At 64.7% G+C, this 57,671-nt stretch carries 45 protein-coding genes (1 of these 45 running past the window's edge); 25 read left to right on the top strand and 20 right to left on the bottom strand.

Translation table 11 applies throughout. The features are described from left to right. The 8 genes from CV770_RS14220 to CV770_RS14185 all read left to right on the top strand — a co-directional run. On the top strand, positions 1-495 hold the final stretch of the coding sequence (locus CV770_RS14220; RefSeq protein ID WP_161499993.1) for an MFS transporter. Its footprint begins 876 nt before the window's first position; only the last 495 of its 1,371 coding nucleotides appear in the window; its start codon lies off the left edge, out of view; it ends in the stop codon at positions 493-495. Positions 496-670: 175 nt separating this feature from the next. After that, the gene (locus CV770_RS14215; protein ID WP_091953913.1) at positions 671-1,090 is read left to right on the top strand and encodes a ribbon-helix-helix domain-containing protein; all 420 of its coding nucleotides are present in this window, start codon (positions 671-673) and stop codon (positions 1,088-1,090) included. Between the two features lie 3 nt (positions 1,091-1,093). Then, on the top strand, positions 1,094-2,287 hold the full coding sequence (locus tag CV770_RS14210; RefSeq protein ID WP_104462780.1) for an extracellular catalytic domain type 1 short-chain-length polyhydroxyalkanoate depolymerase: 1,194 nt from the start codon (positions 1,094-1,096) through the stop codon (positions 2,285-2,287). A 420-nt stretch (positions 2,288-2,707) separates the two neighbouring features. Next, on the top strand, positions 2,708-3,220 hold the full coding sequence (locus CV770_RS14205) for a phasin family protein (RefSeq protein ID WP_104462779.1): 513 nt from the start codon (positions 2,708-2,710) through the stop codon (positions 3,218-3,220). Positions 3,221-3,379: 159 nt separating this feature from the next. Then, the gene (locus CV770_RS14200; RefSeq protein WP_201759847.1) at positions 3,380-4,339 is read left to right on the top strand and encodes an alpha/beta fold hydrolase; all 960 of its coding nucleotides are present in this window, start codon (positions 3,380-3,382) and stop codon (positions 4,337-4,339) included. 255 nt (positions 4,340-4,594) lie between these two features. After that, positions 4,595-5,551 carry an ABC transporter substrate-binding protein gene (locus CV770_RS14195; protein WP_161499992.1) on the top strand — a complete coding sequence of 319 codons (957 nt, stop codon included), beginning with the start codon at positions 4,595-4,597 and terminating at the stop codon, positions 5,549-5,551. Between the two features lie 276 nt (positions 5,552-5,827). After that, positions 5,828-6,214, top strand: coding sequence for a hypothetical protein (locus CV770_RS14190; RefSeq protein WP_104462777.1), 387 nt, complete (start codon positions 5,828-5,830; stop codon positions 6,212-6,214). Between the two features lie 273 nt (positions 6,215-6,487). Next, positions 6,488-7,948 (top strand): DUF1254 domain-containing protein, encoded by a 1,461-nt coding sequence (locus CV770_RS14185; RefSeq protein WP_104462776.1) that lies wholly within the window; start codon positions 6,488-6,490, stop codon positions 7,946-7,948. A 261-nt stretch (positions 7,949-8,209) separates the two neighbouring features. Here CV770_RS14185 and CV770_RS42585 read toward each other — a convergent pair whose 3' ends face one another. The 4 genes from CV770_RS42585 to CV770_RS14165 form a co-directional block, all read right to left on the bottom strand. Next, a complete protein-coding gene (locus tag CV770_RS42585; protein ID WP_201759846.1) occupies positions 8,210-9,943 on the bottom strand; it encodes an adenylate/guanylate cyclase domain-containing protein in 1,734 nt (577 codons plus the stop codon). Between the two features lie 408 nt (positions 9,944-10,351). After that, a complete protein-coding gene (locus CV770_RS14175) occupies positions 10,352-10,936 on the bottom strand; it encodes a DUF1254 domain-containing protein (protein WP_018315807.1) in 585 nt (194 codons plus the stop codon). Then, entirely contained in the window at positions 10,933-11,511 is a 579-nt protein-coding gene (locus tag CV770_RS14170; protein ID WP_104462775.1) for a DUF1214 domain-containing protein, read from the bottom strand. Before CV770_RS14170 ends, CV770_RS14175 begins: the two co-directional genes overlap by 4 nt. Before the next feature lie 9 nt (positions 11,512-11,520). Further along, entirely contained in the window at positions 11,521-13,809 is a 2,289-nt protein-coding gene (locus tag CV770_RS14165; protein ID WP_104462774.1) for a transglycosylase domain-containing protein, read from the bottom strand. Positions 13,810-14,103: 294 nt separating this feature from the next. On the opposite strand from CV770_RS14165, the gene CV770_RS14160 reads away from it, so the two are divergent. Both CV770_RS14160 and CV770_RS14155 read left to right on the top strand, forming a co-directional pair. Next, complete coding sequence (locus CV770_RS14160; RefSeq protein WP_091953116.1) at positions 14,104-14,619, top strand: YcgN family cysteine cluster protein; 516 nt, start codon at positions 14,104-14,106, stop codon at positions 14,617-14,619. Between the two features lie 163 nt (positions 14,620-14,782). Further along, a complete protein-coding gene (locus CV770_RS14155) occupies positions 14,783-16,366 on the top strand; it encodes an MDR family MFS transporter (RefSeq protein WP_091953113.1) in 1,584 nt (527 codons plus the stop codon). 105 nt (positions 16,367-16,471) lie between these two features. Here the strand turns inward: CV770_RS14155 and CV770_RS14150 are convergent, their stop codons facing one another. The 7 genes from CV770_RS14150 to ku form a co-directional block, all read right to left on the bottom strand. Then, positions 16,472-18,172 carry an alpha/beta hydrolase gene (locus tag CV770_RS14150; protein WP_201759845.1) on the bottom strand — a complete coding sequence of 567 codons (1,701 nt, stop codon included), beginning with the start codon at positions 18,170-18,172 and terminating at the stop codon, positions 16,472-16,474. Positions 18,173-18,199: 27 nt separating this feature from the next. Beyond that, positions 18,200-21,778 (bottom strand): GAF domain-containing sensor histidine kinase, encoded by a 3,579-nt coding sequence (locus CV770_RS14145; RefSeq protein ID WP_104462773.1) that lies wholly within the window; start codon positions 21,776-21,778, stop codon positions 18,200-18,202. A gap of 94 nt (positions 21,779-21,872) precedes the next feature. Continuing rightward, complete coding sequence (locus CV770_RS14140; protein WP_283811321.1) at positions 21,873-23,558, bottom strand: thiamine pyrophosphate-requiring protein; 1,686 nt, start codon at positions 23,556-23,558, stop codon at positions 21,873-21,875. Between the two features lie 117 nt (positions 23,559-23,675). Then, the gene (locus CV770_RS14135) at positions 23,676-24,089 is read right to left on the bottom strand and encodes a hypothetical protein (RefSeq protein ID WP_104462771.1); all 414 of its coding nucleotides are present in this window, start codon (positions 24,087-24,089) and stop codon (positions 23,676-23,678) included. Positions 24,090-25,009: 920 nt separating this feature from the next. Beyond that, the gene (locus CV770_RS14130; protein ID WP_091953103.1) at positions 25,010-25,174 is read right to left on the bottom strand and encodes a Flp family type IVb pilin; all 165 of its coding nucleotides are present in this window, start codon (positions 25,172-25,174) and stop codon (positions 25,010-25,012) included. A gap of 289 nt (positions 25,175-25,463) precedes the next feature. Then, positions 25,464-25,700, bottom strand: a complete 237-nt coding sequence (locus tag CV770_RS14125; RefSeq protein ID WP_104462770.1) for a hypothetical protein — start codon at positions 25,698-25,700, stop codon at positions 25,464-25,466. A 57-nt stretch (positions 25,701-25,757) separates the two neighbouring features. Beyond that, positions 25,758-26,753 carry a non-homologous end joining protein Ku gene (gene ku / locus CV770_RS14120; RefSeq protein WP_104462769.1) on the bottom strand — a complete coding sequence of 332 codons (996 nt, stop codon included), beginning with the start codon at positions 26,751-26,753 and terminating at the stop codon, positions 25,758-25,760. Between the two features lie 237 nt (positions 26,754-26,990). On the opposite strand from ku, the gene CV770_RS42580 reads away from it, so the two are divergent. From CV770_RS42580 to CV770_RS14055, 14 genes are all read left to right on the top strand, one after another. After that, entirely contained in the window at positions 26,991-27,146 is a 156-nt protein-coding gene (locus CV770_RS42580; RefSeq protein ID WP_018315820.1) for a hypothetical protein, read from the top strand. A 230-nt stretch (positions 27,147-27,376) separates the two neighbouring features. Next, positions 27,377-28,042 (top strand): response regulator transcription factor, encoded by a 666-nt coding sequence (locus CV770_RS14115; RefSeq protein WP_018315821.1) that lies wholly within the window; start codon positions 27,377-27,379, stop codon positions 28,040-28,042. Between the two features lie 94 nt (positions 28,043-28,136). After that, positions 28,137-29,513 carry an ATP-binding protein gene (locus tag CV770_RS14110; RefSeq protein WP_104462768.1) on the top strand — a complete coding sequence of 459 codons (1,377 nt, stop codon included), beginning with the start codon at positions 28,137-28,139 and terminating at the stop codon, positions 29,511-29,513. A 161-nt stretch (positions 29,514-29,674) separates the two neighbouring features. Beyond that, positions 29,675-31,075 (top strand): hypothetical protein, encoded by a 1,401-nt coding sequence (locus CV770_RS14105; RefSeq protein WP_104462767.1) that lies wholly within the window; start codon positions 29,675-29,677, stop codon positions 31,073-31,075. Positions 31,076-31,175: 100 nt separating this feature from the next. After that, on the top strand, positions 31,176-31,445 hold the full coding sequence (locus tag CV770_RS14100; protein WP_091953090.1) for a hypothetical protein: 270 nt from the start codon (positions 31,176-31,178) through the stop codon (positions 31,443-31,445). 131 nt (positions 31,446-31,576) lie between these two features. Beyond that, positions 31,577-32,686 (top strand): c-type cytochrome biogenesis protein CcmI, encoded by a 1,110-nt coding sequence (ccmI, locus tag CV770_RS14095; protein ID WP_104462807.1) that lies wholly within the window; start codon positions 31,577-31,579, stop codon positions 32,684-32,686. Positions 32,687-32,723: 37 nt separating this feature from the next. Then, the gene (ccmE, locus tag CV770_RS14090) at positions 32,724-33,251 is read left to right on the top strand and encodes a cytochrome c maturation protein CcmE (RefSeq protein ID WP_091953087.1); all 528 of its coding nucleotides are present in this window, start codon (positions 32,724-32,726) and stop codon (positions 33,249-33,251) included. Continuing rightward, entirely contained in the window at positions 33,248-35,230 is a 1,983-nt protein-coding gene (locus CV770_RS14085) for a heme lyase CcmF/NrfE family subunit (protein WP_104462766.1), read from the top strand. Before ccmE ends, CV770_RS14085 begins: the two co-directional genes overlap by 4 nt. 4 nt (positions 35,231-35,234) lie before the next feature. Next, entirely contained in the window at positions 35,235-35,717 is a 483-nt protein-coding gene (locus tag CV770_RS14080; RefSeq protein ID WP_028143010.1) for a cytochrome c-type biogenesis protein, read from the top strand. Between the two features lie 104 nt (positions 35,718-35,821). Beyond that, on the top strand, positions 35,822-37,165 hold the full coding sequence (locus CV770_RS14075; protein WP_104462765.1) for a methyl-accepting chemotaxis protein: 1,344 nt from the start codon (positions 35,822-35,824) through the stop codon (positions 37,163-37,165). A 221-nt stretch (positions 37,166-37,386) separates the two neighbouring features. Then, positions 37,387-38,964: a Do family serine endopeptidase gene (locus tag CV770_RS14070; RefSeq protein ID WP_038970595.1), complete on the top strand. Its 1,578-nt coding sequence runs from the start codon at positions 37,387-37,389 to the stop codon at positions 38,962-38,964. A gap of 274 nt (positions 38,965-39,238) precedes the next feature. After that, positions 39,239-39,919 (top strand): response regulator transcription factor, encoded by a 681-nt coding sequence (locus tag CV770_RS14065; protein ID WP_038947105.1) that lies wholly within the window; start codon positions 39,239-39,241, stop codon positions 39,917-39,919. Beyond that, positions 39,903-41,363, top strand: coding sequence for a sensor histidine kinase (locus CV770_RS14060; RefSeq protein ID WP_091953079.1), 1,461 nt, complete (start codon positions 39,903-39,905; stop codon positions 41,361-41,363). Before CV770_RS14065 ends, CV770_RS14060 begins: the two co-directional genes overlap by 17 nt. Continuing rightward, positions 41,360-44,329, top strand: coding sequence for a bifunctional [glutamine synthetase] adenylyltransferase/[glutamine synthetase]-adenylyl-L-tyrosine phosphorylase (locus CV770_RS14055; protein WP_104462764.1), 2,970 nt, complete (start codon positions 41,360-41,362; stop codon positions 44,327-44,329). The genes CV770_RS14060 and CV770_RS14055 overlap by 4 nt, the downstream gene beginning before the upstream one ends. On the opposite strand, the gene CV770_RS14050 is transcribed toward CV770_RS14055, so the two are convergent. Genes CV770_RS14050 through CV770_RS14030 form a run of 5 tightly spaced genes read right to left on the bottom strand, consistent with a single transcriptional unit; the run spans position 44,304 to position 50,269 of the window. Beyond that, positions 44,304-44,534 carry a formate dehydrogenase subunit delta gene (locus CV770_RS14050; protein ID WP_201759844.1) on the bottom strand — a complete coding sequence of 77 codons (231 nt, stop codon included), beginning with the start codon at positions 44,532-44,534 and terminating at the stop codon, positions 44,304-44,306. The two genes, CV770_RS14055 and CV770_RS14050, sit on opposite strands and share 26 nt — an antisense overlap. Next, the gene (gene fdhD / locus CV770_RS14045) at positions 44,524-45,351 is read right to left on the bottom strand and encodes a formate dehydrogenase accessory sulfurtransferase FdhD (RefSeq protein ID WP_104462763.1); all 828 of its coding nucleotides are present in this window, start codon (positions 45,349-45,351) and stop codon (positions 44,524-44,526) included. Before fdhD ends, CV770_RS14050 begins: the two co-directional genes overlap by 11 nt. 4 nt (positions 45,352-45,355) lie before the next feature. Further along, a complete protein-coding gene (gene fdhF, locus CV770_RS14040) occupies positions 45,356-48,229 on the bottom strand; it encodes a formate dehydrogenase subunit alpha (RefSeq protein WP_104462762.1) in 2,874 nt (957 codons plus the stop codon). A gap of 10 nt (positions 48,230-48,239) precedes the next feature. Beyond that, complete coding sequence (locus CV770_RS14035; RefSeq protein ID WP_104462761.1) at positions 48,240-49,796, bottom strand: formate dehydrogenase beta subunit; 1,557 nt, start codon at positions 49,794-49,796, stop codon at positions 48,240-48,242. Beyond that, a complete protein-coding gene (locus CV770_RS14030; protein WP_104462760.1) occupies positions 49,793-50,269 on the bottom strand; it encodes a formate dehydrogenase subunit gamma in 477 nt (158 codons plus the stop codon). The genes CV770_RS14035 and CV770_RS14030 overlap by 4 nt, the downstream gene beginning before the upstream one ends. Before the next feature lie 224 nt (positions 50,270-50,493). On the opposite strand from CV770_RS14030, the gene CV770_RS14025 reads away from it, so the two are divergent. Next, positions 50,494-51,387 carry a LysR family transcriptional regulator gene (locus CV770_RS14025; RefSeq protein ID WP_018315839.1) on the top strand — a complete coding sequence of 298 codons (894 nt, stop codon included), beginning with the start codon at positions 50,494-50,496 and terminating at the stop codon, positions 51,385-51,387. A 3-nt stretch (positions 51,388-51,390) separates the two neighbouring features. Here CV770_RS14025 and CV770_RS14020 read toward each other — a convergent pair whose 3' ends face one another. From CV770_RS14020 to CV770_RS14005, 4 genes are all read right to left on the bottom strand, one after another. After that, a complete protein-coding gene (locus CV770_RS14020) occupies positions 51,391-53,721 on the bottom strand; it encodes a PAS domain-containing sensor histidine kinase (protein WP_104462759.1) in 2,331 nt (776 codons plus the stop codon). Positions 53,722-53,948: 227 nt separating this feature from the next. Beyond that, positions 53,949-55,322 (bottom strand): cation-efflux pump, encoded by a 1,374-nt coding sequence (locus CV770_RS14015; RefSeq protein ID WP_091953064.1) that lies wholly within the window; start codon positions 55,320-55,322, stop codon positions 53,949-53,951. Positions 55,323-55,568: 246 nt separating this feature from the next. Further along, positions 55,569-56,540 carry a quinone oxidoreductase family protein gene (locus CV770_RS14010; RefSeq protein WP_104462758.1) on the bottom strand — a complete coding sequence of 324 codons (972 nt, stop codon included), beginning with the start codon at positions 56,538-56,540 and terminating at the stop codon, positions 55,569-55,571. Between the two features lie 25 nt (positions 56,541-56,565). Continuing rightward, the gene (locus CV770_RS14005; RefSeq protein WP_283811320.1) at positions 56,566-57,618 is read right to left on the bottom strand and encodes an NAD(P)H-dependent flavin oxidoreductase; all 1,053 of its coding nucleotides are present in this window, start codon (positions 57,616-57,618) and stop codon (positions 56,566-56,568) included. Positions 57,619-57,671: the final 53 nt, after the last annotated feature.

The following is a 57,671-nucleotide window of genomic DNA, read 5'->3' as shown; positions in this document are numbered from 1 at the left end:
AAGGGTTTTGACGTGCAGACGGCGAGCTTCGGTCTGGCACTGTTCAATTTCGGGGGCGTCGGTGGCTGCATCGTCACCGGTTGGGCGATCGGCAGGTATGGGACGCGCGTTGCGATCCTGACTGTTGCCGGCGCGGCGACCATCGGCGGAGTGATCCTGGCATCGATACCGATATCGACCGAAACCCAGCCGTTGCTCATGGCTCTCTTGTGCATCGAAGGCTTCTGTCTGCTCGGCGCGCAAGGCTCTCTCTATGCGCTGGCGGCCCACATCTATCCGACCAACGTCCGGTCGACCGGTGTCGGTGCGGCAGCCGGCTTCGGCCGAGCGGGGGCTATTGTCAGCGCGTATATCGGCACATTCGCACTCAACTACGGTGCGACCGTGTTCTTCGCCGTCATCGCGTTCTGCGTCGCGATTACGTTCATCGCGGTGGCGGTCATCGATATGCATCAGGCCGCGATGAAAGCCGAAACGGCGAGTTCCGGCATCTGAGGAGATGCATCCGCTACTGCATGGGGTTGTTTTCGCGCTTTTGTTTTGCGAACGCCTAAACAGCCCCGCTCAGCGCCGGCCGCGCGGGGTTTCGCTGCGCCCTTGAAAGACGTCTTGAAGTATCCAAATAACATCCATATACCATCCAATGGGATGGTAAGAATGGATGTTAGCTATGGCCGATAATGTGCGCGAGCTGCGACCCAAGGCCCCCGACACCGAGAAGATCACGATCAACCTTGGCTATGTCGACCTCGGTCATGTCGATCTCATGGTGCAGGAAGGGTTCTATTCGAATCGGACCGATTTCATCCGGACAGCAATCCGGAACCAGCTCGAGCGCCACGTAGAGGTCGTCAGACAATCCACCGCCCGGAAGAACCTGGACCTCGGGCTGCGCAACTACACTCGCGAGGATCTCGAAGCGGCGCGGCGCGCCGGCGAAATGCTGCAGATCAATGTTTTGGGCTTAGCCACCATCGCCCAGGACGTCACTCCCGAGTTGGCTCGCGCCACAATCGCGTCGATCTCGGTGCTGGGGGCCCTTCACGCCACTCCCGCGGTCAAGGCCGCTCTCGCTGACAGAACGAGGTGAACGATGCTGGATCAAGACATAGTCCGCGAAGCCACCCGCCTCACGCGTGCCGGCCGACTGGTCGAGGCCACCGCGCTCCTGCAACGCATGCTCCAGGGCGGTGGCGCTCCAAGACCGGAGTCTCGCAGCGGCGCTCAAGCTCGGCTCCCGCGACCCGATCCGCTTACCATCGACGCCACGGCCAACTTCGTCGAGGAGCGGAAGGCTCAGCAGATCTCGCCGGCCCGCTTTGATCGAGGACGCAGACGCTCCTCACCGCTCGACGGCATGCGGGATTTTTCCGGGCTCGGCCTGCGAAGTCCGATCACGCGCGCTCCTCTGTCCCCATCGGACATCATGCCCGACGGCACACGGTTTATCGCCGGTACTTTCAGTAACGCCGCGGGAAGCCGGACCTACAAGCTGTTCATCCCAAGCCGCTGTCAGGGACAACGGCTTCCCCTGATCGTCATGCTTCATGGCTGCACCCAGTCGCCGGACGATTTCGCGGCCGGCACCCGGATGAACTTCCGGGCGGAAGAGCAGAATTGCTTCGTGGTCTATCCTGAGCAGCCGAGCGGAGCCAACCAGTCGAAATGCTGGAACTGGTTTCGCACCGGTGACCAGCGCCGCGGCGGGGGCGAGCCTTCGATGATCGCCGGCATTACCCGCCAGATCATGCGCGACCATCCAATCGATCCGAAGCGCGTATACGTCGCGGGTCTCTCTGCCGGTGGGGCCGCCGCTGCCGTCATGGGCGCAACGTATAGCGACCTGTACGCGGCCGTCGGCATTCATTCAGGCCTGGCGTGTGGGGCCGCGAGCGATCTTCCCTCCGCGTTCGTCGCGATGCGGCAGGGGGGCGGCTCCAAGGCAATTGCGGATGGCAAAACTTGTGTGCCGCCGACCATCGTTTTCCATGGTGATCGCGACACGACGGTGCATCCAAAGAATGGCGATCAGATTATCGAGCAATCCGCCAGGGCAATGAGGCCGACGACGAAGGTACTTCGCGGACGCGTACCCCACGGCCATGCCTATACTCGCACGGTCCTAACCGACGGAGCCGGTTGGGCGATCTCCGAACACTGGACTATCGATGGCGCCGGACACGCGTGGTCAGGCGGCAGTCCCGCCGGGTCCTACACTGATCCACATGGGCCGGATGCGACGAGGGAAATGCTGCGCTTCTTCCTCGAGCATTCGCTCGGTGGGTAATCTGGTTGCAAGGGCGCTCAGGTTGTCCTCGAGCACGTCGCCGAGCTTCCGAACTGCTAGTGACGAGAGCATTCAAATTGCTGCAGCGATGCGGCCTATCAATGGCCGCAGCCGATGCTGCCCTCGATACGAGGAGGTCTCGCGATCAAGGCATGAATGTTTGCGTAGTCGCCGCAAAGCACAACGAGCGGAGAGCTAATTGTTCTCAGGCCGACGCCTATTGAGTATAGGCCGGAAGATCGCCAGCTAGACGTTTGTTGGTTGGAGTTGCTACCTGAAATCAACGTCCACATCGCAGAACGTGCGTGATCTCAGTTCATGCGGAACTCCAACAATGCGCGGGTTTGGAACGCCACATCACAAAGCCTGTTGTCCGTTCAGAAATGACCGTGGTCGCCCCCCATATTCTTGGAGCGTCAGATGAGCAAACGCAAACTGCCACCAGCGTCAAAGCGCGCCCGCAATCCGAATACGGCCGCGCGGGCCCAACGGAACAAGCAGGCCATTGTTAAAAGCTCGAAAGAGAATGGACCTCGCTCTGTTGCGGCAGCCTCGATTGAACCACCTCTTAAGCTTCGTGACGATCCTAGACCCGGGGTTCCTGTCATTGAGTCTCGGGTGGATGCCCTGCCAGATGACCTCAGTCGGAGAATGATTAACAGCGATCCAATGAAAGGCTTTGCCTTAGCCACGGCAAACACGCAGGCGTACCAAGAAAAGCTTCTTGAGATAGCTCAGGCCAACGTGCAATTTGCTTTCGATTTCAGCCTGAGACTTGCGACGATCAGGTCACCAACTGAATTTTTCGCCGTCATTATGGAGTTTACAAGCAGACGGGTCGATATGTTCGGGCAGCATTCGAAAGAGTTGTCGGCATATCCGTTCTGGCGCATCGAGCCGCCCCGAGAGCTCACGGTTCTGCCGGGACGATAACTGCAAGCCGTACCTGCTGCGGCAAAGGATGGACGCAGTGTGGACTACGCACGCGGCGATCACGGTTCGCTGGGGAGCGCGGCGCGAGCGGAATCAGCAGCCCTTAGACTCGATGCCGCCAATCCCAGGGACCCGCGATCGGGAATGGAGGTTGACACCATGTCGACAACTGAAGCCGTTCTGCTGATCGTTTTGGCAGGGCTTGTCGTTCTGATCCTCTGCAACATCACGTTTCAGGTGACAGCGGAGCGAAGGAATCCGCCTATCGGCGTCTTCACCGTGTGCGACGGAGTGCGCCTTCACTATATCGAACGGGGCGATGCCGCCGCGCCTTGCGTGGTTCTCCTCCACGGAAATGGCACCATGGTTCAGGATCTCGTCCTCAGCGGATTGGTCGACCGTCTGGCCCGCAACTATCGCGTTGTTTGCTTCGACCGGCCAGGGTTTGGCTACAGCGACCGTCCGCGCACGCGCATCTGGACGCCCACAACGCAAGCTTCCTTGTTCGCGAAAGCTCTTGATCAGCTCGGAGTGCGCAATCCCGTGGTGCTCGGCCACTCCTGGGGAACGCTGGTGGCGATCGCGCTGGCGCTGCGAAGCGGTTATGCCGTGAGCGGGCTGGTGCTTGTGTCCGGCTACTATTTTCCAACCTCTCGGATGGACTTTTGGCTCATGTCAGGTCCGGCACTGCCGCTGCTGGGCGATCTGATGCGCTACACGATCTCGCCGATCATATCGTGGGCTATTGCGCCGAAGCTGATGCGCACGCTGTTCGCGCCGCGTGCCATTCCGCCGGAATTCAAGAATGAATTTCCGATCTCGTTGGCTCTCCGGCCCAAGCAGTTGAGGGCGGCAGCCGAGGAGAGCGCGTTCCTTATTCCAGCTGCTGCGCAATTGCAGCTTCAGTATCAGGGTATCCGGTGTCCCGTCAGGATCGTGCATGGGAAGAGTGACCGGCTCATCGAGGCCGACCAGTCGCGCCGCCTGCACGAGGCGTTGCCCCGCTCCGTGCTACACTTGGTGGAGGATGCCGGTCACATGGTTACCTATGCAGATACGCCGGGAATAGCGGATGCCGTGGCGACGCTGGCGCTCACCGCGCCGCTGAGGACCGCATAGGGTTTCCTGTTGCAATGCGGGCGTCCGGAAGTGGCCCTCAACCGCACAAGGCTGAGGCCATTGTGGTGTCGGCTATCCGCGGCAGACCGGACGCGGGGCCGTGCCCACTTCGAGGGCCGCTGGTGACCCGCACCAGACATCACCAACGTTTCAATCCACCATTTCAACGGCTATGATGGCAAGCGCGCGCGCTGCCGAAATTGGAAATGCACCATCAGAGCGATCATGAGTGGGCGCCGGTGTTTTATAGCTTTAATGGGAGCGGCCATCCTCGTCGCGCCGCTCTCGACACGCGCACAACAGCCGGCCACACCGGTCATTGGATTCCTCAACAACTTGTCGCCTGGTGCGATCGCCCGCCCCGTAGCCGCGTTCCGCGAGGGCCTGAAGGAAGCCGGCTTTATCGAAGGCCACAACCTCGTGATCGAATATCGCTGGGCCGAGAATCACAATGATCGTTTGCCCGCGCTGGCTGCCGATCTGGTCCGGCGCCAGGTTGCGGTGGTTGTTGCGACCGGCGGTGGCGCCTCGGCGCTAGCCGCGAAGGCTGCGACGACCACAATTCCGACCGTGTTTTCCTCAGCCACTGATCCTGTCGAGCTGGGCCTCGTTGTCAGCCTAAACCGACCCGGCGGAAACGCCACCGGCGTTTATGTGATGACCAACTCTTTGGAAGCCAAGCGGCTGGGCCTGCTGCACGAACTGGTGCCAAACGCCGCGACCATCGCCATGCTGGTCAATCCGGGCACTCCCGGCGCTGACAGCCAGTTGACGGAAGCGAAGACAGCTGCGCAAACCCTCGCGCGGGAGATTCACGTTCTAAGGGCACACAACGAGCCGGAACTCGACAGGGCCTTCGCGATCCTGGCCGAGCACCATACCGACGCTCTCCTCGTCGCGGCCGATCCGTTCTTCAACGCTCACCGCCAGCAGATCGTCACAATGGCGGCGCGCTACGCCGTTCCGGCAATCTACGAGTTCCGGGAGTTTGTGGTGGCCGGCGGCCTGATGAGCTACGGGATCAGCCTGGCCGACGCGTACCGGCAGATTGGACTTTATACCGGCAAAATTCTTCAGGGCGCCAAGGCCGCTGACTTGCCGGTTATGCAGCCGACCAAATTCGAGTTGGTCATCAATCTCAAGGCCGCGAAGGCGCTGGGCATCACTGTCCCGCCGATGCTGCTCGCCCGCGCCGACGAGGTGATCGATTAGGGGAGTTGTTGCTGCGGTGCACGAGTCAGCTTGTGGCCCGTTGCTGATCTCAGCCCAGAGCTGCGTCGATGTCCGCTTCATAGAGGTGACCCGACCAAGGTCTTCTGGCTGCCGAAGGTAGCCTTTGACCCAGAGGAGACGTGACATCGGAGGCAAACCTGCGTCGGCTCGGCGCACTGGTACACCCAAGCGATCGATACACTTCGAACGAGATCTTTAAATCCGCCGAAGCTGATTTTCGCATAGACGTTGAGTATACCATCTTCAGGGTTCTAGATGTTCATAAGATTTGTTGTAATCGAAATCGACAGCAATTCGCAGCAGCGGCAAGGTCTATTTCGGGCCGTACAAACTCTTGAGGAATCGGGCGCGCTGAACGCTGAGGATGCGGAACACCTCAATGCGATCTTCGGCTGGTTTGACGAGCATCTGCGCGAGCCAGAGCGTTTGGCAATTTCTTCTCGCCATCATGGAAGAGCACAAGCACTAAGTTGGTTCAAAGACACCGCCACCGATCACATCGCAAAAATGCGACAATTAGCGAAAGTGCTTGTGTGCTACGGCGTGCCAGTCGAGATGATTAAAGCTAAGCGATTAGGGTACATTCTGTACGAGGATGAGTTTCAGGTGGCAGCGTTCCCATTTAACGACACGCCAACTTAGTCCGAGACGGCGAAGGGCCTTCGATGTCGCCTAGCGGACGTTCACGGTGACGCCGCCGGAGGGCCGCTTGTGACCCAAAGCGGACATCCGGAGCGACGCGTTCGCCCTACCACCATTGATCTAAGTCAAGGGAAAGTTCCACTCACGTGGCACGATGCACGGAGGCGTCCACTTGCCGAAGTTGCTATTCGCCGCCGCGCGTTTCGCCAGATACTTTGACGCAAAAGTGTTCGGCTCGGCAGACCGGCCTATTGCCCGATGTGGAGAAGTCCGATGCACAAAATCCGGATGATGCTACTTACTTTGAGCTTGTTGGCCATGTTCGTTCCGCTGAAAGGGACGAATGCCGAGCAAGCGATCAGTGAAGAGGAAGCACGCGCCATCGGCATCGACGCTTATGTCTATTTCTATCCCATCGTCTCATTCGACGTGACGCGGAAGCAGTCCACAAACATCGAGGCCGGCAAGGAAATCGGCAAGGGCCCGATGAACACGTTCTCTAATTTTCCCGCCTATCCGCCCGGCGACTATAAGGGCGTGGTGCGAATGAACTTCGATACCCTGTATTCTTGGGCTTGGCTCGACATGACCAAGGAACCGATTGTTTTCTCGGTGCCGGACACCGGCGGACGGTATTACTTGATGCCGATGTTGGATGCTTGGACGGATGTATTTGCGTCACCCGGCTGGCGAACCACGGGCACCCAGGCAGGCACGTTCCTGATTACCCCGCCCGGCTGGAGACCCGACCTCCGAGATAAATTTGTGGAGGAGTTCAAGCTACCGAAGGACACCCGGCGGATCGAAGCCCCGACGCCCATTGTCTTGATCGTCGGACGAACGAAGACCGATGGGCCGCCGGACTACGATGCGGTTCACAAGATACAAGCGGGTTACAAGGTCACCCCGCTCTCGGAATGGGGAAAAGCCCCTAAGCGGGCGGAAGTGAAGATTGATCCGTCCGTCGATATGAAAACGCCACCGAAGCATCAAGTAGACACAATGACCGCCAGCCAGTACTTCGCCTATGCTGCCGAGCTGCTGAAGGTCAATCCACCCCACATCACCGATCAACCCATGGTCGACCAGCTGAAAAAGATCGGCATCGAGCCCGGTAAGGGCTTTGATATCGAGAAGGTCGATCCAGCCGTTCGCAAGGCTTTAGTGAGCGCTCCAGAGGAGGCGCGGCAGCTAATGGCATGGAAGTACCCAAAGCTCGCGAGGGTGGCGAACGGCTGGGCAATGAACACCGACACCATGGGTGTGTATGGCAACTACTATTTGAAACGCGCCATCGTTGCCCAGGTTGGACTTGGTGCGAACGTCCCTGAAGATGCCATCTATCCGATGAACCTTGCCGACGAGACGGACAGGCCCCTCGACGGCACCAACAAATATACGCTTCACTTCGATAAAGGCGGCACGCCGCCGGTGAACGCGTTCTGGTCGGTCACGCTCTACGACAGCGAGGGCTATCAAGTCCCGAATTCCCTTAATCGGTTTGCGGTGAGCAGTTGGATGCCGTTCAAGTACAACTCGGATGGATCGCTCGACCTCTATTTTCAGAATGAAAGTCCAGGCAAGGACAGAGAGGCAAATTGGCTGCCAGCGCCGAAAGGCCCGTTCAACCTGACCTTGCGCATGTACGCCCCGAGGACGGAAGCGATGACTGGAAAGTGGAACCCGCCGCCGGTCACGCGTGAGCCATCAACGGTGGGGCTGAACGCTCAGTGAACTAATCGGCCCGAACGGTCCGACCCGAACGCGATACTCAACTATCGCGCATCTGCGCGCGAACGTCGGCTCATGGCCCATCAGCGAAGTTGCGCCGCGTCTGACGGAGGTCCGCTCACTGCGTCAGAGCGGACCAGATTTGCTCAACCTGAGTGCTTCGCATTTTGAAGCCGACGTTCGGCAATCCGACAAACGACGTCGTGCGGGAACGTCGAAAAGCTCGCTGCAAACAGAAGGGATGGACCGCAGTTCAATGCAGCCTCACCCCCTCCATCCGGCCTTACCCAGACCGTCGACGAGATGCGCGTGGTCTTCTGGACGAAACCACGGAGCTCTGTTGCGGACATACATATCTAATGCCCCCGGTGCGCGCGAGACGGCCTTTTCCAGTTCTTCCTTCGCTTCCGCTGTACGGCCAAGCTGGCCCAGCGCCGCCGCGGACCAGCGGTAGATCATCGGAAAATTCGGATACGATCGGATCAGGCGTTTTGCGGCCTCGATCGAAGCTTCGTATTCGCCGCAGAAATATAAACCGCACGCAATGTGCAACAAGCGGACTGCCAGATAGGGATCGCGGGGATCGAGCCTGATACACACGTTGAGAGACGTGACCCCCTCCTTGTGCCGTCCGGCAAAGATCAGCGTCGCGCCTCGATGGCCGTGCGCGATCGCCAGATTTGGACTCATAGAGAGAGCTCGCTCAATCTCCGCCAACGCATCGTCAGCTTCGCCGCGTGCTTGCAAGGCCCAGCCAAGGCACGAACGGGCTTCGGCATCGGCACCATCGAGTGCGACCGCCCGGCGGGCCAGGGCCTCCGCCGAATGTTGCGCGTCTCGCAGGCCTATCTTCTGGTAGAGCGCGGCCGCTTGCAGCTGGTACAGAGCGAGCGCGCTGTAGCTGCCGCTGAAGGTCGGGTCGAGATCGATCGCCTGTCTGAAGAATTTCTCGGCGCGCTCATCGTCCTCTGCGGTCGCTTTGCCCAGATGCCACAGGCCGCGCTGATAGGCGGCCCAGGCATCAAGGCTGCCCGGCGGCCTGCGCATGGCGCGTCGGAGCTCGGCGTCTGCAATGGCGGGGGCGAGCGCAGTCGTCAACGCCTCGGTGAGCTCATCCTGCACGGCGAAAATATCTGCGAGATCGCGGTCGTAGCGCTCGGCCCATACATGATTGCTGGTCGCCGCCTCTATGAGCTGCGCGGTCACGCGGATCCGGCTGCCGGCCTTGCGCACGCTACCTTCAAGCACGTAGCGGACGCCGAGCTCGCGCCCGACCTGTCTCACATCAACCGCTCGCCCTTTGTAAGTGAACGACGAGTTCCGTGCGATGACGAACAATGAGGGATAACGCGATAACGCCGTGATCACATCTTCGGCGATACCGTCGGAGACGAATTCCTGCTCGGGGTCGCCGCTCATATTGGTCAGCGGCAGCACGGCGACAGATGGCTTGTCAGGCAACGCGAGCGCCGGAATCTCGCGTTTGGGCGTCGCAGTCCGCAGGCCCGGGTCGATGATGATGCGGTAAACGTGGACGGGCCGGGCGATGTTCTTCAGAGTTTGCTCACCCGCTTCCTCAACGTCGAACGGCACCTTGTCGCGCGCGTGATTGAAGACAGTCTGAGAGATACAGATGCCGCCGGGTTCGGCGATGCTCTCGAGCCGGGCGGCAATGTTGACGCCGTCTCCAAAGATGTCATGGGCTTCGACGATGATATCACCGATATTGAGTCCCACACGGAAGAGAATGCGCCTGTCTTCCGCGTCGTCGCAGGAAAGTTCGTTGATGCGGGACTGAAACTGCATGGCAGCCCGCACCGCTTCGACCGCACTTGGAAACTCAGCCAAAAACCCGTCGCCGGTGTTCTTCACGATGCGGCCGCCGTGCTGCGCAATTGCGGGCTCGACACCACCGGCGAGAAGGGCCGTCAGCTTGGCGTGTGTCGCCTCTTCGTCATTGTGCATGAGCCGAGAATAGCCGGCCACGTCGGCGGCCAAGATCGCTGATAATCTTCGCTCGACTCGGATCCGCTCTTGCACCATGGCCGCACCAGGCCCCACCAACCCACCATACTCTAAACGGATCAGAGCGCAGCGCCAAACGCGCTTTGAGGTTTGGGGGATGCGCTAAGTTGAAACGTCAACTGTGCTGACCCGGGGTGCGCCTGAGCTGACCCGCGGTGCGCACCAAATAGAGATCGAGTCCGGGCCGCCAATGTCGCCTTCTGGCCCAAAAGCGAAGTTCAGTGGCGGCCACTTTCGCGCCGCTGTTGGACACTGAGCCGACATTGGGCGCCGGGCGTGCTTAGGAGTCCACGCACAAGCCCAATGATCTCAACGTCCCCGCTACTGTGCATGGGGTTGTTTTTCAGCTTTTTGTTTTGAGGGCCGCCGAACCAGCCGCGCTCAGCGCCGGCCGCGCGGTGCCTCGGCCTTGGCGGGCTGTTCGGTCTGCGGGCCGCAGCTCGCGGCTGCAAGCGTCGCCTGCGCCTGTTGCATCAGGCCGGGCTCGGGGGCGAGCGCCTTCATCACGATCAGACCGGTGGTGCTGGGGGAATCGATGATCAGGCGGTCGGCCGCGGTGACCTCTTCGTCCTCCGGCAGCTCGTTGTGCTGCGCTTCCGTCATCAAATCGAGCTCAATCACCTTGCGGCCCGCCGAGCGGTCGTTGATGGCGTAATAGGCGATCTCGTTGCGGGTGTAGAACGACACCGAGGTATAGGCCTGGCTCACCGGCACCGTCAGCTTGATCGGTCCGCTTGTGAGGTCGTAGCGGCAGATCGCCAGCGCGAAGGCCGGGTCCATGAACGGCATCGGTGAAGTGTTGGGATCGGCGAGGGGAAGCTGGCTGACGCCGTTGAGCTTCGTCATCGGCGTCAGCCGCGAATAGGCATCCTGCGTCGCGATCCGCGGCAGCGCCAGCACGCTGACGAGGTGGACCACGAGGCCCAGCACCACGCCGGCAACGACGGTGAACAAGAGGCGGATCATGAGCAGCCCACCGTGCTGATGGTGGGCATCGGCGCATCGCGCTGGGTGCGCGTCGCAACGCCGACCGGGGTGTCGTAGAGGCGCAGCATCAGGGCGTAGCGCTCGATGCCGCCGGTCGGCAGCCAGTTGCCGGCGCGCGAGCGCGAGGCGATGCGGATCTCGAACGAGCCGTCGGACTGCCGCACGATCTCCTGGCTGGTGAAGCCGTAGCGGGTCAGCGAGTTGGCGACGAGATAGCCCTTGCGGTCGTACAGCGTCAGCGTCCAGAACCGCGCCGGCGGCGTCACGCCGGAGACGATCACGTCGCAGCGGCCGTCGAGCGCCTTCTTCTTGTCGTCGGTGGTGGCGGTGAAGGCGACGCCGTCGCCGGTGCCGATCGGCAGCTCGCCGTTGCGCACGATGGTGGCGCGCGAATAGGGATCGACGTCGGCGGTGCCGGTGCGCGGCCGCGCGGTCCAGGCGCCGATGGTCAGCGCGCCGATCTCGGTGCCGCGCGTCGTCGTCATCCAGGTCGCGCCGAGGCCCACCACCGTCGCGAGCAGAAGGGCCGTCAATGTGATCAGGATCAGCCGCACTTGTTTCGATCAGTTCTTGCGCGGGGCGGAGGCGTTGGCATTTTCTTCCGCATAATTTTGCGGGAAGGCGAGCGCGCTCGTCGCCGAGGGCGGCCTGGCCGCCTTGGTGTCGGCATCCGCCGATTTCTTCGCCGTCTTGGCGGCGTCATCCAGCAGCTTCTCGACGCGCACCAGGATGTCGGCGCCGCGCTTGGTCAGCACCGGCGGCGGACCCGGCTTGGTCTCCAGCACCTTCGGCGCCGCGTTGGCCTGCGCGTTGCTCACATGCTGCGGCGGCAGCTTCTGGCCCATGCCGATGCCGGGGATCTCCCGGACCTCGACGCCCTGATGCGCCGCGAGCATGATGTCGTGCCAGGTCTGCGCCGGCAGCGAGCCGCCGGTCATGCGGTTGGTCGGCGAGTAGTCGTCGTTGCCGTACCAGACCGCGCAGGTGAAATTGCCGGTGTAGCCGACGAACCAGGCGTCGCGATACGCATTGGTCGTGCCGGTCTTGCCCGCGGTCGGAATGCCGTCGAGCGCGGCGCGGCGCGCGGTGCCTTCGCTGACGACGTGGCTCATCATGCCGGCCATGTCGGCGGCGACGGAGGCGGGGATCGCCTGCCGCGGCTTCGGTCCGTCGCGGTCCCAGCGCCAGACGAGGTCGCCGGCGCCGGTGCGCACTTCGAGCACCGAATGCGGCGTCACCGCCTTGCCGCGGTTGGGGAAGGTCGCGTACGCGACCGCGTGCTCGAGCACGGTGACTTCGTCCGAGCCGATCGGCAGTGACGGCGTGTCGGGCAGCGGCGCCTTGAGGCCGAAGCGGCGCGCGACCTCGACGATCTTGGCGCGGCCGATCTTGGCCGGGTTCGGCGCCTTCGGCTGTTCCTTCTGGCCGATCGCGATCGACAGTTTCACCGGCACGACGTTGATCGAGCGCGTGATCGCCTGCGTCAGCGTCACCGAGCCGGAATAGGAATGGCCATAGTTCTGCGGGCACCAATTGCCGATGCAGACCGGGCCGTCGACCACGATCGAGTTCGGCGTAAAACCGTTCAGCAGCGCGGTGGTGTAGACGTAGGGCTTGAACGACGATCCCGGCTGGCGGTAGGCGTCGGTGGCGCGGTTGAACTGGCTGGCGCCGTAGTCGCGGCCGCCGACCATGGCGCGGATGCCGCCGTCGAGGTCGGACACCACGGTCGCGGCCTGGGTTGCGTGATAGTCGCGGCCGAACTGGCGCAGCTGGTTCTCGACCGCGTCTTCCGCGGCCTTCTGCACGTTGGCGTCGATGGCGAGGCGCACCACGAACACGCGCTCGGTGTAGGACTTCGGGAAGGTATCGACCAGCTTGCGCATCTCGTCGAAGGCGTAGTCGAGATAGTAGTTCGGCGAGGCCTCGTCGCGGCGGTCGACCGCGAAGGCCGGGTTGCGGCGGGCGCCGAACACCTGGCCCTCGGTCATGAAGCCGGCATCGACGAGATTGTCGAGCACGACGTTGGCGCGGGCGCGCGCGGCGGGCAGGTTGATGTGCGGGGCGTATTTCGTCGGGGCCTTGAACAGGCCGGCGAGCATCGCGGCTTCCGCCAGCGTCACGTCGCGCGCGGATTTGTTGAAGTAGAAATGCGCCGCGCCGTCGACGCCGAAAGTGCCGCCGCCCATATAGGCGCGGTCCAGATAAAGCTTGAGGATCTCGTTCTTGGTCAGGCGCCATTCCAGCCAGACCGCGAGGAAGGCCTCGTTGACCTTGCGCTCGATGGTGCGCTCATTGCTCAGGAACAGGTTCTTGGCGAGCTGCTGGGTGATCGACGAGCCGCCCTGGCGCACGCCGCCGGCTTGCGCGTTAGTCACGAGCGCGCGCCCGGTGCCGGCGATGTCGATGCCGAAATGCTCGTAGAAGCGGCGGTCCTCGGTCGCCAACGTCGCCTTGATCAGCACGTCCGGAAAATCTTCCAGCGGGATCGAATCGTTGTGCTTGATGCCGCGGCTGCCGATCGGGTTGCCGTAGCGGTCGAGGAAGCTCACCGCGAGATCGGATTTCTTCAGCCAATCCTCGTCCGCGGTCTCGCGGAAGGCGGGGATGGCGAGGGTGAGCATCACGACCAGGCCGCCGAGTCCGAGGGTCGCGGCCTCCGACAGCGGCTCGATGAACACCCAGCGCTTCCAGCGTCCGACATAGAACCGGTCCATGAAGGTCGAGTAGCGCTCGTAGAGCTCGCGGATGCCCTTGGCCGAGGAGAACAGCGAGGAGTCGATGCGCGCATCGAGGTCCAGGAAGAAATTCCGGACCTTCTGCTTCCAATGCGGTGGTATGATCTGGCGCACCTAGAACCCTTGAGGCTTGGTTCGAAAGCGTTCAAGCACCCGGCCGGGGGCGGCATCGAGACGTCTTGAGGGAATGTTGCGGCAAACCCAAGGCGCCCGGCCAGCATCCGAGGGGCTTGCTGTTCCTTCTAGCCGAGCGGGGCCCATAAACCAATGGTCAGGCTCGCGATTTTGAACAACAGGCCTAATTGACCCCGGTTCATTACGGGCCTCAAAGGCACCTTGCTTGCACCACCCCGGCCGCACGCCCTAGATGGCTTGAGCCGTAGCTCTTTCGAACTTTTGTTGAGGCGCATGACCGCAGTTCCCAAACGACCTTCAGGCCAGGAAGGATTCTTCTGGAAAACCAAGACGTTGGAAGAGATGTCGGCGGGCGAATGGGAAAGCCTGTGCGACGGCTGCGGGCGCTGCTGCCTGAACAAGCTCGAGGACGAGGACACCGGGCAGATCTATTTCACCCATATCGGCTGCAAGCTGCTCGATGGCGCCAGCTGTGCCTGCAAGGACTATCCGAATCGCTCCGACAAGGTTCCGGACTGCGTCCGCCTGACGCCGGCCAATGTCCGCACCCTGAACTGGCTGCCGCCGAGCTGCGGCTACAAGCTGGTCGCCGAGGGGCGCGATCTCTATTGGTGGCATCCGCTGGTCTCCGGTGATCCCAACACCGTGCATGACGCCGGCGTCTCCGTGCGCGGCCGGGTCGAAGGCAGCGAGGACGAGATCCCGGACGAGGAGCTCGAGGACCACATCGTGCAATGGCCGGCCCTGCTGCCGAAACGGGCCCGCCTGAAGCGACGTCCGAAGGACTGAACCGCCGTCAGGTCTTGCGCGGCGATCACGTCTTCGGGATGGCCCGGGGGCGGGATGCACCCATGCGCCGCGGCGTCTGCCTGGGAAGAACTTTGCTGTCTACATTGGGCTGCATAGAACGAATCCTTTGCGGCGTTGCGCCGCCCCACGACGTCCGAGCGAGATGAACAAGTTCGACCGGCAGAGCAGTTCTGCCGACATCCAGACTTTGCCTGACGATATCGCCGAGGAGCTGTCCCGGCTTCCGAGCGAAGTCATCAGCGTCGATGATGCGCCGTCCATCGCGCCGCCGGTGCCGCTGTCGCAGGACGAGGTCCGTACCATCGTCATCAGCCTGATGCTGACGATGTTCCTGGCCGCCCTCGACCAGACCATCGTGGCGACCGCGCTGCCGACGATCGGCCGCCAGTTCCAGGACGTCTCCAATCTCTCCTGGGTCATCACTGCCTATCTGCTCGCCTCGACCGCGGTGGCGCCGGTGTTCGGCACCTTGAGCGACATCTACGGCCGCCGCGTCATGATCATCATCTCGCTCAGCCTGTTCGTGGCGGGCTCGGTGCTGTGCGCGGTCGCGCCGAACATGCCGATGCTGATCCTGGCGCGCGGCCTTCAGGGGCTCGGCGGCGGCGGCATCATGCCTGTCGTGCAGACCGTGATCTCGGACGTCGTCTCCCCGCGCGAGCGCGGCCAGTACCAGGCCTATTTCTCCAGCGTCTGGATGGTCGGCGGCATTTTGGGCCCGGTCATCGGCGGCGTGTTCGCCGAGCATCTGCATTGGTCGATGATCTTCTGGATCAACCTGCCGCTCGCGGCCGCGGCCATCGTGATGCTGCTGCCGAAGATGAAGAAGATCCCGGTGTTCCACCGCAAGCGCAAGGTCGACTGGCTCGGCGGCGTTCTGCTGATGGCGTCCGCCGTCGTCTTCATGCTGGTGCTGACCTGGGGCGGTACGCGCTATCCCTGGCTGTCGCCAACCGTGCTCGCGATGGTGGGCGGCGCCGTCGCGCTCGCGGTCAGCTTCGTGTGGCACGCCCGGCGGGCCGATGAGCCGTTCCTGCCGTTGAAGCTGCTGACCGGATCGGTCGCGCCGTTCGCGCTGACCGCCGGCGGCTGCGGGCTCGGGGCGATCACCGGCCTCACCGTGCAGCTGCCGCTGTATTACGAGTCGGTCTACCATTTGAGCGCAAGCGAGGCCGGTCTCGCGCTGATCCCGCTCGCCGCGGTCTCGACCGTCGGCGCCGCCGTCGCCGGCCGCACCATGGCCCGTGCAAAACACTACAAGCGCGTCGCCATCATCGGCACGTCCTGGGCCGCGCTGTGCGGCCTCGGCCTCACGCTCACCACCCTGCCGCTGTGGGGGCTGCTGACTCTGATGGCGGCGTTCGCGCTCGGGCTCGGCACCACCTTCCCGGTCTGCGTGGTCTCGCTGCAGAACTCGGTCGCGCGCCCGCAAGTCGGCACCATCACCGGCGCGATGAACTTCTTCCGCTCGCTGATGTCATCGTTCACGGTGGCCGCGTTCGCCGCGATCCTGCTGATCGCGCTCGGCATCGACGTTCCGCTCGCCGGCGAGCACCACGCCGCGGGCGCCGTCGCTATCCCCGCTGAGGACATGCGCCACGCCTTCCGCTACGTGTTCGGCGCCGCCACCGCGCTGATGACCATTGCCGCGCTGTGCCTGATCGCGATGGAGGAGCGGCCGCTGGCCGGTCCCACCACGGCGCAGCCGGTGGAGATGGCGGAGTAGGCGCCTAAAGCGCGATGCGATGAGGATGAATCGTCATCGCGCTTTAGGTTGTTGTTTAAGCATGATCTTTTCGGAAAACCGCTGCGCACTTTTCCGGATCATGCTCTAGCCGCCGCGATCGGGATCGTCGTCGGCATTGCCCGCGCCCGTCTTCCGCGCTTTCGCCGCAAGCTGCTCTTTGAGCTGTGCCAGCGCCTCTGCGGACCAGTCATGGACATCGGTCACTGCGATCCAGGCATCGACATAATGCTCGGGCGCGTAGACATGGCCAAAGCCCATCGGCGTGTTGGTCGCGACCGCCATGTCGAGGGCGAGCTGGAGCATCGTCACGATCGGATACCATCGCAGCTCCGGTGACACGTCCGGCCCGCGCGGCGCGCTCATCCAGGCCGGGGCCTGATAGGCATCGCGATAGGCGAAGAACGTGATCGCGTCGCTGGCATATTGCAGGTAGACGACGCGCATCGGACCCCACGGCGCGTCTGCCGGAACCGTCGGTCCGTTCTGGTTCATGAAGCGCACCAGGCGGTTGTCGCGGAATTCCGGCAGCCACGCCGGCGATCCCGGATTGCGGTTCGCCGTGATCGAGCGCCACAGGCGGCTCTCGAATGGCGCCCCGCTCCATAGCGCGCCGGCAATGGGATCGCCGATCATCTCGAACAGCTCCGCGGATTTCTCCGAGTTCATGGCGCCGAGGCTGAGCCCGTGCAGATACAGTTTCGGCCGCTTGTCCTTCGGCAGCGTCGTCCAGTAGCCGTAGATCTCGGCGAACAGCGCGCGCGCCGCCTCCGCGCCGTATTCGGGCTGAAACAACAGCGACATCGGGCTGTTGAGATAGGAGTACTGCATCGCGACGCTGGCGACGTCGCCATGGTGGAGATATTCGACGGTGTCCATCGCAGCAGGGTCGATCCAGCCGGTGCCGGTCGGCGTGACGACGATCAGGATCTTGCGATCAAAACCGTGCTGGCGCTTGAGCTCCTCGAGCGCAAGCCTGGCGCGCGCCTGCGCGGTGGCGCCGCCGGCGAGGCCCACATAGACCCGGACCGAGTCCTGCGCTGGCCTTCCGCTGACGGCGCTGATCTCGGTTGCGTTCGGACCCGAGGCAATGAACCGGCGCCCCATGCGCCCGAGCTCTTGCCACTTCACCAGTGATGCCGGGCTTCCGGTCCGACCGGGATCAGTCGGCTGCGGGCGCTCGGGCTCGAGCAGGACGTCGAGTTCGCGGAAGGAGGAGTCGAGCGCGTTGAACGCCGTGCGGATCAGGACATTGCTGGCGATCGACCAGAACAACAGGCCCGCGGCAAGCACGCCGATGACGTTGGCGACCTTCCGCGGAATGACGCGCCTCGTATGCTCAGCGAGGAAGCGGGCGAGGAGCGCGAACAGCCGCCCCAGCACAAGCAGCACGACGAACGTGATCAGGGCAATGACGCAGAGCTTGAGCGGATGCGCGGTCTCGACCGGCGCCATCTTCATCACGGCGCGGATCGAGTTCTGCCATTCGGCTGTTTGCCGCAGAAAGACGATGACGACGAGCAGGCAGGCGGCTGCCGCCAGCGCATTCGCAATCGATCTGGCGCTCGCCGAAGGCTCGGGCAGCTCGAGATAGTGCCACAGCCGCCGCCACAGCACACCGGCGAAATAGCCGATCGCAAAGCAGCCGCCGGCGAGGACACCTTGCGTGAGATAGCTCCTGGGGATCAGCGTCGGCGTCAGTGCGGCCGCGAAGAACAGCGCGCCAAGCATGAGGCCGACGCCGGATAGCGAGAGGAGTTGTCGCCGAATGAACCGCGCCAGATTCATCAAACCGCCTCCCGGGCGAAATTGTCCTCAGGGCTTGTCTGAAAAGCTGCTCTTGCGCGGCAGCACAATCGTGAATTCGGTAAACTCGCCAGGCGTGGTCGCGACGTCGATCGTGCCGCCATGCTGCTTCACCACGATGTCGTGGCTCATCGACAATCCGAGGCCGGTGCCTTCACCGGCCGGCTTGGTGGTGAAGAACGGATTGAACATCTTCTCCTTCACCTCGTGCGGGATGCCCGTGCCGTTGTCGCGGATGCGGATCTCGACGTGATCGCCGCGGTCGCGGGTCGCGGCCGTCACGACCGGCTCGTAACCGGCCGCCTCGGTCTCCGCCTTGCGCCTGGCGACCGCATGGAATCCGTTTCCGATCAGGTTCAGCAGCACACGGGTGATCTCCTGCGGGAACACATCGGCCGAGCCTGCGGCCGGATCGAGCTCGCGTTTGAGCGACACGTCGAACTGCGGCTTCTCGGCCCGCGCGCCGTGATAGGCGAGGTTGAGGCTCTCCTCGACCACGGCGTTGACGTCGCTCAACCGATGCTCGCCGCCGCCCTCGCGCGAATGCAGCAGCATGTTCTTGACGATGGAATCGGCGCGCTGTCCGTGCTGCACGATTTTCCCGAGATTGTCCTTCAGTAGCCCGGTGAGCTCGTCGACTTCGCTGCGGACATCACCGGCGAGCGTCACGGGCGCGAGCACCTCGTTCAGCTCGTCGGTCAGCTCGGCGGACAGCGAGGCGAAATTGTTGACGAAGTTGAGCGGGTTCTTGATCTCATGCGCGATGCCGGCGGTGAGCTGGCCGAGAGAAGCGAGCTTCTCGGTCTGGACCAGACGGTCCTGTGCCGCGCGCAAATCGTCGAGCGACTTCGCAAGCTCCCGGGTGCGGTCCTGCACTTCGTCGAAGAGGCGCACATTCTCGATCGCGATGACGGCTTGGTCGGCGAAACTGGTAACGAGTTCGATTTGCTTTTCGCTAAACGGCCGGATCGCGCGACGTGCGAGAACAATAGCGCCAACAGTGCTGCCTTCGCGCAGTAGGGGCACACCCAGGAAGCTACGCGGATTTCCGCTCAATTCCTGGCCTCCAAAGGAGTAATCGGGGTCCTCGAGCACATCGGTGACATGAACAACCCTGTCGCCGAGCAGAGTCCTGCCCGTGATGGTACGCCTATCCGGCCGGACCGGAAGATCTCTTACATATTCGACGAATTTGGCTGGAAAGCCGTAGGAGCCCGCCCGGAAATAGGTGCTGCCGGATTTGCGGGTAATCGCCGCCATATCGGCTTCGCATAGTCGCGCCGCCGATTCGACCAGCGTATCGAGTACGGCCTGCAAGTCGAACGCCGAACGGCTGATAACCTTGAGCACGTCGGCAGTCGCCGTCTGTTGTCGCAGCGACTCGGTCAAATTCTCGGTACGCTGACGCAATTCACCGAGCAGCCGCGCGTTCTCGATGGCGATCACGGCTTGCGCCGCGAACTGGTTCAGCAAGGTGATCTGCTTCTCCGAGAAGGGTCGGCTCTCCTGCCTGAAGATCATGACGTTGCCGACCACGCGCTCATCCTGGAGCAACGGCACCGCGAGCAGGCAGCGGGCGCCGCCGAGATCGACCAGCGCCCGACGATTCGGCTCGCCGCTGCGATAGACGTCTGACTCCAGCAGGTCGACAATTTCGACGAACGGTTCGCCCTTCAAAAGCCGCGCGGGCGCGGTGGCCGGACCATAGTTGAGGGGCGCCTTGCGCCGATATTCATCGTAGGTGGGGGGCAGTCCGTAAGTGGCGGCTGTGCGGAACTGCGCGCCGTCGTAGGTGTTGAGCACGCCGAAACTGGCGCCGCAGAGCTGCATTGCCTTGCTGAGCATCGCCTCGAATACCGGCGCGAGATCCCCGGCCGATCGGCTGATGACGCAAAGCACCTCCGATGTTGCAGTCTGCTGCTCCAGTGACTCTGCGAGTTCGTGCGTCCGCGCCTGCACCTCGTTGAACAGGCGCGTGTTCTCGATCGCGATCACGGCCTGGTCGGCAAAGGTCTTGAGCAGGTTGATGGCCTTGTCCGGGAAATGGCCGGCTTGCGGCCGCGTCACGGCGATGGTGCCGATCGCGATGCCGTCGCGCAACATCGGCACCGCGAGGATGCTGCGATAGCCCCGCGTCCGCGCCAGCTCCTTCATGGCCTCGGTGAGATCAGGCTCGTTCTGCATGTCGCTGCGGAAGGCATATTCTCCGCTTCGAGCCACGCGGCTGTGAATGCCCGACGACGACAGCGGTGCGGGGAACGAGCTGAGCAGGTCGGCATTGCCGGCTTCATTATCCGTGGTGAAGGCGGCCAGATGCAGCTTGCCGTCGATCACGCGGGTGACGGTGGACGAATGTCCGCCGATCAGCGTCTTGGCGCTGTCGGAGATGGCCTGGAACACCGGCGTGACGTCGGCAGGCGAAGCCGCGATCACCTTGAGGATGTCGGCGGTCGCGGTCTGACGCTCCAGCGCCTCCCGCGTCGCATTGAACAGGCTGACATTCTTGATCGCGATCACCGCCTGGTCGGCGAAGGTCTGCAGCAGCCGCACATGATGCTCAGTGAAGGCGCCGGTCGCACGGCGCGTCGTGATGATGATGCCGATCGCTTCGCCCTCGCTCATCAGCGGCGCGAACAGCATGCTGCGATAGCCGCGGGCGCGCGCGATGTCGCGGGCGGCCGGCTCGAGCTCGGTGTCGGGCAGTTGCGCCGCCGCACCCTTGGCCACGAGCTGGTAGGGCGGGAACTGAGCGAACGGCACCGGGAACGAGGCCTGCAGCACGCGATCGCCGGCCGGATCGGTCGGCGTGAACGCGGCAAGATGCGCAGCGCCGTCGACATAGCGCAGCACGGCCGTGGAGAAGCCGCCGATCAGCCGGTTGGCGTTGGCCGCAATGGCCTCGAACACCGGCTGCACGTCGGACGGCGAGGCCGCCATCACCTTCAGAATGTCGGCCGTGGCGGTCTGGCGCTCCAGCGCCTCCTGTGTCGCGTTGAACAGCCGGGCATTCTCGATCGCGATCACGGCCTGGTCGGCAAAGGTCTGGAGCAGCTGCACGAGGTCGGGCGCGAACGGGCCGGGCTCGGCGCGGGTGACGCTGATCATGCCGACCGGCGTGCCCCGGTTCATCAGCGGCATGAACAGCACGCTGCGGAAGCCGCGCAGCCGCGCCAAATCGCGGTTCAGCTGCGGCACGTCGGCGGCTTCGCTGTCGGGAAACTGGATCGTCTCGCCGCCGCGCACCAGCGCAAAGGTCGGAAACTCGGTGATCTTGCGCGGGAACGACGCCTTGAGCCCTTCGTCCGCCTCCGGGCTGGTCGGCGTGTAGGCCACGAGGTGCAGCTCGTCGCCGATGAATTGAAGCACGGTGGCGGAGAAGCCGTCGAGCAGGCGCTTGGAGCTCGACGCGATCGCCTCGAACACCGGCCGGGCATCGGAGGGCGAGGCCGCGATGGTGCGCAGGATCTCCGCGCTGGCGCTTTGGCGATCCCGCGCAGTCGCCAGCGCGCTGCGCAGCTGCGTGTTCTCGGCTGCGGCCGACAGCAATCGGCGCTCGAGTTGTTCGATTTCGTTGGAAGGGGACGTCATTCCTGATCCGGCTCAATGCCGCGACATGCGCGGCACCTGCCCGGATTATCACATCTTCCGCGCCCTGAGCCAGCGCTTGCGGGGGAGGCCCGTCTTACGTCCCCGGCCGTGACACCTCCGTCTCCTTGCTGGTGATGAACTCCAGCAGCACCGGAATGCCTTCCTTCGTCTTCTGGATGCCGCGTTTGATCGCGGGGATGATGTCCTCAGGCCTCGTCACCCGCTCGCCATAGCCGCCGAAGGCACGCGCCATTGCGGCATAGTCGCCGGAAATGTCGGTCGAGCGATATTTTTCGGTCGAGACCGGCATCACCTTCAGCTCGATCGCCATCGAGAAATTGTTGAGCAGGATCGACATGATCGGGATGCGCTCGCGCACCGCGGTCTCGAAATCCATGCCGGTGAAGCCGATCGCCGCATCGCCCCAGACATTGATGCAGAGCTTGTCGGGCTTTGCGAGCTTCGCGCCCATGGCAAGGCCCAGGCCATAGCCGAGTTGCGTCGTCTTGCCCCAGCCGAGATAGGTGAGGGGTTTTACCGCTTTCCAGAATGGCGAGAGCTGGTCGCGCGGACTGCCGGCATCGTGCGTGATGATGGTGTTCTCGATGTCGACGGTGTGCTGAAGATCCCACAGCACGCGATACGGGCTGAGCGGCGCGTCGTTGCTGGTGAGCTTCGGCATCCATTTCGCCAGCCACTCCTTGTGCGAGGCCGCGATCTCGGCCGCGACCGCGGAGGCATCGCGATCAGCAGTGACGGTCTTGCCGATCTCCTCCAGCAGCGCGTCGAGCACGAGGCCGGCATCACCGACCAGGCCGATTTTCGCCTCCACGTCCTTGTTGAGATGATTGGGATCGAGCGTGGAATGGATGATGGTCTTGCCCTTCGGCATCGCGATGCCGAAATTGGTCTCGGTGAAGGAGCAGCCGATGCCGAAGATGACGTCGGCTTCGCCAAGGAACTTCGGCACCGCGCGCGGGACCGCAAGACCGCCCGAGCCGAGCGAGAGCGGATGCGTTTCCGGAAACGAGGATTTGCCCCCTAAGCTGGTGGTGACGGGGATCGCCAGCCGCTCCGCGAGCCGCTTCAGCTGCGGCCAGGCCTGCGCGTAATGCACGCCCTGGCCGGCATAGATCACCGCACGCTTGGCGTTGACGAGCAGGGCTGCTGCCTCCTTCACATGCACGGGGTCGGCGCCGTAGCGGGTGCGCAGCACCGGCGTGTAGTCGAGCGGCTCAGGTACCTCCTCGTTCCACATGTCGGAGGGAATTTCGACGATCACGGGACCGCCGCGGCCGTTCTTCAGCTTGGTGAAGGCGCGGCGGAAGATGTTGGCGACCTCGGCCGCCAGGATGATCGGCTCCGACGATTTCGCGAACGGCTTCATCGCCTCGCTGGAATTGAAGTTCGGCTCGATATGCGCAAGCCGGCGCTGATAGCCCATCGGCAGCACCAGCACGGGAACGGATTCGCTAAAACACTGCGCGACCCCGCCCATCGCATTCTCCGCGCCGGGTCCATGCTGCATGCAGAACGCGCCGATGCTGCGCCCCGAGGTCACGCGCGAGATCGCATCCGCCATGTGAATGCCCACGCGCTCCTGCCGCACCATCACCGGACGGATCTCGGCCTTGGCCGCATGCTCGATCAGATGGTTGACCGGATAGCCGCAGAGGATCTCGATTCCCTCGCGCCTCATGATTTCCGCAATGGCGGTGCCGAGCTTCATGGCGTCTCTCCCTGGGCAGGCCGGTTGGTCCGGCGTTGGGGGAGAGAGGATCAGGAAATTGGGGGAGGGTAAAGTGCGGGACGCGAAGGAGGCGGTAGGTCAGCTATGCAGCGCGCTGCCATAGCCCGGATGGAGCGAAGCGCAGTCCGGGATACGGGAAGCTCCGTCCTACTTGCAGTTCTGACAGATCATCAGCTTGCGCTTCAACGCCTCATCTTCCTGGTCGATGATCGCGGACGGCTCCGCGGGGCCGTTCGTATCGCGATCGACCTTGGATCCCTTGGCCGCGCGTGACCTCACCGGCCGCGCCGCCCGACTTGAGGTGTCGTTGTCGTCCGCGGTGCCCACGCTGAAGCCGTCATAGTCGGCGGCCGGATTCGGCGCCGGCGGAGGCCCGCCGGTCACGGGTGGCAAAGCCGGCCCGCGTTTGGGCGTGGCATTCCCAGCGTTGGCGCGTGGCGGCTGGGCATTGGGCGGAGCAAGCGAAACCGGCGGCGCGGCCGAACTCTGTCCTCTCGCGCTGTCATGCGAGAAGACGCCGGCAAGCAAGAGGCTGAGTGCCAAGAGCGTCACGCTTCTCATCCGCATCCTTCACCCGCTCCGGTCCATCGATTGACGGCATGGCTCGCCGAGCCCACGCCGTGCCGAAGACTATCAGGACTCATATGACGGTCAAAGCGCTACGATCGCTTGTGTTGCCCGACGGGCAAAACACACCAGCGGTAGGTCCATGACGGGGGCAAAAATATTCGTATTTACAGAAATTCTGCTTTGCCGTACAAGCCGAAACATCCCGCCCGCTACAAGGGGCGTTTCGCGATCGTCACGGGACGCGGGTCGGGATGCGGTGGCCGCGACGGCGTCGGCGCGTCATGTTAGTTGCAGGGCGGAGATCCCGTGAGCAGCGGCAGGCGCGATACGACACGGCGCTGACAGCGTCTTCGAATGGCCTCGACGGCGAGCGCACGCCAGCCGTGGAGAACCCAGCGAGGATGTGCGCGGACGGAGAAGTCGTATGGTCCTGACGCCCGGGGTCTGTGCGTCAAGGCTTGCGGTGATGTGGCGGCCCGACCGGGCGCGTGCATCAGCCATCTGCAAGGCGACGGGGGCAATAGTGCATCGCTCCCCGGGGAGAGCACGAAGGACACCGTGAAAACCATCGCGCAGGGAAGGCCGGGCGACCGGCATCACCTGTCGTCCACCCCGTGCGCGTTCTCTAGCACACGCGGGACTTCGGGTGCCAGCCGGCGCCCGGCCTTCCCTGCGCCCTTGCTTTTAAGGGGCGGAAGAAGACAGCAAAGCTCGGGCAAGACACGCCGCGAGAACGCGAAGGTGTGTCGGCAGATGAAATGCAAGTCGGTAGAGCGACGTCATCTCTCCACACTCCGTCATTGCGAGCGAAGCTCGTCATGGCAAGCGCGCCGGTCCGGAGATAATGCGAAGGGGGAGGGAATGCGGCGGCGATATCGCCGATGTCGGCCTGGTTCGTTCAGCCCCGGCCGTTACTTGATCGCCGAGCTGATCGAGTTGAACTTGTTGTTGAGGAGCGCGCCGCCCGTGTTGTTCACGATGGTCACGATCGCGAGCGCAACGCCGGCGGCGATCAGGCAGTACTCGATCGCGGTTGCGCCGTTCTCATCGGCGAGGAACGACCTGAGCAGACGCATTGCCAACTCCCGTTCATCCGATCCAACGTGTGGTCGCGTCGTTATCGGACTTGCAAAAGGATCGAATAAGTATTCATGCGCGCCAAAAGAATTAAGCCCCGGCGAACGCGCCCCTGCTCATACGACGGCATTCATTAAATTAAGGTTCTATCGATCCGTCCAAATGGATTCATACCGGCAGGGCTCCGCCGGGCTGCGCGGGCGCAGCGCCCGTCAGGGCGCGATCGTGCGGCCGCTTAACCGATTGTTGAGCCTGTTTATCAACGGGCCGGCGAGGACACCATGGCGCTCATCCGCGCCGGTCGTCCGCCTTCAGCGCCCGCAACATGGCGATGCGGGCGAACATCATCCAGCCGCCGCCCGTCTCGGCCGCATTGATCAAGGTCTCGATGGCGGTCTGCCAGCGCGGCTCGTGCTGGACGTCCTCGGGCAGCCGCATGATGTAATCGGCCGCCTCCTGAAGCGTCAGCAACTGGCGCTTGTCGCTGACGCGAACGGGATCGTCGAACGCCGTCGACCAGGGCATGTCAGGCCGCCTGATCGGCGAGGGGTGGCATCACGCTGCAATCGCGGGGGGATGCGGCTAGCCGGCCTTCTTCGCCCGAGCAGGGGCGCGCACCGGCTTGTCGGCCTTCTTCGAAGTTTCCCTGGTCGCTTCTCTGGTCGCCGTCTTCGCAGCGGCGTCCTTGCCGCCTTTGCCGGCGATCGGCAGCAGCATCTCGCGCTGGCCCGCGACGCGCTTCTTCGGCTTCTTGGCTTTCGCGGTCTCCTTGGCGACCTTCGCCGCAGGCGCGGCGTCCTTCTCGTTCGCGATGCTCTTCTTCAGCGCGTCCATCAGGTTGATGATGTTGCCGCCGCTCTTCGGCGCGGCCTTGGCGGTGATCGGGGCGCCGCTGCGCTTCTTGTTGATGAGATCGATCAGCGCGGTCTCGTAATGGTCCTCGAACAGCTCGGGCTCGAATGCGCCGGACTTCTTCTCGACGATGTGCTTGGCGAGGTCGAGCATGTCCCTGGTCAGCTTCACGTCCTGGATCTCGTCGAAATATTCGGTCTCGCTACGGACCTCATAGGGATAGCGCAGCAGCGTGCCCATCAGCCCGCTTTCGAGCGGCTCGAGCGCGATGATGTGCTCGCGGTTGGTCAGCACCACGCGGCCGATCGCGACCTTGTCCATGCTGCGGATGGTCTCGCGGATCACCGCATAGGCGTCGTGGCCGACCTTGCCGTCGGGCACGAGATAATAGGGGCGGATCAGATAGCGGTTGTCGATGTCGGCCTTCGGCACGAACTCGTCGATATCGATCGTGTGGGTCGAGTCCAGCGCGATGTCGTCGAGCTCGTCCTTGGTGACCTCGATATAGGTGTCGGTGTCGACCTTGTAGCCCTTGACGATGTCCTCGGAGGTCACCTCGTCGCCGGTCTCGGCGTCGACCTTGAGATACTTGATCCGGTGGCCGGTCTTGCGGTTGATCTGGTTGAAGGAGACCTTCTCGGTATCCGAAGTGGCCGGATAGAGCGCGACCGGGCAGGTCACGAGCGACAAACGCAGAAAACCCTTCCAATTGGCGCGGGGGGCCATGGGCTACTCCAAACGCAACAAGGACAGACTTACGAGGATACCATCGGGAAACAGCGAATCATAGCAAGGCCGGGCGTTGAATCTTCCAACTGCGTTAACCGGCCGTAGGGCGTGGGGTTGCTGTCCCGATCGGGTGGCAAAAGCCGGAACATCATATCGGATCGGGCGTTGGCTCCGCATACACGGCTGCGAGGAGGTCGCGGTCATCGGAGGCGACACGCAGAGATTGAGGGCATCATGGCAACCACGCGAGAGCAGCGTCAGATCGTCGAAACACCAACCGAGGCGCGCCAGGGCGAACCTGGGCCGTCAGTTGCCGCATTGCTCGCCATCTCGACCGGGCTTGCGATCCTGATCCTCGCCGTCATCTGGTTCGTGTTCTTCCGGACCTGACCGCCGAATTCACGGGAAGGGCGGACCTTCCGACCTGCCGCGGGACGCGGCACACTGCGCCCGCCATGTTGCCGGCTCGTCCGGTCGCATGGCGGGCGCAGTCGCATGGGCTGCTGACCTATCGTATATGACCAAAAAGTAACGCGCCCGGTTCCCCGCGTTCATATTCAGTTCACGCCGGAATTGCTCATCTGGTGCGGTGTTGATGCGGCCTATGTCTGGAGAGAAGCGTGCGCCTGCTCGTTGTTGAGGACGACCCCGATCTCAATCGCCAGCTCACCAAGGCGTTGACCGACGCCGGCTATGTCGTCGATCGCGCCTTCGACGGAGAGGAGGGGCACTATCTCGGCGATAACGAGCCGTATGATGCCGTCGTGCTCGACATCGGCCTGCCGAAGAAGGACGGCATCTCGGTGCTGGAGGCCTGGCGCCGCAACGGCCGCACCATGCCGGTCCTGATCCTCACCGCGCGCGACCGCTGGAGCGACAAGGTGCAGGGCTTCGATGCCGGTGCCGACGACTATGTCGCAAAGCCGTTCCATTTGGAGGAGGTGCTGGCGCGCATCCGCGCGCTGCTGCGCCGCTCGACCGGCCATGCCCAGAGCGAGCTCAGCTGCGGCCCGGTCACGCTCGACACCAGGACCGGCCGCGTCAGCGTGTCAGGCAATCCCGTCAAGATGACCTCGCACGAATATCGGCTTCTGGCCTACCTGATGCACCATTCCGGGCGCGTCGTCTCGCGCACCGAGCTGGTCGAGCACCTCTACGACCAGGATTTCGACCGCGACTCGAATACGATCGAGGTGTTCGTCGGCCGCATCCGCAAGAAGCTCGACGTCGACATCATCCAGACCGTCCGCGGCCTCGGCTATCTCCTGACCCCGCCGGCCGCCTGACGCGTTCCGGGGCTTGACGGGCAGCCTGACAGGGGCCTTGGTCCGGGACATGAGTTCTGACGCCCGCCACCCTGCGCCTTCCCGGATCATTCCGATGGCCGCTAGTTCGCTTGCGACCCGCCTGTTCCTGTCGGCGACCGCCTGGCTCGTGGTGATCCTGGCCATCACCGGCGTGGTGCTGTCGTCGGTCTACAAGAACGCCACCGAGCGCGCCTTCGACCGCCGGCTCAATCTCTATCTCCGCACCCTCATCGCCGAGGTCGCGACCCCCGATGAGCCGCCCGACCGCCAGTTCCAGTCGCTCGGTGAGCCGCTGTTCGAGCTGCCGCTGTCGGGCTGGTACTGGCAGATCACGCGGACCGACACCGAAAAGCCAGAGGTGCGCTCCTCGCGCTCGCTCTGGGACAAGAAGCTGCCGAAGCTGGAAGAGCAGGGCACCGAACTCACCGCCGCCGGCATCCGGCTGGCCTATGTCGACGGGCCCGAGGGGCAGAATCTGCGCATGGTCGAGCGTCCCGTCGATCTCGGCGCCGACGGCAAATTCCTCGTCAGCGTCGCCGGCGACGATACCGAGATTTTCGACGAGACGCGCAGTTTCGACTACTATCTCGGCGGCACCTTCACCGCGCTCGGCATCGTGCTGCTGCTGACGACGGTGTTCCAGGTCCGCTTCGGCCTCGCACCGCTCAAGCGCATCTCGGAATCGATCGCCGACATCCGCTCCGGGCGGGCGGAGCGGCTGGAGGGCGAATTCCCGGTCGAGATCGCGCCGCTGGCACGCGAGACCAACGCGCTGATCGATGCCAATCGCGAGATCGTCGAGCGCGCGCGCACCCATGTCGGCAATCTCGCCCATGCGATCAAGACGCCGCTCTCGGTCATCGTCAACGAGGCCGGCGCCCACATCACCGATCCCTTCGCGGCCAAGGTGATGGAGCAGGCGGATGTGATGCGCGACCAGGTCGCTCATCACCTGGAGCGTGCGCGCATCGCGGCGCGGGTCTCGGTGGTCGCGACCGTGACGGAGGTGGCGCCGGCCATCGAGGCATTGCGGCGGACCATGGAGAAGATCCATCGCGACCGTGCCATCGTCGTCGAAGCCAAGGCCGATCCGTCGGCAAAATTTCGCGGCGAGCGGCAGGATCTGGAGGAGATGGTCGGCAATCTCGTCGACAATGCCTGCAAATGGGCGGCCTCGCGCGTCTTCATCGAGGTCCTGGTGGAGCCGCCGCACCAGGCCGGGGTGGGCCCACGGCTGCGGATCATCGTCGATGACGACGGCCGCGGCCTGTCGGAAGCCGAGCGTGCGCAGGTCTCGCGGCGCGGCCAGCGGCTCGACGAGTCCAAGCCCGGCTCGGGACTGGGCCTGTCGATCGTGGTCGATCTCGCCGCGCTTTATGGCGGCAGCCTCTCGCTCAGTGGTGCGCCGACCGGCGGCCTGCGCGCCGAACTGGTTCTTCCGGGCGTTTAATCCATTGTTCCGACGAAGTTATTCGTCCTCGCTGGACGCCCGGCCGCAGCAAACCGGCGGGATTCGCTCCGACGTCCTAAACGGCTTCTTAAGTGGGGGCCCCCTATGATCGCGCCGGACCCATCCCATGTCCGCCATTTTACCGTGCATTACCCGGGCGCATGAGCCAGACATCGATCGAGCGGCTGAGGGAATATCTCGCGCAGCTCCCGCCGCAGGCGCAGGCGCTGCTGATGCGGGAGTTCGAGCGCGCTCTCGAGCGCGGCCAGGACACGGCCGTTGCGACCCTGGTGCTCGAGCAGCTGCGCAAGATCGTCCGCAAGTCCGAAGCTGATGAGGCCCCGCCGCCGCGTACGGACGATCTGTCGCGACTGTTGTTCCAGGCGCTGGAACCGTTCCTGATCGAGGCCGGCGTCCCGCTACGGGTCGGCCAGATCCGCCGCACCTCGCTTCAGCCGATCTGGCAATGGCTCGGCCGCGACGGCGCACCGGAAAAGGTGAACGAGTTCGAGGCCGCGCTGGCGCGGATGCCCCCCGATAGTGCGGGGCAGGTCGAGGCCCTCGCGCAGAAGCTCCAGGGGGTGGCTGCGGATGCCATTTTCGAGCTGACCGGTCCCGGCGGCGGCGACAAATCGCGCGCGCTGGCCCGGGTCGGCGCGCCCAACGTGATCGAGGACCTTTACGCGATCGGAGCGGTGCTTCAGGTCCGGGAGGCCATCACCGGCTTGAACGAGAAGCTGCCGCGCACTCTGCGCGCCTTCGGCGATCCCCAGATCGCCTCGGTGACGTCGGCTCTCAACATTCCGGTCCTGCAGACGCCGCAGATGCTGCCCTTCGCGCTGTCGATCGTGGTGCAGCGGATGACTGCCCCGTGGCAGATCATCCGCCTCGCCATCAAGATTGCCGCGTCCGACGACGAGATCCGCGTCGCGGCGACGCCTTACGGCGTTGCCGTCACGATCGCGCTGCACGACCTGTCCTGTGTTGCCGCTACCCTGCGCATGGACATCAAGCGCGGCCATTTCGACAACGTTGCCGGCAACCTCAAGGCGTTGCACGACGGCGTGCGCGGCCTGCGCACCGAGCTCGACCTGCGCAACGATTCCGCCTGGGGCAAGCAATTGACCTCGATCCGGGCCGACATCTCCAATGCGCTGCAATCCGAGATCGACAGCGTTCCCGGCCGCGTTCGCCGCATCCTGCGCCAGCGCCCCGAGAAAGACATTCCGCCGGGGGCGCGGATCGACAGCACCGAGGTGGAGGAAACGGCGGCGCTGATCGATTTCGTCGCGACCTGCCGCAATTATGCGAGCGAGCTTGCGATCAACGAGGTGACGCTGCGCACCTATTCCGACCTTCAGCAATATGTCGAACGCTCGACCGAGCAATTGGTGCAGTCGCTGCGCGCCGCCGATCACAAGGTGCGCATCTATCGGCAGCAGCAGGTGCAGGCCGCGATTCGCTTCTGCCAGGTGCTGTTTGGCGATGATTACGCCTCGTTGATGAGCCGGGCCGCGGAGAACGCAGCAACCGGCGAGCGCAAATCGTCGCGCGCAAGCTAGCCTAAGCGCATATTTTCGTGATCACAATTTGTGGTTGACGGTCCCGGTGGTGCTGCGTACGGTCCCCGTGCAAGTCCGGGGAACTTCTATTTGTGGGCGCATGAAACCCGTTATCAGCTCCATCGAAATTGAGAACCGCATCATTGTTGCCAAGTATCAAAGACTGATGGTCGGCGCCAAAGTGGTGCTGGTCGAGAAGGCAAGCGGTCGGCAACTGTCGGAGACAATCACGAGGGTTGCATCCCCGGTTCCGGTCGGGGCGCTGCGCATCAGATTGCCCGATGCGATCAAGCCGGGAACATACTTCCTGAGGGCCTTCAACGGGCACGGTGAGGACGCCGCGCAAAGCACGGACTTCGATATCGGCTAAGCCGTTGGATTTTCACCGTTTCGAGACCGCACGCGGTCGCGTCAAATTGACAATTGTCAATTGCCGCATCGTCCGGCCGTGGTGTAAAGCCACCTATGGGCGCGGTTCGTGCGCTGCCGGAAGCTTGCCAGATGACGCTATGGTTCGTGTTCGCGCTGATGACGGTCGCGGCGATTTTCGCCGTGCTCTGGCCGCTTGGCCGCAATGGACGCGCGCAAGACCAGGGCAGCGAGGTCGCGGTTTACAAGGACCAGCTGGCCGAGATCGAGCGTGATCTCGCCGCAGGCTTGATTCCTGCGCCGGACGCCGAGGCTGCGCGCGTCGAGATCAGCCGCAGGCTGCTCGCTGCGGCCGCCAGCGAGCCCGCCATGGCGCCGAAGTCGAATCTCAAATGGCGCCGCGCGGCGGCCGTGCTGGCGCTCGCGGGCCTGCCGCTCGTTGCGATTGGCATTTACATGCCACTCGGCTCGCCCCGGCTTCAGGACTTTCCCCTGGCGCAGCGCGAGCGGGGATCCGGGTCCGGCGTGGCGCAGTCGCTCGAGAATCTCGTCGTGCAGGTCCAGCAGCATCTGGAGAAGAATCCTACCGACGGGCGCGGCTGGAACGTGCTCGCGCCGGTGTTGGAGCGGCTTGGCCGTTTCGACGATGCGGTGCGCGCCTATCGCAACTCGCTCACCTATAATGGCGAGAGCGCGGAGCGCCGGTCCGATCTCGGCGAAGCGATCTCGGCTGCGGCCGGCGGTGTGGTGACCGTCGAGGCCAAGGCGGAGTTCGAGCGTGCGCAGGCCCTGAACGCGGACGATCCCAAGGCGAACTACTTCCTGGGCCTTGCCGCCGAGCAGGACGGCCGCAAGAACGATGCAGCCACGATCTGGCGCGCGCTGCTTGCGAAAGCGCCCGCGGATGCGCCGTGGCGTGCCCTGGTGCAGTCCTCGCTGGTGCGGGTCGGTGGCGGAACGATGCCGGCGCTGTCGGACGAGACGATTGCTGCGTCCAAGGATATGGCCGAAGGCGATCGCAACGCGATGGTGCGCGGCATGGTCGATCGTCTGGCCACCCGGTTGAAGCAGAACGGCGACGACGTCGATGGATGGCTGCGCCTGGTGCGCGCCTATCTCGTGATGGGCGAGCGGGACAAGGCCATGGGGGCATCGGCCGATGCCCGGCAGGCGGTTGCCAGCGACGCCGAGCGGCTGCGCCAACTTAATGAAGGCCTCATGACTCTCGGGCTCGGCGGATGACGATGTCGGGACAAGAGACGCGGAGAACGGATACGCCATGACGCGCAAGCAGCGACGTATGACCATCATCGGCGGTTCGCTCGCCGTGCTCGCGCTCGCGGCCGCGCTGGTGCTCAACGCACTTCGCGACTCCATCGTGTTCTTCTCGACGCCGACCATGGTCGCCGAGAAGCACGTCGAGCCGGGCAAGCGGTTTCGCCTCGGCGGGCTGGTGCAGCCTGGCTCGCTCCAGCGCGGCGACAATCTCGCGGTGACCTTCGAGGTTGCCGACGGCAATGCCAAGCTGCCGGTGGCCTACAAGGGCATCCTGCCCGATCTGTTCCGCGAGGGGCAGGGCGTCGTCGCCGAGGGCGCGCTCGACGCCCATGGCGTGTTCAAGGCCGATACGGTGCTTGCCAAGCACGACGAGACCTACATGCCCAAGGATGTCGCCGATGCCCTGAAGAAGCAGGGGCATTGGAAGGACGATTACGGCGGCAAGCCTTCTGACAGCGGCAAGACGTCCGACGCGGGCACGCCCGCGGCGACGACCGCGCAGGGCAATCCGCAGGGAGCAATGCGGTGATCGCAGAATCCGGACATTACGCGCTGGTGCTGGCGCTTGGGCTCGCACTGATCCAGTCAATTGTGCCCCTGATCGGCGCACGCCTGAACGATGTCGCGCTGATGAATGTGGCGCGCTCCACGGCGCTGGCGCAGCTGCTGTTCGTCGGTGCCTCGTTCGTAGCTCTCGTGATGCTGCACGTGAATTCGGACTTCTCGGTCGCCAACGTCTACGAGAACTCCCACTCGATGAAGCCGCTGCTCTACAAGATCACCGGCGTGTGGGGAAACCATGAAGGCTCGATGCTGTTGTGGGTGTCGATCCTGGCGTTGTTCGGCGGGCTGGTCGCAGCGTTCGGCAACAATCTGCCGCTGTCGCTGCGCGCGCACGTGCTTGCCGTGCAGGCCTGGGTCGCCAGCGCCTTCTATCTGTTCATCCTCGTGACGTCGAACCCGTTCCTGCGTATCGCGAGCCCGCCGATCGAGGGCCGCGATCTCAATCCGGTGCTCCAGGACATCGGCCTCGCCGTGCATCCGCCGATGCTCTATCTCGGCTATGTCGGCTTCTCGATCTCGTTCTCCTTCGCGATCGCGGCGCTGATGGAGGGGCGGATCGACGCGGCCTGGGCGCGCTGGGTGCGGCCGTGGACGCTGGTCGCCTGGATCTTCCTGACGCTCGGCATCGCTATGGGCTCGTACTGGGCCTATTACGAGCTCGGCTGGGGCGGCTGGTGGTTCTGGGATCCGGTCGAGAACGCCTCGCTGATGCCGTGGCTCTCCGGCACCGCGCTGCTCCATTCCGCCCTGGTGATGGAGAAGCGGAACGCGCTGAAGGTTTGGACCATCCTGTTGTCGATCCTGACCTTCTCGCTGTCGCTGCTCGGCACTTTCCTGGTGCGCTCGGGCGTCATCACCTCGGTGCACGCCTTCGCCACCGATCCCACCCGCGGCGTGTTCATTCTGCTGATCCTCTGCCTGTTCATCGGCGGCAGCCTGTCCCTGTTCGCGGGCCGCGCCACCTCGTTGAAGCAGGGCGGCCTGTTCGCGCCGATCTCGCGCGAGGGGGCGCTGGTGCTGAACAACCTGCTGCTCACGGTTGCTTGCGCTGTCGTGCTGTTCGGCACGCTCTATCCGCTCGCGATGGAAATGCTCGCCGACTTCAAGATGTCGGTCGGTGCGCCCTTCTACAACCTCACCTTCGCGCCGCTGTTTACGCTGTTGCTGCTTGCCGTGCCGTTCGGGCCGATGCTGGCGTGGAAGCGCGGCGATCTGCTCGGCGTGACGCAGCGCCTGCTCGCGGCGGGCGTCGCCGGGCTCGTCGCCGTCGCCATCGCCTGGGGCTGGGCGAGCGGGGGCAGCACGCTGGCGCCGCTCGCGATCGGGCTTGGCATCTTCGTCATCGGCGGCGCGGTCACCGACATCGTCGAGCGGACCGGCCTCGTGCGGCTGCCGTTCGCAACGGTGCTGCACCGGGCGCGCGGCATGCCGCGCTCGGCCTGGGGCACGGCGTTCGCGCATGCCGGCCTCGGCGTCGCGCTGATCGGGATCGTCTGCGAAACCACCTGGAACAGCGAATATATCGCGACCATGAAGCAGAACGACGTCGCCCACATCGCCGGCTTCGACGTGAAGCTCGACGGATTGCTGCAGCGTCAGGGCCCGAACTACCGCGAGATGATCGCCGAGTTCAACGTCAGCCTCGATGGCAAGCCGCTCGGCGTCATGACGCCCTCCAAGCGCAGCTTCACCACCCGCGGCTCCTCGACCACCGAGGCCGCGCTGCTGACGCGCGGCGCGAGCCAGCTCTATATTTCGCTCGGCGAGGCCAATGCCGAGGGCGCCATCGCCGTGCGTATCTATTACAAGCCGATGGTGCTCATGATCTGGTGGGGGCCGGTGCTGATGGCGTTCGGCGGCGTGCTGTCGCTGTCCGACCGGCGTCTGCGGGTCGGCGCGCCAAAGCCGGCGCGGGCGAAACAGCGCCTCCAGCCGGCGGAGTGATCCGATGCGCCGGATGATGGCCGCGTTCGTCTTGCTGATGCTGCTAGCCTTGCCTGCGGCCCACGCCGTGCAGCCCGACGAGATCATGCCGGATCCCGCCAAGGAAGCTCGCGCGCGCGAGCTGTCGCGGGAGCTGCGCTGCATGGTCTGCCAGAACCAGTCGATCGACGATTCCGATGCGCCGCTGGCGCGCGACCTGCGGCTCCTGGTGCGCGAGCGCATCGGCGCCGGCGACAGCAACTCGCAGGTGCTCGACTTCCTGGTCGCGCGCTATGGCGAGTTCGTGCTGCTGAAACCACGCTTCGAACGTCAGACCTTGCTGCTGTGGCTGCTCGGGCCGCTGCTTCTGATCGGCGGTGGCCTGGCACTGTGGCTGCAAATCCGGCGTCGCTCGCGGAGTGGTGCAGACGTACCTGCTCCGCCGCTCACTGCGGACGAACAGGCGCGGCTCGCCGCGTTGATGTCCGATGATGCGAAGTCGTCCTAGCCTACGTAATGATACTTAGGCCGCTTGGCGCAGCTTGTTTCATGCTCTGTTGACCTTTGTCTGGAAGCTTGTCGCAAGATTCGATTCCAGCCTTTGAGTCCCCGATGTTCGCGAACAGCAATCTCACGATCCGCTTCCTGGTCGGCGCCGTCGTCGCTGCATTATTGTTTCTGCTGGGCATCGGCGGCGGCACCGGCTTCATCGCGGTGCTCTATCTCAACAACGAGATCACCAGCCTGTCGGCGGACTTCGCCGCGCTGAGCGGCCCCGCGCGCGACCATGCCATGCAGATCTACCAGCAGGCGCAGACCGCGTTCTCCTATTTTCTGATGGCCTGCGGCGTGATCGCCGTCGTCGCCGTCGCAATCTGCCTCACCACCTGGTTCGCCGTGCGCAACGGCATCCTCAGTCCGCTGGCCGCGATCGTGCATGCCATGCGCGAGGTCGCCGACCAGAAATTCCAGACATCGGTTCCGGGGCTCGGCCGCACCAACGAGATCGGCCTGCTCGCCGGTGCGCTGGAGGTCTTCAAGACCAATGGGCTCGAGCGACACCACCTCACCGAGCAGCAGCTGCGCGAAGCCCAGCACCAGGCCGAGCGATCGAAATTCCTGGACGACCGGATCAAGCGCTTCAACGAACTCGTCGCGAGCGTCGTCGACAGCGTGGCCTCATCGGCCGTGCACCTGAAGAGCAACGCCGAGACGCTGTCGCGGACCGCCAACGACACCAGCACCAAGGCCAATGCGGTCGCGAGCGCCGCGAGCCAGGCCAGCGCCAGCGTGCAGACGGTCGCCGGTTCTGCCGAGGAGATGACGAACTCGATCGGCACGATCAGCCGCCGCGTCACCGACGCGACCCAGCGCGCCGAGGGCGCGGCGTCCCAGGCGGAGAAGAGCCGCGACACCATCCACACGCTGTCGGATGCCGCCGACAAGATCGGCGAGGTCGTGCAGCTCGTGCAGGCGATCGCATCGCAGACCAATCTGCTGGCGTTGAACGCCACCATCGAGGCGGCGCGGGCAGGGGAGGCCGGCAAGGGGTTTGCGGTGGTCGCCTCCGAGGTGAAGAATCTGGCGCATCAGACCAGCAAGGCGACGGAGGAGATCACCTCTCATGTCGCCAGCATTCAGGGCATCACCGCGGAGACGCGCGGCGCGATCGACGGCATTTCCAAGACGCTGTCGGAGATCTCGTCCATCATGTCCGGCATCGAAGTCGATACCGCCCAGCAGCGCAACGCCACGCAGGAGATCACGCGCAGCGCCCAGAACGCCGCGCACGGAACCCTCGACGTCTCCAACCATATCGTCCAGATCACCTCGACCTCCGCGCAGACCGGCCGCATGGCCGCCGAGGCGCGGGATTCCGCGGTCGACCTGTCGCAGCAGGCCGCGACCTTGAAGCGTGAGGTCGACGAGTTCATCGTCAGCGTCAGGGCAAGCTGAGCGCGCCAAAACGCGCTTGCGACGCCATCACGGGAACTCGCTTAAGTTCCTGTGAGGCCACAATTTTCGGTCTGCGCTAAACTGCCGCATCAAACCCGCGCCTTCATTACAAAAGTTTAACCCCGCCGCCAGCGCACGGTAAGGCGGGAGTCCCCATCTTCAGGACCGTAAGGTGCCGCCATCGGGCACCAAATGGATTTCAAGGCCCTGGAGATCTCCGCATGACCGACCGTCCCGACCTCTCGAACCTTCCGTCCTACCGGCAGCCGCGCCGGTCGGTGTTTTCCGCGCGCAAGTTCGCGCTGATGGCCTCTGTCGTCGCCGGTCTCGGCGCGGCCGTCTATGGCTTCAGCCCCTCGACCTCGCCGGCCGATCTGTTCTCGAGCCCGGCGCATGCGCAGGTCAACAACGAGGTCCGCAAGGTCGAACGCCCGGTCGGTTTCGCCGACATCGTCGAGCGTGTGAAGCCGTCGGTGATCTCGGTGAAGGTCAACATCAAGGAGAAGACCGCGAGCAACGATGATGGCGATGATTCGTCCTCGCCGTTCCAGCCGGGCTCGCCGATGGAGCGCTTCTTCCGCCGCTTCGGCGGTCCGGATGGTTTCCCCGGCCTGAAGGGTGGCCGTGGCCGCGTCGTGCAGGGTCAGGGCTCGGGCTTCTTCATCTCGGCTGACGGCTTTGCCGTGACCAACAACCACGTGGTCGACGGCGCCGACAAGGTCGAGGTCACCACCGACGACGGCAAGACCTACACCGCCAAGGTGATCGGCACCGACCAGCGCACCGACCTCGCTTTGATCAAGGTCGAGGGCAGCTCGAACTTCCCGTTCGCCAAGCTCGCCGACGCCAAGCCGCGCATCGGCGACTGGGTGCTCGCGGTCGGCAATCCCTTCGGTCTAGGCGGCACCGTGACCGCCGGCATCGTCTCGGCGAGCGGCCGCGACATCGGCAACGGTCCGTATGACGATTTCATCCAGATCGACGCGCCCGTGAACAAGGGCAATTCCGGCGGTCCCGCTTTCGACACCAACGGCGAGGTGATGGGCGTCAACACCGCGATCTACTCGCCCTCCGGCGGCAGCGTCGGCATCGCGTTCTCGATTCCCGCGAGCACCGTGAAAAGCGTGGTCGCCCAGCTCAAGGACAAGGGCTCGGTCAGCCGCGGCTGGATCGGCGTGCAGATTCAGCCTGTCACCTCCGACATCGCCGACAGCCTCGGCATGAAGAAGGCTGAAGGCGCGCTGGTGGCGGAACCTCAGGCCAACGGTCCGGCCGCGAAGGCCGGCATCGAGTCCGGTGACGTGATCACCGCGGTCAACGGCGAGTCCGTCAAGGACGCCCGCGAGCTTGCCCGCACCATCGGCGGCATGGCGCCCGGCGCGACCGTGAAGCTCAACGTGCTGCACAAGGGGCAGGACAAGGTCGTGAACATGACGCTCGGCCAGCTGCCGAACACGGTCGAGGCCAAGGCCGACAACGACAATGACAGCGGCAAGGGTGCGAGCAAGGGCACCGACGTGCCCAAGCTCGGCATGACCGTTGCTCCCGCCAATTCGGTGGCCGGCGCCGGCAAGGAAGGCGTCGTGGTCACCGAGGTCGATCCGAAGAGCGCCGCGGCCGAGCGTGGCTTCAAGGAAGGCGACGTGATTCTCGAAGTCGGCGGCAAGAGCGTGGCCACCGCCGGCGAAGTCCGCGACGCCATCAACATGGCGCGGACCGACAACAAGAACAGCGTCCTGATGCGCGTGAAGAGCGGCGGCCAGTCGCGCTTCGTCGCGGTGCCCCTCGCCAAGGGCTGAGGCTTCAGGAGGCCTACAAGATGAAGGGTGTCGCCGGCATCAGTCGCCCCCGCCGACGGCGCCCTTCGGGGAAGCAGCGCAACGTTCGCTTCCCCTCTCTACCTTCCGGTGGAATTACGCCCCCCTCCGTCGGAAGGCCTAGGGCGGTGAGGTCCCCCCAGCTTCACCGCCCGCCTTTTTCTCGATGCCAGAGTCTCCCACTCGGCTTGCATGCGATTGCCGCTCGCGCCATGTTTAGAGAAGGTTGACCTCCTTGACCGCCGCCGAACGCACGATGCGCCTCCTCATCATTGAAGACGACCGCGAATCCGCCGACTACCTCGTGAAGGCGTTTCGCGAGGTCGGACACATTGCCGACCACGCCGCCGACGGCGAGGAAGGCCTCGCCATGGCCGAGAATGGCGATTACGACGTGCTGGTGGTCGACCGCATGCTGCCCAAGCGCGACGGCCTGTCGCTGATCGGTGCGCTGCGCGACCAGGACAACACCACGCCGGTGCTGATTTTGTCCGCGCTCGGACAGGTCGACGACCGCATCAAGGGCCTGCGCGCCGGCGGCGACGACTATCTGCCAAAGCCCTATTCCTTCGCTGAGCTGCTTGCCCGGGTCGAGGTGCTGTCGCGCCGCCGCGGGGGACCTGCCGAGGACACGCTCTACCGCGTCGGCGATCTCGAGCTCGACCGCCTCTCCCATCGCGTCGCCCGCGGCAAGGACGAGTTGACGCTGCAGCCGCGCGAATTCCGCCTGCTCGAATATCTGATGAAACATGCCGGCCAGGTGGTGACGCGCACGATGCTGCTCGAGAACGTCTGGGACTATCATTTCGATCCGCAGACCAACGTGATCGACGTGCACATTTCGCGGCTGCGCTCCAAGATCGACAAGGGCTTCGAGCGGCCGCTGCTGCACACGATCCGCGGCGCCGGGTACATGATCCGTGACGGCATTCGGTAAACTCGTCCGCACCACGGCGTTCCGGCTGACGCTGGTCTATCTGCTGCTGTTCGCGATGTTCGCGGCCTCGCTGCTGGCCTATTTCGCCTGGAATACGCGGCGGCTGATCACCGAGGAAATCACGCAGACGGTCAATGCCGAGACCTCGGAGATCTCCGAGATCTACGGCCGTCGCGGCCTGCGCGGCCTGGTGCTTGCGATCGAATATCGGGCGCTGCGCCCGGGCGCCAACCTCTATCTCGTGACGACGCCGACAGGGCAGGCGATCGCCGGCAATGTCGGCTCGCTGGCACCCGGCGTGATGGCGACGCGCGGCTGGTCGGAGACCGCCTACCGGCGCATCGAGGACGCCGACGACCGCGACCATCGTGCGCTCGTGCGCGTCACCGAACTGGAAAATGGCTTCCGGCTTCTGATCGGCCGCGACCTGGCCGAGCGGCGCCGCCTGTTCGGCATCGTCGCCAAGGCGGCGCAATGGTCGATCCTGATCGTTGTCGTGCTCGGTCTCGGCGGCGGCATCTTCGTCGCGCGCCGCGTGCTGAGGCGCATCGACGCGATGACCGGGACCGCGCAGCGCATCATGACCGGCGATCTCAGCGGGCGTCTGCCGGTGGGGCGTAGCGGCGACGAGCTCGACCGCCTCGCGGAAAATCTCAATGCCATGCTGGAGCGGATCGAGGCGCTGATGGCTGGCTTGAAGGAAGTCTCCGACAACATCGCCCACGACCTCAAGACGCCGCTGACGCGCTTGCGCAACCGCGCCGAAGAGGCGCTGGCGAAATCGGGCTGCGAAGCCGATTACCGTGCGGCGCTGGAGCGGACCATCGAGGAATCCGACGGTCTGATTCGCACCTTCAACGCGCTGCTGATGATCGCGCGCGCGGAGTCCGGACAGGCGCGCGGCAACATGGATGATTTCGACGCCGCCGATGTCGCCAACGGCATCCACGAGCTCTACGAGCCGCTGGCCGAGGACGACGGCATGACCTTGAAGGTCAAGGCCGAGCCGACACCGGTTCACGCCAACCGCGAGTTGATCAGCCAGGCGCTCGCCAATCTGGTCGAGAATGCGATCAAATACGGCAAGCCGGTCGCGCAAACTGGCGGAACCGTGGTCAGCATGGACGCGAGGCCGATCACAATCGAGGCCAGACGCGACGGCGACAAGGTGCTGCTCAGCGTCACCGATCGCGGTCCCGGCATCCCCGAGGCCGACCGCGCGCATGCTGTCGAACGATTCGTGCGCCTGGAAGCGAGCCGCACGCTGCCGGGCTCGGGCCTTGGTCTCAGCCTCGCCTCGGCTGTTGCGACATTGCACGGCGGTGAGTTGAAATTGGGCGATGCCCAGCCCGGTCTCGTCGCCACGCTGGTGCTGCCCGCGCGCGCCGGGGCCGGCGACAGGGTTGCTCCGCCAATACCGGATGTGCCACAGAAGGTGGCATGAACCACTCCGCGCCGGGAAACGCGGACAAGCATGGTGAGAGGCTGGCCGCACGCTTCGCGGAGGCTCCCCATATTGCCGCTTCCACAACCGACGAACGACGTCTTGAAAGCTGGCTGTCCGAGCTCGAGCCGGCCCAATCGGCGCGTCTCGAAACGCTGCTGGCGCAGCCCTTCGCCCGGAACATCCTGGCCGGGATCGCGGAATTCTCGCCCTATCTGTTCGATCTGGTGCGCGCCGATGCCTTGCGCCTGATCCGGCTGCTCGAATGCGATCCGGATGCGCATCTGACGGCACTGATCGCGGAGGCGAGGGGGGCGGTGCTCGCGGCCTCTGACGAGGCCGAGGTGATGCGACTGCTCCGCCGCATGAAGGCTGAGGCCGCGCTCCTGACCGCCTTGTGCGACATTGGCGGGGTCTGGCCGGTGATGCGGGTGACGGCGGCGCTGACCGATGTCGCGGTGTCCTCGGTGCAGGCGGCGCTCCAGTACCTGCTGCGGCAGGAAGCCGCACGTGGCAAGATCTCGCCGCCCAATCCCGAGGCGCCCGAGGAAGGCTGCGGGCTGATCGTGCTCGCCATGGGCAAGATGGGTGCGGGCGAGCTGAACTATTCCAGCGATATCGATCTCATCGTGTTCTTCGATCCTGATGCGACAACGCTGGCAGCGGACATCGAGCCGCAGCCGTTCTTCGTTCGGGTCACGCAGGGGATGGCGCGCATCCTGCAGCAGCGCACCTATGACGGCTACGTCTTCCGCGTCGATCTGCGCCTGAGGCCCGATCCGTCCTCGACGCAGGTCGCGATCTCCAGGGACGCCGCGCTGAACTACTACGAGCGGGAAGGGCGCACCTGGGAGCGCGCGGCGATGATCAAGGCGCGTGCCTGCGCCGGCGATTCCAGCGCGGGCGAAGCGTTGCTCGCCGAGATCGCGCCTTTCGTCTGGCGCAAGCATCTCGACTTCGCCGCGCTCGCCGACGTCCACGACATGAAGCGGCAGATGCAGACCTATCGCGGCCAGAGCGAGGTCGCGGTGGAAGGGCACAATGTCAAGGTCGGCCGCGGCGGCATCCGCGAGATCGAGTTCTTCGCGCAGACCCAGCAATTGATCGCCGGCGGCCGCCATCCGGAATTGCAGGTGCGGTCGACGCTGAGGGCGCTCGACATTCTCGCGTCCAGTAACTGGATCACCCCAGCTGCGCGCGACGAGCTGACGACGGCGTATGAATTCCTGCGCCGGGTCGAGCATCGCCTCCAGATGATCGCCGACGAGCAGACCCACGCGCTGCCCGAAGACAAGGACGCAGTCGAGCGCTTTGCGCGCTTCTTCGGCTATGCGGATCGCGAGGCCTTTGCGAGCGAGCTGCTGCGGCAGCTCAAGATCGTGCAGGGGCACTACGAAAAACTGTTCGAGGGCGACGATCCGACCGGCACGGCAAAACTGCCGGCGCTCGACTACAGTGCCGGTCCCGACGATCCGCGCCTGCTCCAGCATCTGGCGACGCTCGGCTTCAAGAAGCCGGCCGCCGTCGCGCAGACGGTGCGTGACTGGATCACCGGCGACTATCGCGTGTTCCGCAATGGGGCGACGCGCAGCGCCTTCGTCGAGTTCGTGCCGGCCCTGATCGACGGTCTCGCCCATGCCGAGGAGCCGGATCGCGCCGTCGTGGCGTTCGATCAATTCCTTGGGGCGCTCCAGCGCGGCGGCCGGCTGATCACGCTGCTCGGCCAGAACCGCGAGCTCGTCGCGCTGGTGGCGCTGGTGCTCGGCGCTGCGCCGCGGCTCGGCGAGATGTTGGCGCGGCAGCCGCAGCTCATGGATGGCCTGATCGATCCGCGCTTCTTCGGCGCCATGCCGGACAGGCAGGAATTGTCGGGACGGTTAGCTGCGACCGTGCAGGATGCCGGCTCATACGAAGAGTTCCTCGATCGCCTGCGCTTGTTCGGGCAGGAGAGCCTGTTCTTGATCGGCACGCGTATCCTCTCCGGCACCGTCTCGGCGCAGCACGCCAGCACGGCCTTTGCCGATGTCGCCGAAGGCATCGTCCACACCGTGCACGGCCTCGTTGCCGACCGCTTCGCGGCCCAGCATGGCCGGATCAAGGGACAGGAGACCGCGATCATCGCGATGGGCCGGCTCGGCAGCCGCGAGATGACGGCCTCGTCCGATCTCGACCTGATCCTGCTCTACGATTTCGACAGCGACAATCCGGACTCCGATGGGGCGAAATCGCTGCAGGGCGCGCATTATTTTGCTCGCTTCACGCAGCGCCTGATCAGCGCGTTCACGACGCGCACCAATTACGGCGTGCTCTACGAGATCGACATGCGGCTGCGTCCTTCAGGGCGCGCTGGTCCAGTGGCCTCGAGCCTCGTCTCATTCGCGGATTACCAGGCCAACGAGGCCTGGACCTGGGAGCACATGGCGCTGACGCGGGCGCGCGTGGTGTCGGCTTCGCCCGAATTCCGGATGCGGATCGAACGCGTCATCCGCGACGTCCTGACCCGCCGCCGCGATTCCGGAATCACCGCCAACGACGTCGCCGACATGCGGCGCGCGATCGCCCAGGAGAAGGGCGAGGTCGATTGCTGGGATCTCAAACATGCCGCCGGCGGCATGGTCGACATCGACTTCATCGCGCAATATCTGCAGCTCGTTCACGCGCACGATAAGCCGGAGATTCTCGACGTCAGCACGATGCAGGTGCTCGACAATGCATGCAGGCTCGGCGTCCTCCCGCAATCGGAGACCGAGATATTGCGTGCCGCGGCGCGGCTCTATCACGACCTCACGCAGATCCTGCGGCTCTGCGTCAGCGACCGCTTCAAGCCCGAAACCGCCGGCACGGATCTGCAGCGCGTCATGGCACGTGCCGGCGATGCGCCGGATTTCTCGTCGCTGGAGGCGCGTGTGAAGGAGACCCAGAGCGAGGTGCGGCGCGTGTTCAGGGCGCTGCTGGAAGGGACGTAGCCTTCAACGAGGTGAGTGCCTGGCGGACGTCAGGCTCCAGCCCCGCGCCGCCGGCATCGAGATGGGCGAAGATCGCGCGCTTCATCCGGGGATCCCAGAACTTCTTGATGTGCTCGGCAATCCCCGGCACGGCCTTGCCGTGGCCCTGGCTCTCAAAGAACTTGCCGATCTGGTTAGCCATGTAGATCAGGCGGTCAGGCGACATCGGCAACCTCCGTGGCATGGCGAGCGGCGACCCGGTCACCATGCGAAAACACTTCGAACCCGTCCTGGCGGGCAATGGCGATCAGCGTGATGCCTGCGGCCTCCGCAGTGCGCACTGCGAGCGCGGTGGGCGCGGACACCGCGACCATCACCGGCGCGCCGATCGCGGCGGCCTTCTGCACCATCTCGACCGAAACGCGGCTCGTCAGCAGCACCATGCCGCCGCGCGTATCCGTCCGGCTGCGCGCTAGTGCGCCCGCGAGCTTGTCCAGCGCGTTGTGGCGTCCGACATCCTCACGCAGCGCGACGATGTGGCCGGCAGGGGACCAGAACGCGGCGGCGTGAACTGCGCGGGTCTGCAGATTGATCGATTGCAGCGGCGCGATGGCCTGCATCGCCGTCAAGATTTCTTCCGGCGTGAAGCTCTGCCCGTGCGGCACGACCGCTGCGGGGCGCACGGCCTCGGCGATGGACTCGATGCCGCAGATGCCGCAGCCGGTGGGCCCCGCGACGTGGCGGCGGCGCTCGCTGATGAGCGTCGCATCTTCCGCCGTTAGCCACATCCTGAGCTCAATGCCGTCGTCGAGGCGGACAATGTCGAGTGACTTGATGTCGTTGACCGACTTGATGATGCCTTCGTCCAGACTGAAGCCGACCGCAAAATCTTCGAGATTCTGCGGCGTCCCCATCATGACGGCATAGGTGCCGCCATTATAGGTCAGCGCCAGCGGCGTCTCCTCCGGGATGAACCGCGTTCCTTCGGACGCGACGCCGTTACGCCAGATTCCGCGATCGATCGCCTGGACAGCTACATGCATGCGGTTACTCCGCGGCCTCGGCCGGCGCGATGCGGCGGGACTGTCGCGCCTGCGCGTCATAGGCCTTCTGCCAGTCGGACGGGCCGTTCGAGGGCGAGACCTCGACCGCCGTCACCTTGTATTCGGGGCAGTTGGTGGCCCAGTCCGAATAGTCGGTCGTGATGACGTTGGCCTGAGTGTCCGGATGGTGGAAGGTGGTGTAGACGACGCCGGGCGCCACGCGATCGGTGATCTCCGCACGTAGCGTGGTCTCGCCGGCGCGGCTCTTCAGCCGCACCCAGTCGCCGTCGCGCACGCCGCGCTGTTCGGCATCGTGCGGATGAATCTCCAACCGATCCTCGGCATGCCAGACCACGTTCTCGGTGCGCCTTGTCTGCGCGCCGACATTGTACTGGCTGAGGATGCGGCCCGTGGTGAGCAGCAGCGGATAGCGCGGGCCGGTGCGCTCGTCGGTCGCGACATATTCGGTGACGACGAACTTGCCCTTGCCGCGAACGAAGCCGTCGATATGCATCACCGGCGTACCCTCCGGCGCCTTCTCGTTGCAAGGCCACTGCACCGAACCAAGCTCGTCGAGCTTGGCGTAGGAGACGCCAGCGAAGGTTGGCGTCAGCGCCGCGATTTCGTCCATGATCTCGGATGGGTGGCTGTAGTTCATCTCGAAGCCCATCGCCTTGGCAAGGCCGATGGTGACCTCCCAGTCGGCCATGCCGTTCTTTGGCGTCATCACCTTGCGCACGCGCTGGATGCGGCGTTCGGCGTTGGTGAAGGTGCCGTCCTTCTCGAGGAAGCTCGAGCCGGGCAGGAAGACATGGGCGTAGTTCGCGGTCTCGTTGAGGAAGAGGTCGTGGACGATGACGCATTCCATCGAGGACAGTGCAGCCACCACGTGCTTGGTGTTGGGATCGGACTGCAGAATGTCCTCGCCCTGCACGTAGATCCCCATGAAGGTGCCCTCGACCGCGGCGTCGAACATGTTGGGAATGCGCAGGCCCGGCTCGGGGTTGAGCTTGACGTTCCACAGCGCTTCGAATTGGTCACGCACGGCATCGCCGGAGATGTGGCGATAGCCGGGCAACTCGTGCGGGAACGAGCCCATGTCGCAGGAGCCCTGCACGTTGTTCTGGCCGCGCAGCGGGTTCACGCCGACGCCGGGACGGCCGATATTGCCGGTGACCATCGCGAGGTTGGCGATCGCGATCACGGTGGTCGAGCCCTGGCTGTGCTCGGTGACACCGAGGCCGTAGTAGATCGCACCGTTGCCGCCGGTGGCGTAGGTGCGGGCGGCTTCGCGCAGATCCTTCGGGTTGACGCCGGTGAGGATGGCGGTGGCTTCCGGGCTGTTCTTGGGCTGCGCGACGAACGCCGCCCATTCCTCGAACTCGCTCCAGTCGCAACGCTCGCGCACGAAGGCTTCGTTGACGAGGCCCTCGGTGACGATGACATGCGCCAGCGCGGTCATGACCGCGACGTTGGTGCCAGGCATCAGAGGCAGGTGCAGCGCCTTCACATGCGGTGATTCCACCATCTCGGTGCGGCGCGGATCGATCACGATCAGCTTGGCGCCCTGGCGCAGCCGCTTCTTCAGCCGCGAGGCGAACACCGGGTGAGCGGAGGCGGGGTTGGCGCCGATGACCACGACGACGTCGGTGTCCTCGACCGAGTCGAAATCCTGCGTGCCGGCGGAGGTGCCGAAGGTGGTGGCGAGGCCGTAGCCGGTCGGCGAGTGGCAGACGCGGGCGCAGGTGTCGACATTGTTGTTGCCGAAGCCGGCGCGGATCAGCTTCTGCACCAGATAGGTTTCTTCGTTGGTGCAGCGGGACGAGGTGATGCCGCCGATGGCGTCGCGGCCGTATGTCTTCTGGATGCCGCGCATCTTGGCGGCCGCGAACGAGAACGCCTCATCCCAGGACACTTCGCGCCAGGGATCCTCGATCCGTTCGCGGATCATCGGATTGAGGATGCGTTCGCCGTGGTTGGTGTAGCCCCAGGCGAAGCGGCCCTTGACGCAGGAATGGCCGCGATTGGCCTTGCCGTCCTTGTAGGGCACCATGCGCACGACTTCCTCGCCGCGCATCTCGGCCTTGAAGGTGCAGCCGACGCCGCAATAGGCGCAGGTGGTGACGACGGAGTGCTCGGGCTGGCCGATCTCGATCACCGACTTTTCGGTCAGCGTCGCGGTCGGGCAGGCCTGCACGCAGGCTCCGCAGGAGACGCATTCCGAGCCGAGGAAGCTCTCGCTCATGCCCGGCGAGACGCGGCTGTCGAAGCCGCGGCCGGAGATGGTCAGCGCGAAGGTGCCTTGCACCTCCTCGCAGGCGCGGACGCAGCGCGAGCAGACGATGCATTTGGACGGATCATAGGTGAAATAGGGGTTGGACTCGTCCTTCGGCATCCAATGGTCGTTGTCGCAGCCGTGGCTCTTGGCGAAGACGTGGTTCTCGCCCTCATATCCGTAGCGCACGTCGCGCAGGCCGACCGCGCCCGCCATGTCCTGCAACTCGCAATCGCCGTTGGCGCCGCAGGTGAGGCAGTCGAGCGGATGATCGGAGATGTAGAGCTCCATCACGCCCTTGCGCAGCTTCTTCAGCCGCTCGCTCTGGGTGTGAACGATGAGGCCGGGCATCACCGGCGTGGTGCAGGACGCCGGCGTGCCGGCGCGGCCCTCGATCTCGACGAGGCAGAGACGGCAGGAGCCGAACGCGTCGACCATGTCGGTGGCGCAGAGCTTTGGGATCTGGTGGCCCGCGTCCATCGCGGCCCGCATGATCGAGGTGCCCTCGGGCACCGTGACCTCATTGCCGTCGATGGTCAGCGTCACCATCGTTTCCGATTTGGAAGCCGGCGTGCCGAAGTCGATTTCTTCGATCAGAGACATTGTCGTTCTCCTATTCCGCGGCCTGAAGCGTGGTCGGTACGGGGGCGAAATCTTCCCGGAAGTGCTTCAATGCGCTGAGCACGGGGTAGGGCGTGAAGCCGCCGAGCGCGCAGAGCGAGCCGAATTTCATGGTGTTGCAGAGGTCTTCGACCAGCGCGAGGTTTTCGCTGACGCGCTCACCGTTGATGATCTTCTCGATGGTCTCGACGCCGCGGGTCGAGCCGATCCGGCACGGCGTGCACTTGCCGCAGGATTCGACGGCGCAGAACTCCATCGCGAAGCGCGCCTGCCTGCGCATGTCGACGCTGTCGTCGAACACGACGATGCCGCCATGGCCGATCAGGCCGTCGCGCGCGGCGAAGGCCTCATAGTCGAACGGCGTGTCGAACAGCGAGCGAGGGAAATAGGCGCCCAGCGGACCGCCGACCTGCACGGCGCGGACCGGCCGGCCCGTGAACGTGCCGCCACCGATGTCGTCGACGAGCTCGCCGAGCGTCACGCCGAAGGCGGTCTCGAACAGCCCGCCCTGGCGGATGTTGCCGGCAAGCTGGATCGGCATCGTGCCGCGCGAACGGCCCATGCCGTAATCCGCGTAGGCCTTGGCGCCTTCGGCGAGGATGAAGGGGACGGCCGCGAACGACAGCACGTTGTTGATGACGGTCGGCTTGCCGAACAGGCCGTGATGCGCCGGCAGCGGCGGTTTGGCGCGCACGATGCCGCGGCGGCCTTCGAGGCTCTCCAGCAGCGAGGTTTCTTCGCCGCAGACGTAAGCACCGGCGCCGGCTCGCACTTCGAGGTCGAAGCTGTGGGTGGATCCGCCGATCTTGTCGCCGAGATAACCGCCGCGCTTCGCAGCCTGGATCGCAGCGTTCATCGCTTCCACCGCATGCGGATATTCGCTGCGGATGTAGATGTAGCCCTTGGTCGCGCCGACGGTGATGCCGGCGATGGTCATGCCCTCGATCACCAGGAAGGGATCGCCTTCCATGATCATGCGGTCGGCGAAAGTGCCGCTGTCGCCTTCGTCGGCGTTGCAGACGATGAACTTGCGGTCGGCTTTGGCCTGCGTGACCGTCTTCCATTTGATGCCGGTCGGAAAGCCGGCGCCGCCGCGGCCGCGCAAGCCCGAGGCCGTGACTTCGTTGAGGATGGCGTCGGAGCCAAGCGACAGGGCGCGCTCCAGTCCCTTGTAGCCACCATGGGCGCGGTAGTCGTCGAGCGAGCGCGGATCGATCACGCCGCAGCGGGCGAAGGTGAGGCGGGTCTGACGCTTGAGCCAGGGGAGCTCGTCGGTCGCCCCCAGCCGCAGCAGATGCGGCGTGTTGTTCGCGAGCGCGTCGAGCAGGGAGGGCACATCGGCTTCAGTAACCGGACCGAAGGCGATCCGGCCCTGTGGCGTTGCTACCTCGACGAGCGGCTCCAGCCAGTACATGCCGCGCGAGCCGGTCCTGACAATCTCGACTGCGATGCCGCGCCCGGCTGCTGCCTGCTCCAGCGCCAGAGCAACGTCGTCGGCGCCGACGGCGATTGCACCGGCGTCACGTGAGACGAACAGACGCAAGCTCATCGCTGTGCCTCCACAATCAACGCATCGAGGCGCTTCTGATCGAGCCTGCCGATGAGGCGCCCGTCGAGCATCGCGGACGGTGCGGTCGCGCACAGGCCGAGGCAGTAGATCGGCTCCAGCGTGACGCGATCGTCGGCCGTGGTGTTGCCGAGCGATACGCCGAGCTTTGCCTCGGCGCGCGCCGCCAATGCATCGCCGCCGGCAGCCTGACAGGCCTCCGCGCGGCAGAGCTTCAGCACATGGCGGCCGGCCGGCTTGTGGCGGAAATCATGATAGAACGTGAATACGCCATAGACTTCGGCGCGCGACAGATTGAGCGCTTGCGCCACCATGGGAATGGCCGCCTCCGGCACGTACCCGAACGCCTCCTGCAGCGCGTGCAGGATGACCAGCGTCGCGCCCTCCTGGTTGGCGTGTTCGGCGATGATTTCGGCGCCGCGCGTCTCGTTCCAAGGCTCAAAAACCGCTGTCATTCTTCGTTCTCAACCAGAGCGTTTCCTTGGCGCAAACTAGTTGGAATCATTCGAAGATCAATAAAGCTGTCCCGTGCTGCGATTGCGAATTCGGATCGATTTGCAACCGCAATCGACCGATGCGAATTGGTAATGAAAGTTGTATCGGCTGCCGGTTTTTGCGTGTTGGTGCAGGCCCGGCATGCTAGCTTGCACGCCACGATGGAATTCGAGGGGACGCCCGGTTGATCGACAAGCTTGAACTATTGCTGGCGCTGGCGAAGGAGCGGCATTTCGGACGCGCGGCGGAGGTCTGCGGCGTGACGCAACCGACGATGTCGACCGGGCTCAAGCAGCTCGAGGAGATCCTCGGCGTGATGCTGGTGCAGCGCGGCTCCCGTTTCCAGGGGTTCACCCCCGAGGGCGAGCGCGCACTCGACTGGGCGCGGCGGATCGTGGGCGATGCCCGCGCGATGCGTGACGAGATCAACGGGCTGAAGCATCAGCTCTCCGGCGAGATCCGCATCGCCGCGATCCCGACCGTGCTCGGCATGGTCGCGGCGTTGACGACGCCGTTTCGCGCCCGGCATCCCGAGGTGCGTTTCAGCATCCGCTCAACGACCTCATCGGAGGTGCTGGGATTGCTCGAAAATCTCGAGGTCGATGCGGGGCTGACCTATATCGAGAACGAGCCGATCGGCAAGGTGCGGACCATTCCGCTCTACAATGAGAGCTATCGTTTGCTGACTTCGCCGGACGGAATGTTTGGCGATCGCGAGACGGTGACCTGGAAGGAGGTCGGGCAGGTGCCGCTATGCTTGCTGACGCCCGACATGCAGAACCGCCGCATCATCGACCGTGCCTTACGCTCCGTCGGCGCGGAGGCGACGCCGACACTCACCTCGAACTCGCTGCTGGTGCTGTTCACGCATGTGAAGACGGGGCGGTGGGCGAGCGTGATGCCGGCCAAGCTTGCCGAGACGCTCGGTCTGTCCGACACGGTGCGCTCGATCCCGATCACCGATCCCGATGTCAATTACAGCATCGGCATGGTGATCCCGCAGCGCGATCCGATGACGCCGCTGATTGCAGCGCTGGTCAATGTCGCGCGGGAAGTTGCGCCGTCGCTGCAGCTGTAGGGCTCAGGCCGCGGCCGATATCCCGGACGCCGCCTTGATCGCGTCGCGCGGCAGGGTCACGCGCACGACGGTGCCGACCTCGAGCTTGGAGCGCAGCCGCATCGAGCCGCCATGGAGCTGCGCCAGCGAGCGGGCGATCGCGAGGCCAAGTCCCGAGCCGTGATAGGTCTTGGTGAGCTGGCTCTCCACCTGCTCGAACGGGCGGCCGAGCCGCGCCAGCGAATGCGGCGCGATGCCGATGCCGGTGTCGGCGATCATCAGCACGATCCGGTCGTCGAGCTGCCGGCTGCGCACCACGACGCGTCCGCCGTCCGGCGTGAATTTCACCGCGTTGGAGAGCAGGTTGACGATGATCTGCTTGGTGGCGCGGCGATCGGCGACGACGGAGATGGATTTTGCGATGTCGGCATCGAGCGTGATGTGCTTGTCCTCGGCACGGCCGGTGACGACCCGCAGGGATTCCGCCAGCGTCCGCGACAGGTCGAGCTCTTCCATGTCGAGCTTCATGCGGCCCGCCTCGATCTTGGACATGTCGAGGATGTCGTTGATGACCTCGAGCAGATAGTGGCCGCTGGTCAGGATGTCCTGGCAGTATTCCTGGTACTTTTCGCTGCCGAGCTCGCCGAACATGCCCGAGCCCATGATCTCGGAGAAGCCGATGATGGCGTTCAGCGGCGTGCGCAGCTCGTGGCTCATATTGGCGAGGAATTTCGACTTGGTCTGGTTGGCTTCCTCGGCGCGGGTCTTCTCGCGCTGGTACTTCTCGGCGAGGTCGGCGAGCTCGACCGCCTGGCGCTCCAGCGCCGCCTGCGAGCGCTTCAGGTCGATGACGGTGGCGCGCAGGCGCAGATCGTTGTCGACCAGCTTCTGCTCGTGCTCCTTGATGCGGGTGATGTCGGTGCCGACCGAGACGTAGCCGCCGTCCTTGGTGCGGCGCTCGCTGATGTGCAGCCAGCTGCCGTCGTCGAGCTGCGCCTCGAAGGTGCGCGCGCCGGGGCCTTGGGCAGCGGTTTCGTTGTGGCGGGTGCGCACCTCCGGCATGCGGCCGACCTCGAGCACGGTCTCGTAGGAGGTGCCGGGGATCACGGCGGTGTCGGGCAGCTTGTGCAGGCGCTGGAAGTGCGAGTTGCAGAGCACGAGGCGGTCGCTCGCGTCCCACAGCACGAAGGCCTCCGGAATGGTCTCGATCGCGTCGCGCAGGCGGAGGTCGGCTTCCACCGTCCTCTCGGCGAGGCTCTTCTGCTCGGTGATGTCGACGGCGATCCCGATCAGGTGCACGCTGGAATCGGTCGCCCCGCGCGTCTTCTCGCAGCGGACGCGGAGCCAGATCCAGTGGCCGTCGACATGCTGCATGCGGAAGGTCTGGTCGATGTGGTCGATCTTCTCGGAGATGAGCTGGTCGGCGATCGCGAACAGGTCGATGTCGTCGGACTTCACCAGCGCGTTGACCTCGCCGAAGGTGAGGAGCTCGTTGCGGCCGTCGAGGCCGAGCATCGAGAACATCGATTGCGACCAGAATATCCGGCCGCGCGACAGGTCCCAGTCCCACAGCCCGCAACGGCCGCGGTTGAGCGCGGTGTCGATCCGGCCGCGCACGGCGTCGTTGATGAGGTCGCCTTCGCGGGCGCGGGTGGACTGCCAGTGGAAGGCGAAGCCCAGGATCAGGACGACGAATCCGGTCGTCGCCGACAGCGTCACCGAGAGCGCGGCGTCCGAGCCCCAGATCGGCTCGTTGCGCTCCTGGATCACGGTGACGAAGCCGGGCAGCGACTTGATCTGCCGCGAGGTCGCCATCGCGGCGTTGCCGCTTGGCAGCGTCATGTCGGAGACGTTGCCGTCACGCGTCGGCGCCGCGAGCAATTGTGCGGTCGTGATGGCATCGAGCAGGCGGTCGTTGCCGGAAGGGTCACTGTCGACCGGGACGCGGGCGAGGAGACGGCGATCGACGCCGGCCGAGGTGACGATGACGTGGCGGCCCGAGGCCGTGCCCCAGGACGGGATCATATCCGGCAACAGCGCCGGCAGGCTCTCGATGTTCTTGAGCCGCTCCTGTCGCGCGGAGGTGAGGCGGTCGATGCGTTCGGCGAGCAGGTCGGCCAGCGCCGAGATGTCGTGCCGGATCACCAGCCGCTTCTGACGCGTCTGATCGACGACCTGCACGAACGCGCCGAGGCAGATCGTGATCAGGAACGCGATGATGAGCGTCGGCACGGCGCGACGAAGCGCCGGCTCTGCAATCAAGAGCCGATGATAGGCAGGTTTCGCGATCGATTGCGCCAATCCCTTGATCGAATCGGATTGGACGCACGCGTTCGCGGCGTCTGCACGCGACATGCCTTCGGCCCCCTAAAAACCTGCTTGCAACTGAAGTTCGGAGGCAGCCCCACATCGCTTCCGAATCACAGCGATTTGAATCCAGTTTTCGCGGGGTGTCGAGAGTCAATGAATCGTTAACGCGTAATTATTCTTATCCCACGCGCAGTTTGCGCAGCGCGCGTCCGCAAACGCACGGGCGCGAGGAGTCCGAAACGAGAACGTCTGACTCGTCGCACATTTCTCCGTCACGCACGCGGCGGTTCGGCGTGGCTGATCACGCGCTTCACGCTCGGGAACGCGCGCCGCAGCGCGCGCTCGATGGCGTCGACGTGCTCGTGCACCTTGATCACGCTCATCGACGGCGCGGCGCGGCAGTGGAAATTGACGATCTCGCCGGCGTCGGTGTTGCGGACACGCACATTATGGATGTCGTGGATCTCGCCGCCGGCGGCATATTCGGTCAGCGCGGCGGCGATGGCCTGGACGCGTTCCGGCGCGGCATCGACCCCGAACGGCAGTTCCGGTTCCAGCGGCTCGATATGGACGTCGACCTCGACGTCCGCGCCGAACTCCTCCTGGATGTTGCGCTCCAGCGTGTTGGCGACGTCGTGGGCTGCGTCGAGTTGCATCCGGGCGTCGACCTCGAGGTCGATGCTGACGATCAGCTTGGCGCCGAGATCGTGCACCGTGACGTGGTGGACGGCGAGGCCCGAATTGCGCGCGATCACCATGATGCGGTCGCGCACGGTTTCGTTGTCGCGTGCGACAGGAACGGCGGTGAAGGAGAGGTCGGCATCGCCGAACGCCTTGGTGACCGCGGCTTGCGCGTTGTGCTTGATGTCCTCAACGCGGTCGATCGGATAGGTCCGCGGCACCTTGACGATGGTGTCGATGAACGTGGTCGCCCCGACCATGCGCACCCGCAGCCGCTCCACGTCGATCACGCCCGGGACGCTCCGGATCGCGGCCGTGGCCTTCTCCTGCGCGCCCTCCGGGGCGCGGTCGACCAGCGTCTGCACGGTCGAGCCGGCCATGCGAAGGCCGAGAGCTGCGATCATCACGGCGACCGCGGCGGCCGCCGCGGCGTCGCCCCACCAGAAGCCGAGGGCAGCGAGGATCAGGCCGATGATCACGGCGAACGAGCCCATCACGTCGGAGGCGAAATGCAGCGCGTCGGCCGCGAGCGCCTGGCTCCTGGTCTCGCGCGCGGCGCGATGCAGGGCGCGGGCGCGCCAGAGATTGACGACGATGTCGATCACCAGCACGACGAACGGCACGGCCGAAATGGTCGGCGGCGGGGTTCCCTCGCGCAGCCGGCTGTAGGCCTCGACCAGGATGCCGCCGGCGAGCACGTAGAGCAGGGCGGTGACGCCGAGCGCCGAGACGCTCTCCAGCTTGCCATGGCCGTAATGGTGCTCCTCGTCGGCCGGCTTGTCGGACACCCGCACCACCGCCCAGGTGATGATGGTCGCGACCAGGTCGATCGAAGAGTGCAGGGCCTCGGAGATCAGCGCCAGCGAGCCGATCGCGATGCCGACCACGAACTTGGCCGCCGCCATGCCGCCGCTGGCGAAGATCGAGATCGCGGCGACCGAGGTTTTGTTGTGCTGGGAGGTCATGGCGGGGATTTAGCAGCCCATGGGTGAACATCAAGCGCCGATCCACAGAAGTAGTCGCTAGTGATTTGCAGGAGGGAAGCTATTGCGAATGCTTCCGAATTGAAGGCTGGCGGTCTGTCCTTGCTCACCCTCGTAGGGTGGGCAAAGGCGCAAAGCGCCGTGCCCACCATTCCTCCGTGATGGATACAAATCGTGGGCACGCTTGCGCTTTGCCCACCCTGCGAGACCGAGGCTTGGGATCGGCGTTTACGGCACCGTCACCACGATCTTCCCCAGGTGCTTGTTCGCCTCCATGTGCTCGAACGCCTGGTCGATGTCGTCGAACGCGAACACCCGGTCGATCGGCAGCTGCAGTTTTCGCGACTCGACCGCGCCCCAGATGTCCTTCCTGACCTCCTCGAAGATCTCGCGGACCTCTTCGATGGTGCGGGTGCGGAAGGTGACGCCGACATAGTCGATGCGGCGCGCGGCGTGCAGGTCGAAGTTGAAATCGGCATGGGTGCCGCCGAGCCGGCCGACATTGACGATGCGGCCCTTCACTTTGGTCGCCGCAAGGTTCTGGCTCGCGACCTTGCCCGAGACCTGGTCGACGATGAGGTCGACGCCTTCGCCGTTCGTCGCCTTCAGTACCTCCTCGACCCATTTGGGATCGGAGCTGTCGACGGCGAGGTCTGCGCCGTACTCCTTCAGCCGGCCGCGGCGCGTGGCATCGGTCGACGAGCCGATCACGAGCTTTGCGCCCTTGAGTTTTGCAATCTGCATCGCCATCAGGCCGACACCGGAGCTGGCGCCCTGGATCAGCACGCTCTGGCCCGCCTGCACGCCGCCGACGGTGACGACGGCGTTGTGCATGGTCGCTAGCGCGACGGGGATGGTGGCGGCTTCCTCGAAGTTCATGTTCGAGGGCGCGCGGAACAGCCGGCCATGATCGGCCAGTGTGTACTCGGCAAACGCAGCGCCGCCCGAGCCCATGATGCGGTCGCCGATCTTCACGCCCTTGGCATCCGGTCCGAGCTCGGCGACCTCGCCGGCCCATTCCATGCCGAGCACGGTGCCGGCGCCGCCGGCCGCGCCGTGGGCGTGCCCCTTGCGCATACCGGTGTCGGCGCGGTTGAGCCCGCAGGCGCGGACGCGCACCAGCACCTGCGTGCCCTTCGGTTTTGGTTGAGCGACGTCGGAAATCCTAGCGCCCTCAGGGCCGTAGACGTAAGCCTTCATGGATTGCTCTCGCTTCTTGCGGTGATTATTCGGCGGCTTCGCGTTGCGGCTGAACGATCATGCCGTCGAGCCGGCTGCGGATGATCGCTTCCGCTTCGCGCACGATGCGGGAGATGAGCTCGGCGCAGGTCGGGATGTCCTGGATCAGGCCCTGCACCTGGCCGGCCGACCAGATGCCTTCGTCGGAATTCCCGGTCGCATAGACCATCTTGCCGCGAGTACCCGCGACCAGCTCGCGGATGTCCTCGAACTTCGCGCCCTCCTTCTCCATCGCGACCACCTTGGTCGAGATCTCGTTTTTGGCGACGCGCGAGGTGTTGCGCATGGTGCGGAAGATCAGCTCGGTCTCGCGCTCGTCATTGGCGACGATCTTCTCCTTGATGAGCTGGTGGATCGGGCTTTCCCTGGTCGCCATGAAGCGCGTGCCCATGTTGATGCCGTCGGCGCCCAGCGCCAGCGCGGCGACGAGGCCGCGGGCATCGGCAAAGCCGCCCGAGGCGATCATCGGGATCTTGATCTTGTTGGCGGCGGCGGGGATCAGGATCAGGCCGGGCGTGTCGTCCTCGCCGGGATGGCCGGCGCATTCGAAGCCGTCGATCGAGATGGCGTCGACGCCCATGCGCTCGGCCGAGAGCGCGTGGCGGACGCTGGTGCATTTGTGCACGACCTTGACGCCATGCTTCCTGAACTCGTCGACATGCTCCTGCGGCTTGTTGCCGGCGGTCTCGACCACCGTGATGCCGCTCTCGATGATGGCGGCGCGGTATTCGGCGTAAGGCGGCGGCTTGATCGCGGGCAGGATGGTGAGGTTGACGCCGAACGGCTTGTCGGTGAGGTCGCGGCAGCGCGCGATCTCCTTGGTCAGGTCCTCCGGCGTCGGCTGGGTCAGCGCCGTGATGAAGCCGAGCGCGCCGGCGTTGGCCACGGCGGCGACCAGCTCGGCGCGGCCGACCCATTGCATGCCGCCCTGGACGATCGGGTGCTCGACGCCGACGAGTTTCGTGAACCGTGTCTGCAACATGACCTGTTTCCCCCGCGCCTCGCGGGGCGCTCTGCTATCCGTTGATGCGTGGAGGATGCCGCCGCGGTCGGGAAAAGTCTATTGCGGGGACGTGCGGTGAGGGCGGGGCG

Source organism: Bradyrhizobium sp. AC87j1 (genome assembly GCF_002936975.1).
Classification (GTDB): domain Bacteria; phylum Pseudomonadota; class Alphaproteobacteria; order Rhizobiales; family Xanthobacteraceae; genus Bradyrhizobium; species Bradyrhizobium shewense.
The sequence above is the reverse complement of the archived record's forward strand: the minus strand, read 5'-3'. Positions and strand labels throughout refer to the sequence as shown.

Excerpts from the sequence above, each read along its gene's own strand:
- CV770_RS42580 (WP_018315820.1), top strand. The coding sequence starts at position 26,991 with ATGGCAACCACGCGAGAGCAGCGTCAGATCGTCGAAACACCAACCGAG.
- CV770_RS14035 (WP_104462761.1), bottom strand. The coding sequence starts at position 49,796 with ATGAGCTTGCGTCTGTTCGTCTCACGTGACGCCGGTGCAATCGCCGTC.
- CV770_RS14145 (WP_104462773.1), bottom strand. The coding sequence starts at position 21,778 with ATGACGTCCCCTTCCAACGAAATCGAACAACTCGAGCGCCGATTGCTG.
- CV770_RS14205 (WP_104462779.1), top strand. The coding sequence starts at position 2,708 with ATGAGCAAACGCAAACTGCCACCAGCGTCAAAGCGCGCCCGCAATCCG.
- CV770_RS14065 (WP_038947105.1), top strand. The coding sequence starts at position 39,239 with ATGCGCCTCCTCATCATTGAAGACGACCGCGAATCCGCCGACTACCTC.
- CV770_RS14100 (WP_091953090.1), top strand. The coding sequence starts at position 31,176 with ATGAAACCCGTTATCAGCTCCATCGAAATTGAGAACCGCATCATTGTT.
- CV770_RS14010 (WP_104462758.1), bottom strand. The coding sequence starts at position 56,540 with ATGAAGGCTTACGTCTACGGCCCTGAGGGCGCTAGGATTTCCGACGTC.
- CV770_RS14020 (WP_104462759.1), bottom strand. The coding sequence starts at position 53,721 with ATGTCGCGTGCAGACGCCGCGAACGCGTGCGTCCAATCCGATTCGATC.
- CV770_RS14075 (WP_104462765.1), top strand. The coding sequence starts at position 35,822 with ATGTTCGCGAACAGCAATCTCACGATCCGCTTCCTGGTCGGCGCCGTC.
- ku (WP_104462769.1), bottom strand. The coding sequence starts at position 26,753 with ATGGCCCCCCGCGCCAATTGGAAGGGTTTTCTGCGTTTGTCGCTCGTG.
- CV770_RS14155 (WP_091953113.1), top strand. The coding sequence starts at position 14,783 with ATGAACAAGTTCGACCGGCAGAGCAGTTCTGCCGACATCCAGACTTTG.
- CV770_RS14125 (WP_104462770.1), bottom strand. The coding sequence starts at position 25,700 with ATGCCCTGGTCGACGGCGTTCGACGATCCCGTTCGCGTCAGCGACAAG.
- CV770_RS14215 (WP_091953913.1), top strand. The coding sequence starts at position 671 with ATGGCCGATAATGTGCGCGAGCTGCGACCCAAGGCCCCCGACACCGAG.
- CV770_RS14105 (WP_104462767.1), top strand. The coding sequence starts at position 29,675 with ATGAGCCAGACATCGATCGAGCGGCTGAGGGAATATCTCGCGCAGCTC.
- CV770_RS14050 (WP_201759844.1), bottom strand. The coding sequence starts at position 44,534 with ATGTCGCCTGACCGCCTGATCTACATGGCTAACCAGATCGGCAAGTTC.
- CV770_RS14055 (WP_104462764.1), top strand. The coding sequence starts at position 41,360 with ATGAACCACTCCGCGCCGGGAAACGCGGACAAGCATGGTGAGAGGCTG.
- CV770_RS14195 (WP_161499992.1), top strand. The coding sequence starts at position 4,595 with ATGGGAGCGGCCATCCTCGTCGCGCCGCTCTCGACACGCGCACAACAG.
- CV770_RS14210 (WP_104462780.1), top strand. The coding sequence starts at position 1,094 with ATGCTGGATCAAGACATAGTCCGCGAAGCCACCCGCCTCACGCGTGCC.
- CV770_RS14160 (WP_091953116.1), top strand. The coding sequence starts at position 14,104 with ATGACCGCAGTTCCCAAACGACCTTCAGGCCAGGAAGGATTCTTCTGG.
- CV770_RS14130 (WP_091953103.1), bottom strand. The coding sequence starts at position 25,174 with ATGCGTCTGCTCAGGTCGTTCCTCGCCGATGAGAACGGCGCAACCGCG.
- CV770_RS14200 (WP_201759847.1), top strand. The coding sequence starts at position 3,380 with ATGTCGACAACTGAAGCCGTTCTGCTGATCGTTTTGGCAGGGCTTGTC.
- CV770_RS14030 (WP_104462760.1), bottom strand. The coding sequence starts at position 50,269 with ATGACAGCGGTTTTTGAGCCTTGGAACGAGACGCGCGGCGCCGAAATC.
- CV770_RS14135 (WP_104462771.1), bottom strand. The coding sequence starts at position 24,089 with ATGAGAAGCGTGACGCTCTTGGCACTCAGCCTCTTGCTTGCCGGCGTC.
- CV770_RS14190 (WP_104462777.1), top strand. The coding sequence starts at position 5,828 with ATGTTCATAAGATTTGTTGTAATCGAAATCGACAGCAATTCGCAGCAG.
- CV770_RS14150 (WP_201759845.1), bottom strand. The coding sequence starts at position 18,172 with ATGAATCTGGCGCGGTTCATTCGGCGACAACTCCTCTCGCTATCCGGC.
- ccmE (WP_091953087.1), top strand. The coding sequence starts at position 32,724 with ATGACGCGCAAGCAGCGACGTATGACCATCATCGGCGGTTCGCTCGCC.
- fdhD (WP_104462763.1), bottom strand. The coding sequence starts at position 45,351 with ATGCATGTAGCTGTCCAGGCGATCGATCGCGGAATCTGGCGTAACGGC.
- CV770_RS14080 (WP_028143010.1), top strand. The coding sequence starts at position 35,235 with ATGCGCCGGATGATGGCCGCGTTCGTCTTGCTGATGCTGCTAGCCTTG.
- CV770_RS14015 (WP_091953064.1), bottom strand. The coding sequence starts at position 55,322 with ATGACCTCCCAGCACAACAAAACCTCGGTCGCCGCGATCTCGATCTTC.
- CV770_RS14185 (WP_104462776.1), top strand. The coding sequence starts at position 6,488 with ATGCACAAAATCCGGATGATGCTACTTACTTTGAGCTTGTTGGCCATG.
- CV770_RS14110 (WP_104462768.1), top strand. The coding sequence starts at position 28,137 with ATGGCCGCTAGTTCGCTTGCGACCCGCCTGTTCCTGTCGGCGACCGCC.
- CV770_RS14175 (WP_018315807.1), bottom strand. The coding sequence starts at position 10,936 with ATGATCCGCCTCTTGTTCACCGTCGTTGCCGGCGTGGTGCTGGGCCTC.
- fdhF (WP_104462762.1), bottom strand. The coding sequence starts at position 48,229 with ATGTCTCTGATCGAAGAAATCGACTTCGGCACGCCGGCTTCCAAATCG.
- ccmI (WP_104462807.1), top strand. The coding sequence starts at position 31,577 with ATGACGCTATGGTTCGTGTTCGCGCTGATGACGGTCGCGGCGATTTTC.
- CV770_RS14070 (WP_038970595.1), top strand. The coding sequence starts at position 37,387 with ATGACCGACCGTCCCGACCTCTCGAACCTTCCGTCCTACCGGCAGCCG.